The following is a 53,996-nucleotide window of genomic DNA, read 5'->3' as shown; positions in this document are numbered from 1 at the left end:
TTCCTGCGGCTCGACCGAAACGCAGTTGGATTTCACCGAGCAGTCGCCGCAGCCCTCGCAGACCGCCTCGTTGATGAAGATGCGGCGATCCGGATCGGGGAAGGTGCCGCGCTTGCGGCGGCGGCGCTTCTCGGCGGCGCAGGTCTGGTCATAGACCAGCACGGTGCAGCCTTCGATCTCGCGCAGTTCCTTCTGCACGGCGTCCAGTTCGTCGCGGTTGTGGATCGTGGTGCCCGGCGCCCATTCGGTGCCGACCGGATATTTGTCAGGCTCGTCGGTCACAACGGCGATGCGGCGGACGCCCTCGCCATAAACCTGCAGGGTGATCTGCGGCGGGGTCAGCTGGCCGTCATGGGGCTGGCCGCCGGTCATCGCCACCGCGTCGTTGAACAGGATCTTGTAGGTGATATTCACCTTGGCGGCGACCGAGGCGCGCAGCGCCAGCAGGCCGGAATGGAAATAGGTGCCATCGCCCAGATTGGCGAAGATATGGTTTTCCTCGGTGAACGGCGCCTGGCCGATCCACGGCGTGCCTTCGCCGCCCATCTGCGTAAACGTGGCGGTTGAACGGTCCATCCACAGCGACATGAAATGGCAGCCGATGCCGGCTACCGCGCGGCTGCCTTCCGGCACGCGGGTCGAGGTATTGTGCGGGCAGCCCGAGCAGAAATACGGCGTGCGCTGGGTCTTGCCGATGCTGCTGGCGGCCGACTCGCGCTCCTTCTGCTCGATGAAGGCGATGCGCTCCTCGATGCGGGCATTGGTACCATAGCGCTTGAGCCAGGTGTACAGCGCTTTGGCGACAATCGCCGGTGAGATTTCGCCCGCCGATGGCAGCAGCCATTTGCCCTCGGCATCGAACTTGCCGATCACGCGCGGGCGCACATCCTCGCGCCAGTTATACAGCTGCTCTTTCAGCTGGTTCTCGATGATCGCGCGCTTTTCCTCGACGACGATCACTTCCTCCAGGCCTTCGGCGAAATGCCGTGCGCCCTCGCGCTCCAGCGGCCACACCATGCCCACCTTGTACAGGCGGATGCCCATATCGGCGGCCATCTCTTCGCTGATGCCGAGGTCGTCCATCGCCTGGCGCACATCGAGATACGACTTGCCGGTGGTGATGATGCCCAGGCGCGGACGCGGGCTGTCGATCACCACGCGGTCGATCTTGTTGGCGCGGGCAAAGGCGAGAGCTGCATAGGCCTTGTGCCGCTGCAGGCGGTCCTCCTGTTCCAGGATGGCATCGGGCCAGCGGATATTGAGGCCGCCCGCCGGCATCTGGAAATCGGTCGGATAGGCGATCTGCAGGCGGTCGGGGTCGATCGACACGCTGGCCGAGCTTTCCACCGTCTCGGTCTGGCATTTGAAACCGACCCATACGCCGGCATAGCGCGACATCGCCCAGCCCAGCAGGCCGTAATCGATGAATTCCTGCACATTGGCCGGATGCAGCATCGGCATCATCGCGGCCATCATCATATGTTCGGACTGATGCGCCACGGTGGAGGAGGCGGCGCCATGATCGTCGCCACACAATGCCAGCACGCCGCCATGCGGCGAGGTGCCGGCGGCATTGGCATGCTTGAACACGTCCATCGAGCGGTCGACGCCGGGGCCCTTGCCATACCAGATCGAAAACACGCCGTCGTATTTCGCCTTGGGGAACAGGTTGAGCTGCTGGCTGCCCCACACGGCGGTGGCGGCCAGATCCTCGTTCACGCCGGGCTGGAACTCGATGTGATTCGCTTTAAGGAACTTGCGGGCTTTCCAGAGCTGCTGGTCGAACAGGCCGAGCGGCGAGCCGCGATAGCCGGAGATGAAGGAGGCGGTGTTGAGGCCGGCGGCCAGATCGCGCTTTCGCTGCAGCATCGGCAGGCGCACCAGCGCCTGCGTGCCGGTCAGGAAAACCCGGCCGCGCTCGAGGGTGTACTTGTCGTCCAGCGTTACATTCGCCAGCATCCGGTGCTCCTCCCGCTACCGTAGTCGCCGATCCGGTTCGGCCGCCGCCAATTAGGTCAGCATTACTTACCTAATTATAGGGCGGTCCACCCGCTGGGTCGAGGGAAAACCGCTGGTCCTGCGCCGCGCCCGGGGCCGGTTGCTCTTTCAAGTGATTCTGGTAGATAGCCCGAGGTAGTCAATCACACCGCAGCCCGTATCGGACGTTTTATGGCCATTCTGCTCACCGGCGCCGCTGGTTTTATCGGCTTTCATGTCGCGCAGGTTTTGCTGCAGCGCGGCGAAGAGGTGATCGGTCTCGATAATCTGAACGATTATTACGATCCGCGCCTCAAGCACGCACGACTCGAGCAGTTGCAGGGCAAAAAAGGCTTCAAATTTTTCCAGGTCGATATCGCCGAGCCTGATGCGGTGCGGGATGCGGCCAAAGGTGTCGATATCACGAAAGTGATCCATCTCGCCGCCCAGGCCGGTGTGCGTTATTCGCTGGTCAATCCATACGCGTATATCCGCGCCAATGTGCTCGGCCATACCGTGATGCTGGAATTCTGCCGCAGCCTGAAAAACTGCGAGCATATGGTCTACGCCTCGTCCTCGTCGGTTTATGGCGGCAACACCAAGCTGCCCTTCGCCGTGGAAGACCGGGTTGATTCGCCGATCTCGCTCTATGCCGCCACCAAGAAGGCCGACGAGCTGATCAGCCATGCCTATGCGCATCTGTTCGGCTTCCCGCAGACCGGGCTGCGTTTCTTCACCGTCTACGGTCCCTGGGGCCGGCCCGACATGGCGATGTTCATCTTCACCAAGGCGATCTTCGAGGGTCGCCCGATCCAGGTGTTCAATCACGGCAACATGCAGCGTGATTTCACCTATATCGACGATATCGTCAGCGGCATCATCAAGACGCTGGATCATCCGCCGCCGCCCAACGAGCAGGGCCGGCCTTATCGCGTCTACAATATCGGCAACAGCAAGTCCGAACCGCTGCTGCGCATGATCGAGCTGATCGAGCAGGCCACCGGCCGCAAGGCCGAGAAGCAGCTGCTGCCCATGCAGGAAGGCGACGTGCCGGCCACCTATGCCGATATTTCGGCCATTCAGCGCGACACCGGCTTTGCGCCCACCACGCCGATCGATGTCGGCATCCCGCGCTTCGTCGAGTGGTATCGTCGTTACCACAACATGATCTGATGAGCGAAATCCCCCAGCTGAGCGCCGATGGCATCGACCCCAAGATGGTCGAGGCCATGATCCGTCAGGGGATTCCCTATTGCGCCGCGCTCGGTGTCGAGGTGATCGAGGTCAAGCGCAGCCATGTCACGCTGTCGCTGCCCTACAATCCCGATCTGGTCGGCGATCCGGCCAACGGCATCCTGCATGGCGGCGCCATCACCTCGCTGGTCGACAGCGTCGCCGGCATGGCGGTGTTCGCGGCGATGCAGAAGCTGCAGGCGGTCGCCACGCTCGATCTGCGCATCGACTATCTGAAGCCGGCGCTGGCGCACAAGGCCGTCTATGCCACGGCGGAATGCTACAAGCTGACCCGCTCGATCGCCTTCGTGCGCGCCCGTGCCTATCACCCGGATACGCCGGATGATCTGGTCGCCAATTGCGTCGCCACCTTCATGATCGGTTCGTCCGACAAGCCGCCGCTGCCCAAAGGCACCAAAATCCCCGGGGTGCAGGCATGAGCGATTTCGCCACCCTGATCGCCGAGGCTCGCGCCAGGCGCGACTTCACGCCTTTCCTGGCGGCGGTGCCGTATTTCCGCTTTCTCGGTCTCACCGTGAAGGCGGGTGAAAACGAGGGTGAACTGATCTGCGTGCTGCCGGCCGATCCCAAGCTGATCGGCAATGCGCGCCTGCCGGCCCTGCATGGCGGCGTGGTCGGCGCTTTGCTGGAATCGGTTGCCATCGTGCAGTTGATCTGGTCGGCCGAGACCGACCGCATACCGAAAATCATCGACCTGCAGGTGGATTACCTGCGCTCGGCGCGGCCGGTGGAAACCTTTGCCCGCGCCATCATCACCAAGCATGGCCGCCGCGTTGCCAATGTGCGCGCCGAGGCCTGGCAGGACGACGCGGCCCGCCCGGTCGCCGCCGCCCACGCGCATTTCCTGCTGGCCTGATCACGGCTTTGGTATGACGGGCGGGCTGGTCAAACCGGCTGCCAATGCCCATATACTGGAGCGATTATAAAACAAAGGGTCTTCCCATGGCTTCCCCCGCCGCCGTTTCTCCCGTTCCCCCCGTCGCCAACGATCTCGGTGCCCTGCCGGTATGGGATCTGAACGATCTCTATCCGGGGCTCGAATCCGCCGAGCTGAAGCGCGATCTGGCTGCCGTGGCGGCGCGCTGCGCCAAGCTGGAGCAGGACTGGAAGGGCAGGATCGCCACGGCTTCGGGCGACCAGCTGGCCGGCGTGATCGCCGAATACGAATCGCTGCAGGATCTGATCGGCCGCATGTATTCCTACGCCTCGCTGGCCTATGCCGGCGACATGGCCGACCCCAAGGTCGCCGGCTTCTACCAGGACATGCAGGAGAAGCTGAACGACATCACCACCAAGCTGCTGTTCCTGACGCTGGAGCTGAACCGCATCGAGGAAGCGGCGCTGGAGAAGAAGTATCTGGAATCGCCGAAGCTGGCGCATTACGGCCCCTGGCTGCGCGATCTGCGGCTGTTCCGCGAGCATCAGCTGGATGATGAACTCGAACGGCTGCTGCATGAAAAAGCCGTCGCCGGCCGCGCCGCCTGGAACCGCCTGTTCGACGAAACCATGGCGGGGCTGCGTTTCCCCTATGGCAAGGAGCAACTGACCGCCGAGCAGGTGCTGCACAAGCTCTCTGACAAGGATGCCAAGACGCGCAAGCAGGCCGGCAAGACGCTGGCGAAGGTCTTCAAGCAGAATGTGCGGCTGTTCGCCCTGATCACCAATACGCTGATCAAGGACAAGGAAGTCGAGGACCGCTGGCGCAAGTATCCGACGCCGGAGGCCTATCGCCATCTGTCTAACTGCGTCGAGCCCGAGGTGGTCGATGCGCTGACCGATGCGGTAACGGCGGCCTACCCGAAACTGTCGCACCGCTATTACAAGCTGAAAGCGAAGTGGATGGGCGCCAGCAAGCTCAACTGGTGGGATCGCAACGCGCCGCTGCCCGAAGACAATGATCGCGTGATCGCCTGGGACGAGGCGCGCGACATCGTGCTCAAGGCCTATGGCCGCTTCTCGCCGGAACTGGCCACGCTGGGCAAGAAATTCTTCGACAATGCCTGGATCGATGCCCCCGCGCGGCCGGGCAAGGCGTCCGGTGCCTTCGCGCATCCCACGGTGCCGAGCGCGCATCCCTATCTGCTGCTGAACTACCAGGGCCGCACGCGCGACGTGATGACGCTGGCGCATGAACTGGGTCATGGCGTGCATCAGCTGCTGGCGGCCGAGCAGGGTCCGCTCATGTCGGATACGCCGCTGACGCTCGCGGAAACCGCCTCCGTGTTCGGCGAACAGCTCACCTTCCGCGCGCTGCTGGATGCCGCCGGACCCGAGCGCCGCAAGATCATGCTGGCCTCCAAGGTCGAGGACATGATCAACACGGTGGTGCGCCAGACCGCCTTCTTCAAATTCGAGCGCAATCTTCACGCGGCGCGGCGCGAGGGCGAGCTGACCCCGGACCGCATCGGCGAGATCTGGATGGGCGTGCAGAAGGAAAGCCTCGGCCCGGCGCTGAAGCTGGACCAGGATTACAGCACCTTCTGGTGCTACATCCCGCATTTCGTGCATTCGCCGTTTTACGTCTACGCCTATGCCTTCGGCGATTGCCTGGTGAATGCGCTCTATGCGCGCTACCAGGATGCCGAGGCCGGCTTCCAGGACAAGTATTTCGCCATGCTCAAGGCCGGCGGCACCCTGCGGCACCAGGAGTTGCTCAAGCCCTTCGGCCTCGATGCCTCCGACCCTGCCTTCTGGTCGAAGGGGCTCGGCGTGATCTCCGGCTTCATCGACGAGCTTGAGCAGCTCTCGTAATGACAGAGCGCGACAGCACGCTGGGCCGCGTCCGCCGCTACGCCAGGGTTGGCGCGTCGGTCGGCGGCCTGGCAGCACGGCTGGGCGCCGAACGCGTGCTCGGCGTCAAGATGGACCGCGCCCAGCATGCGGTCGATCTGCGCAATGCGCTCGGTGGCCTGAAAGGCCCGCTGATGAAGGTGGCGCAGATCATGTCCACCATCCCCGATGCGCTGCCGAAAGAATATGTGCAGGAGCTGGCGCAATTGCAGGCCAATGCGCCGGCCATGGGCCAGGCCTTCGTCAAGCGCCGCATGCAGGCCGAGCTTGGGCCGCAATGGCAGGCGCGCTTCAAGGCCTTCGATCTCACTGCTGCGGCGGCCGCCAGCCTCGGCCAGGTGCATCGGGCCACCGCTTTGGATGGCCGCGACCTTGCGGTGAAGCTGCAATATCCCGACATGGCCTCGGCGGTGGAAGCCGATCTGCGCCAGCTCAGCCTGATCTTCGGCATCTATCGCCGCTACGATGCGGCCATCGACACCACGCATATCCATGACGAGATCGCCGCGCGCTTACGCGAGGAACTGGATTACGAACTGGAAAGCCGCCATATGCGGCTCTACAGCGCCATGCTGGCCGACGAGCCCGGCGTGCATGTGCCGGCCGTGGTGCCCGAGCTGACCACCAAGCGCCTGCTGGCGATGGGCTGGCTCGACGGCAAACGCCTGATGGATTTCAAGGATGCACCGCAGGAGACGCGCAACAGCATCGCCTTTAATCTGTTCCGCGCCTGGTATGTGCCGTTTTATCGCTGCGGCGTGATCCATGGCGATCCGCATCTGGGCAATTACACGGTGCGCGACGATCTCGGTATCAACCTGCTCGATTTCGGCTGCGTGCGCATCTTCCCGCCCAAATTCGTTGGCGGTGTGATCGATCTCTATCGCGCCATTTCCACCAACGACCGCGCGCTCGCCGTGCATGCCTACGAAACCTGGGGCTTCACGGGCTTAAGCAACGAGGTGATCGACACGCTCAACCTCTGGGCCGAATTCGTCTATGCGCCACTGCTGGAAGATCGCCCGCGCCGCATCCAGGAGATGGAGGCCAGCGGCGTCTATGGCCGTGAAGTGGCGGAAAAGGTGCATCACCGGCTGAAAGAGCTGGGCGGTGTCACCCCGTCGCGCGAATTTGTCTTCATGGACCGTGCCGCGATTGGCCTGGGTGGTGTATTCTTGCACCTGAAGGCTGAGATCAACTGGCACCGCATGTTCCAGGACCTGATCGCGGACTTCGATGTGAAAGCCCTGGAAAAGCGGCAGAAAGCCGCGCTCAAGACGGCCGGGCTCGACGCCCCGGCCTGAGGCAGTCAGGCGTCACGCAGCCGCGGGGAAGCACAGCAAATCTGGAGATCCGCCATGCCACCGCAAAAGCCGATCCATCCTGCTGATCCATCCGCCGGCCATGAACCGCAGGCCTTTGAAACCGACCTTGAGCGCCATCGCGGCAGCGACGACGAGGTCTATGGCGCCCATGGCGTGCAGCCTGATACGGGCGACATGCCGGTCCCGCGCGGCAACGGCACCCGGCTGACCCGGGTGGGCCAGCGCCGCAGGCATTGACGGGCGGCGCAGGCGCTGATTCCGTGCGGATTTCCGGTTGCCGCGGCCCGGTTTTGCGCCGAAAATAAAACTCTGTAACAACATTTCACGGCAGCGGGCATGATCGGCAGCCTGTCGCTTTTCTCGCCGGGCACGATCCAGGGCTACGGCAGTTCGACGGCCACGCCGCAAAGCCTGGCCAATGACGGCAGTGCTGTCTGCGCGTCGCTGGATTGCGGTGAGCATGGTGCCCTCAATCGCGCCACCCTGCAGGCGCAGTTCCCCGGCCTGTCTCTGTCAGCCGCCAGCGCCGCCCAGCAGCAGCAGGCCCAGCAACAGCAGAGTCAGCAACCGCAGGGCCAGCAGCAGACTGGCTTCGCGCCGCGCCGCAATTCCGGCTCTGCATCCGCGTCCGGCGGTGCTGTCGCCACCGGCGGCGGACGGCTGGCCGGGGCCACCTTGCTGACGGCACAGGAGGCCGGTCAATCCGGCCGCAGCGATGCTGCCGCATCCGGCGAGCTGAGCGAAGAGGAACAGGCGCAGGTCGCCAAGCTCAAGCAGATCGATGCCAAGGTGCGGGCCCATGAGCGCGCCCATGCGGCGGCCGGTGGTGCCCATGCCGGCGCGCCCAGCTACAGTTACACCCGCGGACCGGACGGCCAGATGTATGCCACCTCGGGCGAGGTCGCCATCGATCTCAGCGCCGAGAATGATCCCGAGGCCACGTTGCAGAAGGCCACGCAGGTGGCCGCTGCCGCGCTGGCGCCGGCCGATCCCTCGGGGCAGGACCGTGCGGTGGCCGCTGCGGCCGCGCAGTTGCGGCTGCAGGCGCTGGCCCAGATCCGCGAGGAAAAGCGGGCCGAACGGGAACAGCAGGAGGCCGAAGCCGGTGAGGCTGACGCAGCCACAGCCCAAACCACCGGGCAGGCCGGCCCCGCGACCCCGGCTGATCCCGCCGGACAGGCGCGCATCACGGCGGCCAACCGCCGGATCGGCCAACTGGTTGGGCTTATTGCCTGAAATGACCGGTGAAACCGGCCAAGGATCGGCCCGCCCCCAAGTGGGTGAAGGGTTGTGCGGGCTTCTGCCGGCAGCGTAATATCCCGCCCGATTCAAGCGTCTAGCGACGTTAATCCCTAAACCGACCGATCAGAGGGTACTATGGCCGAAGAGCACAAGATGGGCACCATGGACATCAGCCAGCACAAGGCAGCCTGGGCTGGTTTCATGACAATGACCAAGTGGAGCAGCATCGCGATCATCATCCTGCTGATCCTGCTGGCGATCTTCGTGGTCTGATTGATCTGCCCGGCGGCGCCCGCGGGTGCCGCCGATTTCGCGTCCCGGGGGGAGTCCAATCATGAAAATCGGAATACCGAAGGAACGTCGCGCCGGTGAAAAGCGCGTCGCGGCCTCGCCGGAAACGGTGAAGAAATTCGTCGGCCTGGGCTGCACGGTTGTTGTCGAGACCGGCGCCGGCATGGCGGCCGATATCCCCGACGATCAATACACCGCCATGGGCGCGCAGATCGGCGCCGATGCAAAGGCCACGCTCGGCGATGCCGATCTGGTGCTGAAGGTGCAGCGCCCGATGACGGCGGCCGAGGGCAATGACGAACTGGCGCTGCTGAAAAAAGGCGCGGTTCTGGTTGCCGCCCTGCAGCCGCTGCAGCAGCGCGACCAGGTCAAGGCCTATGCCGCCGCCGGCATCTCGGCCTACGCCATGGAACTGATGCCGCGCATCACGCGCGCCCAGTCGATGGACATCCTGTCCTCGCAGTCTAATCTCGCCGGCTACAAGTCGGTGCTGGATGCGGCCCAGCATTTCGGCCGCGCCTTCCCGATGATGATGACTTCGGCCGGCACCATCGCGCCGGCCCGCGTTTTCATCATGGGTGTCGGCGTTGCCGGCCTGCAGGCGATTGCCACCGCCAAGCGTCTCGGCGCCGTGGTCTCGGCCACCGATGTTCGCCCGGCCACCAAGGAACAGGTTGAAAGCCTGGGCGGCAAGTTCGTTTGGGTCGATGACGAGGAAGCCCGCAGCTCGCAGACCGCTGGCGGCTACGCCAAGGAAATGTCGGCCGAGTACAAGGCCAAGCAGGCCGCCCTGATCGCCGAAACGGTGAAGAAGCAGGATATCATCATCACCACCGCGCTGATTCCCGGCCGGCCCGCGCCGGTGCTGGTCACCGAGGAAATGGTGCGCTCCATGCGTCCGGGTTCGGTCATCATCGATCTGGCAGTTGAGTCCGGCGGCAACTGCCCGCTGTCGAAGGTTGACCAGGTGGTGGATGTGAACGGCGTCAAGGTCGTCGGCTACAGCAACTACCCCAGCCGCGTGCCGGTCGATGCCTCCAACCTCTATGCCAAGAACCTGTGGAATTTCCTCAGCCCGCATTGGGACAAGGATGGCAAGGTTTTCAAGTTCAATCTCGAGGACGAGACGGTGACGGGCACCTGCGTGGTGCGCGACGGCCAGATTGTCCATCCGCAGCTGAAAGAGGGGAATTGATCATGGGTGAGGTATATTCCTTCTTCTCGCTGCTCACGGTCTTCGCGCTGGCCTGCTTCGTCGGCTATTACGTGGTCTGGAGCGTGACGCCGGCGCTGCACACGCCGCTGATGAGCGTCACCAACGCGATCTCCTCGGTCATCATCGTTGGCGCCCTGATCGCCGCCGGTGCCTCAGCCACCTTCGACGCGTCCAAGATTTTCGGCCTGCTCGCCATCGCGCTGGCCGCCGTGAATATCTTCGGCGGCTTCCTCGTCACGCAGCGCATGCTGGCGATGTACAAGAAAAAAGAAAAGAAGTGAGGGCCGCGCTATGTCGATCCAACTGACTGCGCTGCTGTATCTCGTCAGCTCCATCCTGTTCATCCTGGCGCTGCGCGGGCTGTCCTCGCCGGAAACCAGCCGCAAGGGCAACTTCTACGGCATGACCGGCATGGGCATTGCCGTGGTCACCACCATCGCCAATCTCGGCGACCTGTCGGGTTCGATTGTCTGGGTGCTGGTCGCCCTGGTGATCGGCGGCGGCGTCGGCACAGTGCTTGCGCGGCGCATCCAGATGACGGCGATGCCGCAGCTGGTGGCCGCCATGCACAGCCTGGTCGGTCTCGCCGCCGTGCTGGTGGCGGCGGCAGCCTTCTACAATCCGGCGCCCTACGGCATTCTCAATGCGGCCGGCCAGCTCACGGTGGCGGCGCGCATCGAAATGTCGCTCGGCGTGGTGATCGGCATCATCACCTTCTCCGGTTCGCTGGTGGCCTTTGCCAAGCTGCAGGGCCTGGTCTCGGGCAGCCCGGTGATCTTCAAGGGCCAGCATTACCTGAATGCCCTGATCGGCCTCGCCATCCTCGCCCTGGTCGTCGCCTTCTGCATGGCGCCCAGCCGCGAGCTGTTCTGGGCCGTCACCGTGCTGGCGCTGATCGTCGGCTTCACCATCATCATCCCGATTGGCGGCGCCGACATGCCCGTCGTCGTCTCGATGCTGAACAGCTATTCCGGCTGGGCCGCGGCCGGCATCGGCTTCACCCTGCAGAACCCGGCGCTGATCGTCACCGGCGCGCTGGTCGGTTCCTCGGGCGCGATCCTGTCCTACATCATGTGCAAGGGCATGAACCGCTCGCTGTTCAACGTCATCCTCGGCGGCTTCGGTGGCGACACCTCGGCGGCAGCCGGCGGCGAAAAGGTGGACCGTCCCTACAAGAAGGGTTCGGCCGATGACGCCGCCTTCATCATGAAGAATGCCGGCAAGGTCATCATCGTGCCGGGCTATGGCATGGCGGTGTCGCAGGCCCAGCATGCGCTGCGCGAAATGGGCGACAAGCTGAAGGAAGAGGGCGTGGAAGTGAAATACGCCATCCATCCGGTGGCGGGCCGCATGCCGGGCCATATGAACGTGCTGCTGGCCGAAGCCAATGTGTCCTATGACGAGGTGTTCGAGCTGGAGGAGATCAACTCCGAATTCCAGACCGCCGATGTTGCCTTCGTCATCGGCGCCAACGACGTCACCAACCCGGCGGCGCGCGACGACCCCAAGAGCCCGATCTTCGGCATGCCGATTCTCGATGTCGACAAGGCCAAGACCGTGCTGTTCGTGAAGCGCTCGATGGCGTCTGGTTACGCGGGTATCGACAACGGGCTGTTCTACAAGGACAACACGATGATGTTATTGGCCGACGCCAAGAAGATGGTCGAGGACATCGTGAAGGGGCTCTGACCCCAAAGGGCTGTAACGCCCTGAGAAAATTGTAGTCTGACAATTCCAGACGGCCCGGATCTCGCGATTCGGGCCGTTTCATTTTTGAACCGGTATAAAAGAGAGTCCTTTGTATACGAACGGGATGTGGTAAACAGGCGCCCGCAAAAATCGCAACGCCATGACCACTGCTACTCATAATCGCATCCCGCTCGCCTCCCATGACCCTCTGTCCTGGGATCCCGGCAGCCTTGCGGCCGACATCCTCGACCTGGCGCATCGGGATCTTGAGAACGCCAATTTCGAGGGCCGCGCCATGCAGCGCGCCCGGCTGGCCGGCAGCAACCTGCGTTCGGCCCGTCTGTCGCGCGCCGACCTGGCCGAGGCCGACCTGTTCGGCGCCGATCTGGCCCGGGCCGACCTGCAGAGTGCCAACCTGACGCGGGCGATCCTGCGCGGCACCACGCTGCGCGGCGCCAATCTCAACAACACCGTGCTGGTCGAGGCCGATTTCCGCGGCGGCGTGATGATGCGGCCCAGCCAGCATCGCGACGGCGCCGCCAGCCAGATCCGCGCCGGCATCGATGTCTCCGATCTCAGCAACTGCCTGCTGGAATATGCCACCGCCTCGCGGGCCCAGTTCTCCGGCGTCGATCTCAGCGGCGCCTCGCTGGTCGGCGCCGATCTGTCGGGCGCCAATTTCTTCGGCAGCAACCTGCGCGATGCCGATCTGTCCTATGCCAATCTGAGCGGCGCGAACCTGAGCGATTCCAAGCTGGTCGGCACGCGGCTGACCGGCGCGAAGCTGACCGGCGCGCAGATCGTCAATGCCACGGTGGAGAAGGTGAGTGCGGCCGGCGCCGATTTCACCGATGCGGTGATCCGCGGCACCGATGCGGCCGGCTTCGAGACCGCGCCGCGGCTGGTGACGGCGCTGGACTTCGCCCCCGATCTGGCGGCGGCGATTGCACAGCATCGCGCCTGGATGCAGTCCGATGGCGCGACAGGCAGCCAGCTCAGCCTGGCCGGCCAGGGCTTCCCCTATCACGACTTCTCCGGCCTGGAGCTGGATGGTGCCGATTTCAGCGACTGCGACCTGCGCGGCTGCCGCTTCGACCGTGCCAGCCTGCTGCTCGCCAGTTTCCTGCGCGCCAATCTCGCCGGCGCCAGCTTTGCCGAGGCCCGTATCGCCGGCCTGCGCTTCATCGAGGCCAATCTGCGCTGGGCCGATCTGCGCGGCGCCAATCCCGGGCGCCTGCCGATCTATCAGGGCGACGGCAACTTCAGCGGCCGGCATCTCGCCACCGATTTCACCGGCGCCCAGCTTGATGGCGCCCGGCTGGATGGCTTCGACCTCGCCGCCTGCCGGCGCTAGCGGGTTTCCAGATCCGTGTGCTGCAGCCCGCAGTAATAAGGCTCGCCCTGTTCGGCAAAGGCATTGAGCTTGGCGTTGTAGCAGCCATGCTCGAAGCCATGCTTGTCGGTGATGCGGATCAGCATCGGGGCATGACGGCCTTCCGCATCGCGCGGGCCGGTGAGGTAGAAGCTGATGCGGTCGATGCGATAGCCCAGCACGCGCAGCTCTTTCAGGCTCGCCAGCCGCTCGCTCACTGCACTTAAGAAGGTTTCGGTGTTGCAGCTCTTGTGGCCGAGGCCCAGCGGGCGCTCGAAATCGCCGACCAGCATCTGGTCCGGCGCCGCGGTGCCGATCAGGCGCGCCACCTTGATGGTGACATCGCCGACGATGAAGGCGCCGCCATCGCTGCCGTCCTTGCGCGGCTGGTGGTAGAGGAAATGGCTGCCAATGCTCAGGCACAGCCGCAGCACCGGCACGGCGGCGGCCGTGGTGGCGGTGCGGCGCAGCGCGGCGAACAGGATCTGGAAGATCGCCACCGCGCAGAAGAAGTCGATATCGGCACGCAGGCCGGAGCGCTCGTTCCACACATAGAAGCCGTCGCCGGTGGTGGTGCGGCCGAAGCTGACGCCCAGGCCATGGCCGCGCGCCATCTCTTCGGCCAGGTTGAGCGAGAATTCCAGCGTGGTGAGCTGGGCCGCCTGGTCCTCCGGGCTCGCCTTGGAGAAGCCGACGATATCGAGCAGCAGCACGGCGCGATGCTGCGTCTTGCTCACGGTGAACAGCCGGAACATGCGCTCGACCAGCGCCGGGGCGATCTCGCCGGGGCCGGGCCCGATCGGCGTCTCCAGCCGCAGCTCGACCGGCTGCACCTCCAGCAGGCGGGCGGCCTCGTCCAGCTTGCCGCCCTCCATCAGGCTGCCCTCGGCAAACACCGGCAGATGCCGGCCGTGGTCGGTGAACAGCCGCACCTTGGGCAGGGTGATGATCTCGATGCCCAGCCGCGACGGCCGCCAGCCGACCAGCGCATTGCTGCCAAAGCGCCAGAGATCGAACAGGATCGTATGCAGCTGCCGCAGGGCGGTGCTTTCGGCCAGGGGGTGATCGGCGGTCATTTTTGCTTGGTCTTCCGCTCCGGAGCCGCCTGATTACCCCCGGGTCCGGTGTGAATCAATCGCAAATCGGCCAGCAATTGCAGGTATTGGCGCCGCAGCCGGGGAACCGGCCGGGCAGTTTTGCGTTATACTTGGTCGACTTATGCCAGGGCGGCGGCGTCTTTCCGATCTGCCGGCCTTGCAGGAATGGCAAAACTCCCTATGTTAGGGGCGTCATTCTACTACGGACTGCCGGCCTGTTACCCCTTCGTCTTCGATGGGTGTCCAGACCACAAGCCCCTGGACATAGTCTGATGCGCCGCACATGAGTGCGTCGCTGCTACCATCTGAGACGAGGAATACACACATGGCCAACGGCACTGTGAAGTGGTTTAACGGCACCAAGGGTTACGGTTTCATCCAGCCGGAAGCTGGCGGCGCGGACGTTTTCGTCCACATCTCCGCTGTCGAGCGCGCTGGTCTGAGCACCCTGAATGAAGGCCAGAAGGTCTCCTTCGAGGAACAGCGCGACCCGAAGCGCGGCAAGACCTCGGCGGTGAACCTGAAGGCTCTCTGAGCCAACAGGCCGCAAGGTATCGGGGGGCGTCCGGCAACGGGCGCCCCTTCGCTTTTCAGGATGACAGGATTGCACGGGAGGGCGCGCGATGGCGTTCAAGCCGAATTACAACCAGCAGCGCGCCGAACGCACCCGCGCCAAGGAACAGAAGAAGCAGGAGAAGCTGCAGCGCCGGCAGGAGGAATCCGAACGCCGCAAGGCCGCCGGCCTGCCGCCGGAAGATGGCGACAGTCTTGACGAGCCGGGCACCGACGAGCCGGGCAGCGCTGAGCCGGGCCAAAACTGAGCTGCCTGCGTAAAAGCCCCCGGAGTACCCCCCATGGCCAAGAAAAAATTCAATCCGAATTCCGCCTTCGCGATGTTCAACGTCACCTACCAGGATGGCGCCCAGACCTCGAACCGCAAGGTGCCGGTCGACAAGTTCGGCCAGTTTGACGACGAGCAGGATGTCGCCCGCGCCTTCATCGAGGCGCAGGACCGCGACATTGCCGAGAAGTCGGGCCGCCCGCGCGGGCCGATCAAGTCGCTGGAGCGCGTCGGCTAAGCCCGTTTCAGCCTGAGCACGGCGTCATGCAGCGCCTGCAGGAAGGCCGAGCGGTCCTTCGGTGAAAACGGCTTCGGCCCGCCGCCGACGCGCCCGGTCGGGTTGGCATCGCGCAGCTCGGTCATCAGGTTGCGCGTCGCCAGGTCCATGCCGATCGAGGCGGCGGAAAACGCCCGGCCATTGGGCCCCAGCACCAGCGCGCCGGCCTTCACGCAGCGCGCCGCCAGCGGCACATCGGCGGTGACCACCACATCGGCCGGCGTGGCATGCTCGGCGATCCAGTCATCAGCCTTGTCCAGCCCCTCGGCCACCACCTCCAGCCGCACCAGGTCGCTGCGCGGGATGCGGATATAGCTGTTGGCCACCACCACCACGGCCACGCCATGGCGTTCGGCCACGCGATAGACCTCGTCCTTGACCGGACAGGCATCGGCATCCACGTAAACGCTCGTCATGGCCGCTTTATGCCATGCGTGCTAAAAGGACGCCATGAGCAAGGCCTTCACCAAAGAGTCGGATGCCCCCGAGGTCGAGGACGACCTGGAAGACGCCGCGCCGCCGATTCCGGCCGGCGCCAAGAACTACATCACGCCGGCCGGCCTGCGCCGCCTGCAGGACGAGCTGCGCCAGCTCAAAACCGTCGAGCGGCCCAAGGTGGTCGAGATCGTCTCCTGGGCGGCCGGCAACGGCGACCGTTCGGAGAATGGCGACTATCTCTATGGCAAGAAGCGCCTGCGCGAGATCGACCGCCGCATCCGCTTCCTGCTCAAACGCCTGGAGATCGCCGAGCCGGTCGATCCAAAATTGCAGAAAAACCGCGAACAGGTGTTTTTCGGCGCCACCGTCACCTATGAGCATAACGGCCAGGAGCGCACCGTGCGCATTGTCGGCATCGACGAGGCGCGGCTGGAGCAGGGCGAGGTGAGCTGGATCGCGCCCATCGCGCGCGCGCTGATGAAGGCGCGCGAAGGCGATATCGTCGAGCTGCGCACGCCGCACGGGCCGGAGCAGATCGAGGTTCTGGAGATCACCTACAGCGACGAGGATGCCACCGCATGACCATGATGAAGGCCATACCGGTGAAGCTGGCCGAGATCTATGTGCCGGCGAAATTCAAGGGCACGCTGGATGCCGCGAAGGTGGCGGCGCTGGCCGACGAGATCGTCGGCGATGGCGGGCTGAAAATGCCGATCCAGGTGCGCAAGGACGAGAAGGAAAAGCGCTATGTGCTGATCGCCGGCCTGCACCGGCTGGAGGCGATGCGCTCGCTCGGCGAGACCGAGATCAGCGTCTATATCGTGGCGGCGCGGAAGTTCTCGGGCGTGGCGCGCGCCACGCCGGAAACCGTCATCCTGACCGCCCCAAAAACCGTCACCCTCGGGCTTGTCCGTCTGATACCGTCATCCTCGGGCTTGCCCCGAGGATCTTTCTCCGACCTGCATGAGGTCCTCGGCCAGGGAAGCGCTTCTTGGGCCCGAGGACGACGCGAGTGCCCCCATGACCTCTCCCCCCTATGACGCGATTATCCTGGGCGCCGGCGGCGCCGGGCTGTTCTGCGCCGGCATAGCCGCACAGCGCGGCCGCCGCGTGCTGGTGCTCGACCACGCCGCCGCAGCCGGCGAGAAAATCCGCATCTCCGGCGGCGGGCGCTGCAACTTCACCAATCTCCACGCAACGGCTGCCGATTTCCTCTCGGCCAATCCGCATTTCGCCAAATCGGCGCTCAAGCGCTACACCCAGCATGACTTCATTGCGCTGGTGGAGAAGCATGGCATTGCCTGGCATGAGAAGACGCTGGGGCAGCTGTTCTGCGATGGCTCGTCGCGCCAGATCGTGCAGATGCTGCTGGATGAATGCACCAGAGGCGAAACGGCGGCCACCATCCAGCTCGACACCAAAATCACCGCGGTGGACAAAACCGACAGCGGCTTCCGCGTGACGACAGACAGGGGCGCGTATGACGCCGCCCGCCTGGTGCTCGCCACCGGCGGACCCAGCATCCCGAAAATGGGCGCCACCGGCTTTGCCTATGATCTGGCGAAACAGTTCGGCATCAGCGTGATCGCGCCGAAGCCGGCGCTGGTGCCGCTCACCTTCTCGGGCAGCGATGAGGCGCGCTATGCCGATCTCGCCGGCGTGGCGGTGCCCGATGCCATCGTGGCCTGTGGCAAACAGCGCTTCCGCGAGGCGGTGCTGTTCACCCATCGGGGCCTCAGCGGCCCGGCGATCCTGCAGATTTCCAGCTACTGGGAGCAGGACGCACGGGAAAAGCCGATCATGCTCAACCTCTGCCCGGGCAGCGATGACCTGTTTGCGGCGCTGAAGGCCGCAAAGGCGGCGCATCCGAAACAGGATATCGCCACGCAGCTTTCGCTGCATCTGCCGGCGCGGCTGGCGAAACGCTTGAGTGAAATCGGTTTTGCCGAGGGCCGGCTGGCCGACCTGCCCGATGCGCGGCTGCGCAATGTGGCCGACCTGGCGCAGCGCTGGGCGCTCACGCCGGCCGGCAGCGAAGGCTACGCCAAGGCGGAAGTCACGCTCGGCGGCATCGACACGGCGGGCCTGTCATCGCAGACCATGGAGGCCAAGGCCGTGCCCGGCCTGCATGTGATCGGCGAGGCGGTGGACGTCACCGGCCATCTCGGCGGCTTCAATTTCCAGTGGGCGTGGAGTTCAGGCTTCGCGGCGGGGCAGGCCATTTAGCTGCTCATAAACCGTCATCCTCGGGCTTGACCCGAGGATCTCCCGCCATCGGGCTGAGGTCCTCGGCGCAAGGCCGATGACGACGCGGGGAACCTTACGCCGTCGCCGCCTTCTGCTTCGCCAGCTCGGCATCCAGGCTGCCGGGCACCAGCTCGGGCACGATCTGCCGGCTCTCGAAAATCTCCACGCTGGCAAAGATCGCTTCGCGGAAATACGGATCGCGCGCCATATGCGCGTCCAGCGCGCCACGATCCGGCAGGTCCAGCACCATGATGCTGCCCACCACCGCACCACTCGCGTCGATCAGCGGCCCGCCGTATTTGAAAACCTCGCGGCAAGTGGTGACGAATTCCAGATGCGCCGCGCGCCATTTGGCGCGCAGGCCGCTGCCGGGTTTGTCCTTGGCGTAGACGATGAAGGGCATTATGGGTTCGCTGCACTCTAACAATGGTTTACGATAGAGCTTATCAAATATGCAGAGCGCGCAGCAATAGTAGTGCTTTGCTTAAAGATGGTTAGATTTATATGCCTAACTTGAGCATCAGTTACTTCAATTAGTACTTCTTCCCCTTTCCTGTAAGCAGGGGAAATTGCGACGTCCCTGGAAACAGGAAGCCATAGCTCAACGCCTGGATCGGAAAGGTGCATATTTCCTGAGTTTGAGAATCGAACAACAGGTTGGCTGCCAATAATGAATGACTTTGTTCCCTTTTTTATTAGGGCAATGACTATTCCCTTCCTTTCAAGAATACTCTCAATTTCCTCACTGGGCTTTGTGGCTGCCGCTATTGCTCTCGCGCTGTTTGCTAATTCCTTCAAATATTTTGGATCTTCAAAGCGCTTCTTTTTTTCATCAGATACATGAATATTTTTCTTCTCATATTCAGAAATTAAACCGGGGATATAGTTTTTTAGATCGGTTAATGCGGCGCTTGTTCGAAGTCTGTCTGGAACCCTTTTCCATTGATAATATAAAAACTCATTCCAGAGCTTTTTCTCATTTGGAGACAAAATAGGTCTTTTATTGACGCGCGCGGCGGTGACAATTTTTTCTACCAAGTCATTTGCTTTTCTATCTAACGGGGAAAATACATCCCGTTCCAATGAGGGGTCTTTCTCGCCATCTTTTGTAATGCTGTATAAGTGAGTTTCTGCAAAAATATTTTTTGAGGTTGTTTCCCAAATCCCCTTTTGAGGGAATCTCTTATCGTATGCAAAGAGGGCTCCGTCGCTATTCGCAAAGCGATCTTGCAAGCTCTGCGCAAAAAAATGATGAAGTTTTGGGTTGTTCATTGAAAACCCCTTAACTTAGTGTGGCTCCAATAACTGTAATAAATTCAGCAGAAGTCTGGGGAGTGCTTTTTAATGGCTCTGGTGGCCCAACAAAACCAAAAGTCCGCCGCATACAAATCAGGCGGCCAGTTCGACTACATCATTGTCGGCGGCGGCACGGCAGGGTCGCTGCTCGCCAACCGGCTCTCGGCCAACCCGGCCACCCGCGTCCTGCTGCTGGAAGCTGGCGGCAAGGATGACTGGATCTGGTTCCACATTCCCATCGGCTATCTGTTTGCCATCGGCAATCCGCGCGCCGACTGGTGCTACAAGACCGAGCCGGTGCCGGGGCTGAACAACCGCAGCATCGGCTATGCGCGCGGCAAGGTGATCGGCGGCTGCACCGCGATCAACGCCATGGTCTACATGCGCGGCCAGGTGCAGGATTACGACACCTGGCGCCAGATGGGGCTCACCGGCTGGGGCTGGGACGATGTGCTGCCCTATTTCCTCAAGCATGAAGACCATGAGCAGGGCAAATCCGCGCTGCACAATGCCGGCGGCGAATGGCGGGTGGAAAACGCCCGCGTGCGCTGGCCGCTGATCGAGTCCGTCGCTGCCGCCGGCGCCGAGATCGGCATTCCGCGCGTCGCCGATTTCAACCTCGGCAACAACGAAGGCTCCGGCTATTTCCAGGTCAACCAGCGCCGCGGCCGCCGCTGGTCGGCCGCCACCGGTTTCCTGAAACCTGTCCTGCATCGCCCGAACCTGGAGCTGCGCACGCAGGTTCATGTCGAGCGCGTGCAGCTGGAGGGCCGCAAGGCCACCGGCGTGGTCTATTCGAAAGACGGCGAAACATTCCTCGCCGAGGCGCGTGGCGAAGTGATCCTCGCCGCCGGCGCCATCGGCTCGCCGCAGCTGCTGCAGCTGAGCGGCATCGGCGCGGCGGCGCTGCTGCGCGAGCATGGCATCGATCTGGTGCATGACCTGCCCGGCGTGGGCGAGAACCTGCAGGACCATCTGCAGCTGCGCCTGATCTACAAGGTCAATGGCGTGAAGACGATCAACGATGCCGGCTGGTTCGGCCGCGCTCTGATGGGTGCCGATTACATGCTGCGCCGGCGCGGCGCGCTCACCATGGCGCCCAGCACCTTTGGCATGTTTACCCGATCCTCGGACGAGCATGCCACGCCGAATGTGGAATTCCATATCCAGCCGCTGTCGCTCGACAAGTTCGGCGATCCGCTGCATCCGTTCCCGGCGTTCACGGCCAGCATCTGCAACCTGCGGCCCACCTCACGCGGGCATGTGCGGATCAAATCGGCCAGCGCCAGGGATGCGCCGGCGATCCAGCCGAACTATCTCGCCACCGAGGCCGACATGCAGGTGGCGATTGACAGCTTGAAGCTCACCCGTCGCCTGGTGCAGGCGCCGTCGCTCGCGAAATACCGGCCGGAGGAATACCTGCCGGGTGCAGAGGTGCGCACCGAAGACGACATGCGCGTGGCCGCCGGCCAGATCGGCGCGACGATCTTCCATCCGGTCAGCACGGCGAAAATGGGCATCGACAGCGACCCGATGGCGGTGCTGGACGGCCGCCTGCGCGTGCGCGGGATTGAAGGTTTGCGCGTGATCGATGCCTCGGCGATGCCGCTCATCACCTCGGGCAATACCGCCTCGCCGACGCTGATGATCGCCGAAAAGGGCGCCGAGATGATCCTGCAGGATGCGCGCTGAGATCCTCGGGTCGAGCCCGAGGATGACGTATCATCAGAATCGTCGTCCTGGGGCTTGACCCCAGGACCTCTTGCAGGATGGAACGCGCTTCGTCATGCCCGGCGGCTGGGTCTACATCGTCACCAACAGACCGAACGGCACGCTCTATATCGGCGTGACGGCTGACCTGCCGCGGCGCATCTGGGAGCATCGCGAAGGTGTCGTCGCCGGCTTCACCAAGCGTTACAACCTGAAGCGCCTGGTTCACGTCGAACGCTTCGATTCAATCGAAGAGGCCATTGGCCGCGAAAAGACGCTGAAGACATGGCTGCGGGCCTGGAAGCTGGATCTGATCGCGGCCGGAAATCCGGACTGGCGCGATCTGTACGACGATCTTGCTGGCGGTATGTAAAGCCCCACGGTTCCACGCAGGACGGCGCAAGATCCTCGGGTCGCGCCCGAGGATGACGTCTTAGTACAACCGTCGTCCTCGGCCTTGCGCCGAGGACCTCCTGCAAGATGGGGAAAGATCCTCGGGTCGAGCCCGAGGATGACGCATGAAAACAGCCGCTCACGCGCCGATGAAGCTCACCACGTTGAACAGCATGGCCACGCGCGCGGGGTCGGCCAGCAGCGGGTCGTCGCTGCGCTCCGCCGCCGCGCGATGGGTAAACGGCAGCATCAGGCGGCGGAATTTGTAATAGGGCTTGTCGACCCAGCGCATGCTGCGCTCGAACAGCAGCGGCTGCGCCAGCTGCACCACCGCCTCATGGTCGGCCTGGGCCTCGGGCAGCGTTTCGGCGGTGAAGCGTTCATGCAGCCACTGGCCGCGCGGCGGCCGGCCGCGCATCTCGTCCAGCATGGTACCGGCCAGGCGGCAGCGGAAGCGATGGCTGTCGTCGGGCTGGGGCACCACATCCCACAGGATGGCATAGGGCAGCAGGTCGCGGATCGTCGCCGGCTCCAGCTGGCTGCGGTCGGGCAGCGCCGTGCCGGCCTCGTCCGCCAGACCCTGCCACCAGGTAAGCGCGCGCAACAGCCGCGCATCGCGCAGCTGCGACAGGTCCAGGCCGGGCCGGGCAGCCGTCAATGCCGGTGCGCCGGGCAGGAGTCTGCGCTGGGGTTCGTCACCTGCCGCGGTCATGTACCGATGAAGCTCACCAGGTTGCACAGCAGGGCCACGCGCTGCGGGTCGTCGCCGGGCAGATGGCGGGCATGGTGGGTGAACGGCAGCATCAGGCGGCAATAGCGGTAATAGGGTTTGCCGGCCCAGCTCATCTGGTGCACCGAATAATACGGCCGCCGCATGCGCACCACGGCGCCCAGCTCGCGATGCATGCAGGCGGTCTCCTCGCCGAACAGCTCATGCAGCCAGCGCCCGGTCACCTCCTGGCCCAGCATCTCCACCAGCAATGTGCCGGCCAGCCGGCAGCGGAACTGCAGCCCGCCATGGCGGTCCTCGCTCACATCCCACAGAATGGTGTTGGGCAGCAGGGTCTTGATCGCCGGGGCCTCGATACGGCTGCGGTCGGGCAGGCTGTGGTGGCCGTCGGCGTCGGCCGGCCCGCTCAGCGCACGCCACCACTCCAGGCCCTCGCAGAGCAGCGGATCGTTCAGGCTGTCCACCTCGGGCTTCAGCGCCGTGGGCACGCCGTCGGCATCGGTGGGGGCGAAGGGATCGGCGCAGAGGCCGATGGGGGCAAGGCGCAGAAGCTGGTCCATGGAAATCTCCCGAAGAGGGAAGGCCGGACGCTAATGAGGTCGGATATTTGGCTGGCGTATTCTGCGCTGAGTTGCGGGCCGGGGAGAGTCTTATTTGCGTGAGCGCGACATTAAAGGTTGGTTATGTCCGGCGCTTGAATGCGGCGGGCGCGGCCCTACATCCGGTGAGGTTGCAGCGGCGGTGGCGGGCGCAACGTCCGGGTGGCGGCGAACTCTGGCGAACTCTGGCGAACTCTGGCGAACCCTGGCGAAGCGCCACGAAGCCCAGCGAAGCGCCACGAACCCCAGCGAACCCCAGCGAAGCGCCACGAACCCCAGCGAACCGCAACGAACCCAAACGAAAACGGCGACCGTCTGACCGGTCGCCGCTCCGATAACGGATCAATTTTTCAGGCGGGTTACTTGATGCCGGCAGCCCGCACGATGCCTTCGGTGATCATCTTGGCCGCCTCGTCGGGGCCGACCCAGCCGGCCGATTTGACGAACTTGCCCTTTTCCAGGTCCTTGTAGTGGACGAAGAAATGCTCGATCTGCTCGATCAGGCTGGCGGGCAGGTCGGAATAGGTCTGCACGTTGGTGTAGAAGGGGTGCAGCTTGTCGACCGGCACGGCGATGATCTTCTCGTCGCCGCCGGCCTCGTCTTCCATCTTCAGCGCGCCGATCGGGCGCGAGCGGATCACCGCCCCGGCCACCACCGGCACATGGCTCACCACCAGGATGTCGCAGGGATCGCCGTCGCCGCCCAGGGTATGCGGGATGAAGCCATAGTTGGCCGGGTAGAACATCGCGGTGTGCAGGAAGCGGTCGACAAACAGCGCGCCGGAATCCTTGTCCAGCTCGTATTTCACCGGCACGCCGCCGGCCGGGATCTCGATCACGGCGTTGATGTCATAGGGCGGGCTTTTACCCACCCCGATACGGGCGATATCCATGCTGCGGTCCTTTGGACTCGTAAAATTGCAATAGGCGGCGCCTTTTTCGCAAATGCAGCAAAAAACGCAACCGCTTGATCCCTAATATTTTCGTCGCAGTCGGCCCCCCGCGGTGACTAAGATGGGACCAGTCACCCGGGGGGAGTATGCATAGGGAACGCAACGTCAAGATCGTCGCCACACTGGGGCCGGCGTCCAGCGGGCCGGACCGGATCCGGGCCCTGTTCGAGGCCGGCGCCGATGTCTTCCGCCTCAATTTCAGCCATGGCAGCCATGACGACCATCTCGAGCGCATCCGCACGGTACGCGCGCTGGAGCAGCAGCTCAACCACCCGATCGGCCTGCTGGCCGACCTGCAGGGCCCCAAGCTGCGCATCGGCAGCTTCCGGGACGGCGCCGTCGACCTGATCCCCGGCAACCGGTTCCGCCTCGACCTCAATGCCACCGCCGGCGATACGTCGGGCGTGCAGCTGCCGCATCCCGAGGTGCTCGGCAGCCTGACACCGGGCACCGAACTGCTGCTGGACGACGGCAAGATCCGCCTGCGCGTCACCGAGGTGCATGCGGCCTGGGCGATGACCGAAGTGCTGGTCGGCGGGCGGCTGTCGGACCGCAAGGGCGTCAACCTGCCCGATACGGTGGTGCCGCTGTCGGCGCTGACGCCGAAAGACCGCGCCGACCTGTCCTTTGCACTCGCCCATGGCGTCGACTGGGTCGCGCTGAGTTTCGTGCAGCGCCCGGACGACCTGCGCGAAGCGCGCGCGCTGATCAACGGGCGTGCGGCGCTGCTGGCCAAGATCGAAAAGCCCTCCGCCGTGGATACGCTGGATGAGATTGTGGCGCTCAGCGACGCCATCATGGTTGCGCGCGGCGATCTGGGCGTCGAAATGCCGCTGCAGGCGGTGCCGGGATTGCAGAAAAAGATCGTGCGCGCCGCGCGCCGCGCCGGCAAGCCGGTCGTGGTCGCCACCCAGATGCTGGAAAGCATGATCAAGGCGCCGGTACCGACGCGGGCGGAAGTCTCCGATGTCGCCACCGCGGTCTATGACGGTGCCGACGCCATCATGCTGTCGGCGGAATCGGCCTCGGGCGATTATCCCATCGAGGCGGTGCGCACCATGAACAGCATCGCCGAACAGGTGGAGCGCGACCCGCTCTATCGCGGCATCATGGATGCCGAACACAACAACCCGGAGAACACGCCGTCCGATGCGATCACCGCGGCGGCTCGCCAGGTGGCGGAAACCATCAATGCGGCGGCCATCGTTACCTATACGATGTCGGGCTCGACCGCCCTGCGCGCCGCCCGCGAACGGCCGCGCTCGCCGATCCTGTGCCTGACCCCGCTGATCGAGACGGCGCGACGGCTCAGCATCGCCTGGGGCGTCAATGCCGTGGTGGCGCCAGACGCGATCAATTTCTCAGACATGATCGCCAAGGCGGCGGCGATTGCCCGCACCATCGAACTGGCCAGGCCGGGCGACAGCCTGGTGGTTACTGCCGGCGTGCCGTTTGGTACACCGGGCAACACCAATGTGTTGCGCATCGCACGGGTCGAGGCGATATAGGGGGCAGCTTCCCTCTATTCCCCCGACCGAGGCCCCATGACCACGATCCTGATGCTGATCGGCTCCAACGTGCTGATGACCTTTGCCTGGTACTGGCACCTGAAATACCCGGAGCAGATACTGTGGAAGGTGGTGCTGATCTCCTGGGGTATCGCCTTCTTTGAATACTGTCTTGCCGTGCCAGCGAACCGCATCGGCTATGCCAGCGGCATGTTCACGGCGGCGCAGCTGAAGGTGGTGCAGGAGGTGATCACGCTGGGCGTCTTTGCGCTCTTTGCGGTGTTCTATCTGGGTGAGGGGCTGCGCTGGAATTACTTCGCCGCCTTCGCCTGCCTGATCGGCGCGGTCTTTTTCATCTTCCAGAAGTAAGGCTCAGAGTTCCTTGGCGTCGATGCGGCGCCGCAACTCTTTCAACTTGTCGGGCGCGTCGGCCAGATGCGGATTGGCGGCCAGCGCGCGGCGATAGGCCTTGAGGGCCTCGGGCAGGTTGTCGAGCCGCTCCATGATCAGGCCAAGACCCGACAGCGCGCCGAAATGGCGTGGTTCCAGTTTCAACGTGCGCTCGATATCGGCCACCGAGCCGGGATAGTCGCCGGCCATGAAGCGCACGGTGGCGCGCTTGTTATAGGCCTCGGCGAAATCGGGCTTCAGTTCGATCATGCTGGTGAAAATCTGTGCGGCGCGCGGATAGTCGCCTTTTTCCATCACGGCAATCCCGCCCTGCATCAGCGCGTCCAGCGTATCGGATTCGGACTTGCCCCAGGCTTCCCAGATCTTGCGTTCGAGCTGCTTGGCCTCAATGGGATTCTGGGTTTCCTGCAGTTTTTCAAACAGGCTGTCGACCACCGTCTGCGCCTGGGCCGGGAGGGCCAGGAGCAGGGGTAACAGCGCAAGAGTCGCCAGAAGCCGCATGGGTTAAATGGTAGGTCCGGCCGGCAGTCCCGGCAAGGACGGATTTCTTGTTCACGATTTCCTGAACGGGGGAATAAAACCGCTGGCCACTGGTCTCACTATCAGGTGCGGCCGGGGGCCGCCCGCAGACCGGAAAGGGAATTCCATGATGATGCGCAACCTGTTTCTTGCAGGCGTTCTGACGCTGGGCCTCGCTGCCTGCGCCACCCAGACCACCGCACCGGCCGTGCCCGGCGATACTGCCCTGGGGCCCGTGCTGGTCGATGCCAAGCGTATGACCCTCTATACCTTTGACCGCGATACGATGCCGGGCAAATCAGTCTGCAACGGTCCCTGCGCCACCAACTGGCCGCCGCTGGTGGCGAATGCGGGCGACATGGCAAAGGGCGACTGGACCGTGATCACCCGCGACGATGGCTCGAAGCAGTGGGCCTACAAGGGCAAGCCGCTCTATGGCTGGGCCAAGGACACCAAGCCGGGCGATACCACCGGTGACGGCTTCCTGAACGGCGCCTGGCACGTCGCCAAGCCGTAATGGGGCGGGTATGGTCGGGCGGCGGCTCTTGCTGCCGCCTGCCAGCCCTGTATTGCCGCCATGCTGTTCCGCCGCCAACCGCACCCGATCGAAGCCGAGATTCCGCGGCTGCGGCGCTTTGCCCTGGCGCTGGCTCGCGAGCGCGATGCGGCCGATGACCTGGTGCAGGACTGCATCGCGCGTGCGCTTGGTGCCTGGGCAACACGGCGCGGGGATGCCGATGCCCTGCGGCCCTGGCTGTTTGCCATCCTGCATAATTGCTGGCGCAGCCGGCAGCAGCGCGACGGGGCGCGGCCGGATAACCGCCCGCTGGACGATGCGGGCGAGGGACCGTCTGAAAGCGGCGGACAGTGGGAAAAACTGGAACTGCGCGACCTCGATGCGGCCCTAGCCCTGCTGCCCGACGAGCAGCGCGCCCTGCTGCTGCTGGTCGCGGTCGAGGGGCTGAGTTACGAAGAGGCGGCGCGCGTGCAGGCCATTCCGCTGGGCACCGTGATGTCGCGGCTGGCACGGGCACGCGAGCGCCTGCGGCAGTTGACCGATGGCGGACCGCCGTCCGTGAGCGAAGGCGCGCGGTCACATTTGAGGAGGGTAAAATGAGCGGCAGTCCGGCGACCATGGTCACCGAGGCCGAGCTTCTGGCTTATGTCGATGATCGGCTGCCGCCCGAACGGCGCGCCGATATCGAGGCGCATCTGGCCCTGCATCCCGAGGATGCGGCCAAGGTGACGGCCTGGCAGGCTCAGACGGAGGCGTTGCGCAGCCATTTCGCACCAGGCCTGGATGAACCGGTGCCGGCGGCGATGATGGCGCTGTTTGCCGCACAGCGCCCATCAATCTGGATGCCGGCCTTGCGTATCGCCGCCGTCCTGGCGATTGTCGTGGCGAGTGCCGGGGTTGGCTGGTTTGGCCGCGGCGCGATGATGCCGGCGACCGTGGTAGCGGCGCTGCCGCAGGAAGCTACGCGGGCGCATCTGGTTTACAGCAAGGAAGTGCTGCATCCCGTCGAGGTGACCGCCAAGGAAGAGCAGCATCTGGTCGCTTGGCTGTCCAAGCGCGTCGGCACCGCGCTGAAGGTGCCGAGCCTGACAACACAGGGCTATGGCCTGGTTGGCGGTCGCCTGCTGCCTGCATCCAGCGGCAATCACGCTGCCGCGCAATTCATGTACGAAAATCGCCAGGGCCAGCGGTTGACCCTGTATGTACGCTCGGGTGAGGGCGGCAGCGACACGTCATTCCGCTTTGCCGGCGAGGGCCATGCGGCAGCCTTCTACTGGGTCGATGGCGGTTTCGGTTACGCGCTCACCGGAGAAAGCGGCCGCGAGGCGCTGTTACCGATCGCGCGCGTGGTCTATGAGCAGCTGACGCGCTGAGCGCTCAGCGCAGACCGCATTGCCGCAACAGGGCACCGCCCAGCGGGTGGGTCGGGTCGGCCGCGGCGAATTTGATGGTGAAATGGTTGCCGCCGGCCATGCGGATGAAGTCGGTATGCGTGCCGGCGTTGCGGCAGGCCTGATGGAATTCCACGCTCTGTGCCTGCCAGGCATCCGGTTCGGCATCGCCGCAGGACACCAGCACCGGGCCTTTCATCCTGGGCGGAAAGTTCGTGACGCTGTTGCGTGCCGCCATCGCGCCATCGAGCCGGATGCTCTCGTTCACGCTGATATGCAGCACCGGCTCCAGGGAATACACACCGCTGATCAGGCCCAATGATGCGACCATCGGCTGTGGCCCCAGATCGGCCGGCCAGGGCGCGGCCACCATCATGGCGGCCAGATGCGCGCCGGCCGAATGGCCGATCACATGAATCCTGGCCGGATCGGCGCCCCAGGCGGCGGCCTTGCCGGCGACATGCACCAGCGCTTCCTGCATCTCGCGCACAATGGCATCCAGGGACACCTGCGGGCAGAGATCGTAATTCAGGTTGACCACCACCGCGCCGCGCTCGGTATAGGGCGGGATCGCAAAGGTCATGGTGTTCTTGTCGAGTCCGCGCCAGTAGCCGCCATGGATCAGTACTACCAGCGGCGCACCTGGCTGCGGCGTCTTCGGCTTGTGCAGGTCATAGGTCTGCAGCGGGCCGGCGCCATAGCGCAGGTCGTAGTCTCCGCCGATGGCAGCGCGGGCCGCTGCCGATCGCTCGACATAGGCGTCGAAGTGCTGCTGGAAATCCGGCACCGCCATGCGCGGATTGAACTGGGCTTCAAGATCTTGGGGTGAAAGGCTGCGCCAGTCGAAGCTCATGGATGGGTCAGTCCTTGTAAGTGCCGGCCACGCGGGCGCGGGTTTTCAGCAGCGCCAGCACGGTATCGATGGTTGGCGTCGGGATGTCCAGCTTGCGGGCCAGCTCGGCGATCACGCCGATCAGACCGCCGATTTCCATCGGCCGGCCGCCTTCGAGATCCTGCAGCATCGACGACTTATGCGGCCCGACCTTTTCGGCCATGGCCATGCGCTGTTCCGATGTGACCGGGAAATCGATGCCCAGTCTTTCGCCAACCAGCTTTGACTCTTCCATCATGGCAGCCAGCACGCGGCGGGCATCGGGGTCGCGCGACAGGCCTTCCAGGGTGCCATGGGTCAGCACGCTGACCGGGTTGTAGGAGAGATTGCCCCACAGCTTGGTCCAGATTTCCTGGCGGATATTGTCATGCACAGGCGCATCGATGCCGGCCGCGGTCAGCGCGGCGCTGAAGTGCTGCACACGCTCCGAGCGGCTGCCATCAGGCTCGCCCAGCGGCAGGCGATTGCCAGCGCCATGGTGGATCACGCCGGGTGCGGCGATCGCGCCAGCGACCCAGACCACGCTGCCGATGGCGCGCTGCGGGCCGATCAGATTCCACTGCCTGTCGCCGGGATCGACCGAGGTGATGCGATAGCCATCCAGTGGACCGCCATGCTTGTAGAAATACCAGTAGGGTATGCCGTTCATGGCGGTGATCATGGCCGTGTCGGGCCCGAAGAGCGGCAGCATTTTCTCCGTCATGTCGGGCACGGCCGGTGCCTTCAGGCTGAGGATGACCAGATCCTGTGCGCCGGCCTCGGCGGGATTCTCCGTGCAGGCCGGATGCGTGGTGAAGCGCTCGTCCTTGCTTTCCACCGTCAGGCCGTTGGCGCGGATGGCATCACGATGGGCGCCGCGGGCGATCAGGGTGACGTCATGGCCGCCGCGCGCCAGCAGGCCGCCGAAATACCCGCCGATGGCACCGGCGCCGACAATGGCAATCTTCATGCGGCATCCATGTTGGGGCGATGCTGCGCCATCCAGTTGGCGAGCTTCTCGCGGTCGGTCGCGCTCACCCACAGGCCGCATTTGGTGCGGCGCCACAGGACGTCATCAGCCTCACGCGCCCATTCGCGGCGCATCAGGTAATCCACTTCGCGCGCGTAAAGCCCACCGCCGAAGCTTTCGCCCAGATCGGTGGCCCATTGCGCATCGCCCAGAATCTCATGCACCGCGCTGCCATGGCGGCGGGCCAGGCGCGTCAGCCAGGCCGGGTCGAGGCCAGGATATTTATGCTTCAGTTCGGCCAGGAAGGTCTCGAAGCTGGGTGCGCCCAGATCGCCGCCCGGCAGCGGCTTGCTGCCCGACCAGGGCTTGCCCATCTGCGGATAGAAGGGCGCCAGCTTTTCCAGCACCTGCTCGGCCAGGCGGCGCGAGGTGGTCAGCTTGCCGCCATAGACCGACAGCAGAGGCGGTTCACCGGCCTTGCCCTCCAGGTCGAGCACATAATCGCGCGTGATCGCAGACGGATCGCTGTCACCATCGTCATACAGCGGCCGCACGCCAGCGAAGGACCAAACGATCTGATCGCGCGTCACCGGCTGTTTGAAATACTCGCTCGCGGCTTCCAGCAGATAGGTGGTTTCTTCATCGCTGATGCGCGGCGGGCCATCCAGCTTATCCAGCTGTATGTCTGTTGTGCCGACAAGCGTGAAGTCGCGTTCATAAGGGATCGCGAAGATGATGCGGTTGTCGGCATTCTGGAAGATGTAGCAGTGATCGCCGTCGAACAGCTTTTTGGTAACGATGTGGCTGCCCTTGATCAGGCGCACACTGTTTTTCGGGTTCTGGCCGAAGGCACCGGTCAGCGTGTTGCGCACCCAGGGACCGCCGGCATTGATGATGCCGCGCGCGGTGACCTCGCGGCTGGTGCCGTCGCTCTGGTCGGTGAGCGTGGCATGCCACAGGTTGCCCTCGCGGCGGGCGGCAGTGAGGGCAGTGCGGGTGTAGATCCGGCTGCCCATGCGGCGGGCATCCATGGCGTTCAGCACCACAAAGCGCGAGTCATCCACCCAGCAATCGGAATATTCAAAGCCGCGCTTGAATTCGGCCTTCAGCGGACGCCCGCGCGGGTCACCCTGCGAGAAATCCACGCCGATCGAGCCGGGCAGAGTCTGGCGGCCGGCCAGATGATCGTAGAGGAACAGGCCAATGCGGATCATCCAGGCCGGGCGCAGGCCCGGATGGTGCGGCAGCACGAAGCGCAGCGGCCAGATGATATGCGGGGCCATCTTCATCAGCACTTCGCGCTCGCCGAGCGCTTCGCGCACCAGGCGGAATTCATAATGCTCGAGATAGCGCAGGCCGCCATGGATCAGTTTGGTGGCGGCAGACGAGGTGGCGCCGGCAAGGTCGCCACGTTCGGCCAGAATGATGCTGAGGCCACGGCCGGCGGCATCGCGGGCGATGCCGGTCCCGTTTACGCCGCCGCCGATGATCAACAGATCGGCAGGTTCAGAAGACATATGAAAAACCCGGCAGAAAACCGCAGGAAGGCAGGAAAGCGGCCTTTATACGGTCACGCTGACTTGCTGCGCAAGGTCGAGGTCGACGCGACCGCGCCGGCCGCCGCTGCGATAGGCCTGGATGGCGCCTGCCCGGGCTTCGTCGCTCAGGGGAACTTCGTCGGTCTGGGCGATCTGCTGGGTATGCCAGGTGTTAAGGCCGAAAGCCTCGCGCCAGGCGCGGCGGCGTTCCAGATGGGGGGGAATCTCGATGTCGGCTTCGGCGGGCTCGCCGCGGTCGGTCCGGCGGCGCACCAACTCGCTGATTGCCGCACCGGCAGCCTGGCCGGCCTGCCGGGTTTTTTGCAGCAAGCCGCCCTTTGCGGGGGCCTGGTCGGCGCCCTCGTCGGTGCGGAATCGGTCGGTGGAGGTGGCCTGGCGCTTGCGCTGGGCGGTTTCGGAGACGGAATCGGACTGGCCGCCCACAGGCGCTGTTGCCGTGCCGATGCCCAGAATATTGACCATATCGCCCCGTCTGACCGGAGCGGACTCAAGCAGGGATTCGGTAAACGCCGGGTTAACCCGGCAACAAAGTAACGGACTTTTGCGGCCGGTCGAGGCGATAGATCTCCACCGTCCCAGCCCGGCCCTTCACGGGAATATCGCCGATCCGCGGCGGTTTCGGGTCGAGGCCGGCTGCGGCCACGGTTTCGGCGCTGACGAGCGCGATAAACTGCTCGCCGGCCAGTTGATGGTCGTGGCCAAGTTGTTCCAGACGCTGGGCGGTATTCACGGTATCACCCACCACGGTGTAGTTGATGCGTCCGGGCGCCCCGATATTGCCGACCACCACCGGGCCTGAATGCAGGCCGAGCCGCATGCGCAAGATGGCCTTGCCCAGCATGGCGCGACGGGCATTGTCGGCGGCCAGGGCCCGGCAGATATCCTCCACGGCGCGGCAGGCATTGGCGGCATGATTCTCGTCACGCTTGATCGCCCCCCACACTGCCATCACCGCATCGCCGATAAATTTGTCGACGATGCCGCCATGGGCCTCGATGCAGGCGGTCACCAGGGCGAAATGCTCGTTCAGGATATCGGCGGTTTCCTGCGCGCTCAGCTGCTCCGACATTGCGGTGAAGCCGACCAGGTCGGTGAACAATACGGTCACGTCGCGCTGCTTGCTGGTGTTGACGGCGTCCTCACCTTCGCGCACCAGACGATTGACCAGCTTGCGCGGCACATAGTTGCCGAACCAGCGCAATGCCGCATTGGCGGCATTGATCGCCTGCGCGGCATCGTCGAGTTCGCGCAAGCGGGTACGTTCCAGCGGCGGTGTGTCAAAATCCAGGTTGCGCAGCCGGTTGGCGGCATCGCCAATAGCCAGCAGTGGCCGGCGGATCAGATAACCGAGCCGCCAGGCGACCAGCAATGACAGGATCAGGCTGATAGCACCGACGACGGCGGAAACCTGCAGACGATTGATTTCGGTTTCGATCTGGTCGAAGGCGAAATAACGGCCGATCAGCCAGGGACGGTCGCCATAGGTGTTGAGGCGACGATAGACGAAGATCCACTGCCGGCCGTCGGCTTCCACGATATGGGCGCCTTCGCTGCCCAGCATGGCGCGGGCCAGCTTGACGTCGATCCGCCCGCTCCAGATCTGTCGCAGCACCGGATCGTGGATATCCTTCAGCAATGGCACCGGCTTTGCCATCGACAGGGCATAGTCGTGATTCAGCAAGGTGGGATGCGCCAGCACCGCGTCATCGCCATGCAGGATGAAGTTGACCGCCTCGCCATCGACGCTGTCGGTTTCCAGCAGCCGTGACAGGGTGCCGAGCGACACCACGGCGAGCGTTTCGCCGACGAAGACATTGTCGATCACCACCGGGGCATGGGCATTGATCAGCGCCTGGCCGATGTCGGGATTCCAGATCAGGTCGCCCCAGCTGACCGGCTTGGCGTGCTCATCCTTGCGGTTGGCGATGCCATAGAGCCGGCGCACCGCTTCATCGCGGGCCGCTGTGTCGTGATAGGTGAGGATCGAGCCATGCATGGCGTCGTAGCGTCCGCCCGGTTCGCGCTGTACCCGCGTTGCCACCAGGTCGTTGCGCAGCAGGCCGATGGCATCGACCTGCGGCAGGGCATCCAGCGTGGCGATCATGTAGTCGGTCAGGCGGCCGACATCGTTCACGCCGATATGCTTGGTCTGCAGTTGCTGGCGCAGGGCCTCCACCTGGCGGGCGGCAGGATCAAGCTGCAGCTGGGTACGCTCGATCAGCCGGCTCAGGATGCGGTCATTACGGTCGCGCAGCAGTTCGACGGTGTTGAGGCGACCGCTGACCAGGGCGATGCCGTAGGCGATGCCGGCAAGCAGCATCAGCATGCCGACACCAAGCGTCAGCACGCGCGAAATCGACAGCCGCACGCGGCGGCGGCCCGCATCGGGCGGCGGCGATACGGCTGGCAGAGAGTCGGTCAGTGGCAGTCCGGCAGCGGCAGGCTGCTCACCCCTTGGTGCGGGCAAGGGCTTCGACCTGCTTGCGCAGTTCTTCCATCTGCTTTTTCAGCGTGTCGACCTCGACGGGATTCTCGCCTGCAGCTGCCTTTTCGCCGGCTGCCGCGACCGAGGATTTGTCGGCGTCGTTCATACCGGCGACGAAGGGGTTGAACAGCGTCATCGCGCGCTGGAACATCGCCATGTTCTGGCGGCCCATTTCTTCAATGCTGCGGAACGGAAACATCTCGCCGAAGGATTCCGCCATATACTGCCGCATCTGGTCCTGGTTGCGCTGGAACGATGTCATCGAGATTTCCAGATAGCTCGGCACCAGGGTCTGCAGGCTGTCGCCATAGAAGGTGATCAGTCGGCGGAGGAAGCCGATCGGCAGCAACTGCTGCCCGCCCTTGGATTCCTCTTCGAAAATGATTTGGGTCAGCACGCCGCGCGTGATGTCTTCGCCGGTTTTTGCATCTTCGACGAGGAAATCCTGGCCGTCCTTCACCATCTGGCACAGGTTTTCGAGAGTCACATAGGAAGACGTTGCCGTATTATACAGCCGCCGGTTTGCGTATTTTTTGATCTTAATTGCTGGCGCTGCTGTCGTCTGGTCGGTCTCGGCCACGGTCCTGCGCTCCCTAGAATTGTTGCAGAGCATTTCACTCGTTATCGTTTGTGTACGCAAGTCTCTTGTGCGCTGCGAAAGGGTGGTTCCAAATCGCCACTTCGGTGTACGCTGCCAGCATGGACGATCCGAAGGCAAAAGCAGGCGGGGGCGATGCGCAGGCATTGGCGCAGCGCTTTCTCGACCTCTGGCAGGAGCAGGCCGGCCTGCTGGCCACCGACCCGAAACTGGCGGAACTGTCGGCGAACTGGCTGACCCTGTGGCAGCAGGGGACCCAGAAGGCCCAGCAGGCCGCCCAGACGGCAGCCACTCAAGCGGGAGGCGGACATGGCGCAACACCCGGAACCGCCAATGCGGCCCGAAGCCCGACTGGGGCCGCGCCCGCTGCCGCTGCATCTGGCCACGGCCAACCTGATGCTGCTGAGCTCGCTCGCCGTCTGGCCGATTGCGAAAGACGGCTTGCCGCACTGGAATCCGCACTTGCAGGCGCGCTTGGTCAGCCTGCTGCCAAGCCTCGCCAGCGTAGACCCAAATGAATTCAACGCCGCCCTGATCCGCGCCGGATTGGCACGGATCGGTGCGATGACCGGCGGCATGCAGCGCTATCGCCGGCATGGGAGCCGGCGAGACCTGCCCGATCCGCCCGTCTTCTGGCGCGAAGGCAGCAGCCGTGTGCTCGCCTATGGCGAGGCTGGCAGGCCTGTGCTGCTGGTGCCGTCACTGGTCAACCGCGCCTATGTGCTGGACCTGGCCGAGGGGCAGAGCCTGGCGCGCTGGCTGCCTGGACAGGGGATGCGGCCCTTCCTGCTGGATTGGGGCGATCCCGGCGATGCCGAGCAGCGCTTCGATCTCGCCGCCTATATCGCCCGCATCCGGCGGGCACTTCAGCATGTCAAACGCGAAACCGGGCAGGTGCCGATCCTGCTGGGCTACTGCATGGGCGGCAATCTGGCACTGGCGGCAGCCCTGACGGCGCCAGACGATGTGGCGGCGCTGGCCCTGCTGGCGACGCCGTGGGATTTCCATGCTGGTGGCACGCATCAGGCAGCGCTGGTGCAGGCCCTGGCACCGGCCCTGGTGCCGGCCGCGGCGGAAGACGGGCAGGTGCCGCCGATGCTGGAGGTCGACACGCTGCAGGGTTTCTTCTGGGCGCTCGATCCCTTCACGGCCCTGAAGAAGTTCACTCAATTCGCCGCAATGCCCGAAGGCAGCGAGGCCGAGCGCCGCTTTGTCGCCATGGAAGACTGGCTGAATGACGGTGTGCCGCTGGCCGGGCCGGTGGCCCGCGAATGCCTGCTCGGCTGGTATGGCGAAAACAAACCCGTGGCTGGGCGCTGGGTGATTGATGGGCAGCCGATGTTGCCGCAGGATTGGCGCAAGCCCACGCTGGTGGTGTTACCCGAGCGCGACAAGCTGGTGCCCAAAGAAGGGGCTGCCGCTTTACTGGCACAAATCCCCCAGGCCAGCCGGCTGGATGCCCCCAGTGGCCATATTGGCATGGTGGTGGGGCCGCGTGCCGAAAGTGGCCTGTGGCAGCCGCTGGCGGCATGGCTGAATGCAGCCGTACCACAGGCGGAAAAACATCTGCCTGCGAACAAGAAACGTGCAGTCCGGGTCCGTGCGACCAAAGTGCAGGCCTGAAGCGCGTTTTTGGACGCGGCAGGGCCTTGCCGCATTTGCGAAAAGGCCGGTATCGTTTACGCGATAACGCCTCGCCAAACATAAAGTCCGATCTATGGAGGACCCCATGACCGATATCGTCATCGCCAGCGCCGCGCGCACGCCGGTCGGCTCGTTCAACGGCGCGCTCAGCGGCGTGCCAGCCCATTATCTCGGCCAGGTCGCCATCGATGGCGCGCTGAAGCGCGCTGGCGTGCAGCCGAATGAGGTCAGCGAAGTGATCATGGGCCAGATCCTGACCGCCGCGCAGGGACAGAACCCGGCCCGCCAAGCCTCGATCAATGCCGGCCTGCCGGTGGAAGTGCCGGCCTGGGGCGTCAACATGCTGTGCGGCTCTGGCCTGCGCGCGGTGGCACTCGGCTTCCAGGCGGTGCGGAATGGCGACAGCACCATCGTGGTGGCTGGCGGCCAGGAGAGCATGAGCCAGGCGCCGCATGCTGCCTACCTGCGTGCCGGCCACAAGATGGGGGATCTCGGTTTCATCGACACCATGATCCGTGACGGCCTGTGGGATGCCTTCAATGGCTACCACATGGGCAACACGGCGGAGAACGTGGCCAAGCAGTTCCAGATCACCCGCGACCAGCAGGATGAATTCGCCGCCAAGAGCCAGAACAAGGCCGAAGCCGCGCAGAAGGCCGGCAAGTTCAAGGACGAGATCGTTCCCGTCACCATCAAGGGCCGCAAGGGCGATGTGGTGGTGGAGAATGACGAATACATCCGCCATGGCGCCACCGTGGACGCCATGAAAGCGCTGCGTCCGGCCTTTGCCAAGGATGGCTCGGTCACCGCCGGCAATGCCTCGGGTATCAATGACGGCGCCGCCGCCGTGGTGCTGATGAGTGCCGAGGAAGCCAAGAAGCGCGGCGTGAAGCCGCTGGCCCGTATCGTCAGCTGGGCGCAGTCCGGCGTCGATCCCTCGATCATGGGCACCGGTCCGATCCCGGCTTCGCGCGAAGCACTGAAGAAGGCCGGATGGAAAGCCAGCGATCTCGACCTGATCGAGGCCAACGAAGCCTTTGCCGCCCAGGCCTGCGCCGTGAACAAGGATATGGGCTGGGATACCGACAAGGTGAACGTCAATGGCGGCGCGATCGCCATCGGCCATCCGATCGGCGCCTCGGGCGCCCGCGTGCTGGTGACGCTGCTGTATGAAATGCAGCGTCGCGATGCCAAGAAGGGCCTTGCCACGCTGTGCATCGGCGGCGGCATGGGCATCGCCATGTGCGTCGCCCGCGACTAGCAATCAGGCAAAGGCCGGGAGGGGGTATCCCGGCCTTTGTTTTGTATCAATGCCGTGCGGCGCACATCTGACATCATAAACGCCAGCCGCAATGGCAGTTCAGAAAAGTCAAACAGGAGGAATATCCATGTCCCGCGTTGCGATTGTTACTGGCGGAACCCGAGGAATCGGTGCCGCGATTTCCAAACTGCTGCACCAGAGCGGCTACAAGGTTGCGGCGAATTACGCCGGCAATACCGAGCGGGCCAAGGCCTTTGAGGCCGAGACTGGGATCAGGGCCTACAAGTGGGATGTCGCCAATTACGAGGAATGCGTCGAGGGCGTGAAGAAGGTCGAGCAGGAACTCGGCCCGGTCGATGTGATCGTCAACAATGCGGGTATCACTCGTGATGGTACGATGCACAAGATGAGCCACGATCAGTGGCAGGCCGTTCTGGATACCAATCTCGGCGGCTGCTTCAACATGTGCCGCGCCACCATCGACGGCATGCGCGAGCGCGGGTTCGGCCGCATTGTCAATATCGGCTCCATCAATGGCCAGGCCGGCCAGTATGGCCAGGTCAATTATGCCGCGGCGAAGTCAGGCATCCATGGCTTCACCAAGGCGCTGGCGCAGGAAGGTGCGGCGCGCGGGATCACCGTGAACGCCATTGCACCGGGCTACATCGACACCGACATGGTGTCGGCCGTGCCGGCCAATGTGCTGGAAAAGATCGTGGCTAAGATTCCGGTCGGCCGTCTGGGGCGTGCCGAGGAAATTGCCCGTGGCGTACTGTTCCTGGTGGCCGATGAAGGCGGCTTCATCACCGGTTCAACACTGAGCATCAATGGCGGTCAGCATATGTATTGATCCGCCCCGCAGGGCGCAACGCGATGGCCCGTGGCGCAAGCCGCGGGCCATTTCGTTTCACGATGCCGGATTGATTGGCGACAGTGCGGTAAGCAGGAAGCCGACCGAGCCATCCTGGCGCAGGAAGGGCAGAGTCAGCCGCTCGACCTGCATGAACTCGCGGTTCGGAATCATGAAGGAAGACCGGCTGATGTGGGGTTGCCGGGTTTTGATGGCTTCGTTGAGGCGTTCGATGTTGAGGCGGATTTCCGGCGTATTGCCGATTTCATCAAGGTAGCGACCGGTCGGATCGAAGCCGAACATCTCCACGATGGCGGTGCCGGCTAGACGATAATAGAAGCGGAATGGATCCCCGCCCGGCAGGCCGGGATGCAATTCCATCAGGATCAGGCGGGGCAATACCGACGGCGGCAAGGCCAATGGGTCGAGGGCAGAGCGCAGGGGCGGGCTGCCGTCGGGACCGCGATTCGCAGTCCAGAATTCGAGCAGTCGAACCAGATGGGCGCTGATCAACTCGATCTGCAGCATGTTTCCAGCTTCCCCACGCCCTGCGGTATAGGATCAGCGTCGCATTGCGCCGTAGCCAAGTAAAGGAAATCTGCCATTTCCGGCAGTCGTCGCCAGTCGGGCTCACCGAGATTTGTCACAGCAACCCCAACATAAATTCGCCATGATCAATGCGCAGTCTGGTTTCATAGCAGCCAAGGAGGCTGTGCCATGAAAGCGCCGTTTGCCGTTGCCGTCGTATTCGCCGTCGCTGCCGGAATTGCTCTGGCGCAGCCTGCCAGAGCCGATGGTTATTCCTTCAGTTATTCCAGTGGCGGTTGGCATTCGCGCCCATGGTATGGCCCGGGACGACACCATCACGGACCGCCGCGGCATTATCAGTCCTATCACTACTCCTACTGGGACCGTCCATATTATGGCCCCCCGGCTTATCGGCCGCGTGTCGTTGTCGTGCAGCCGCCGCCGGTCACCTATTACAGTGCGCCGCCGCCAGTGGTTTATGCGCCGTCACCCTATGGTGGTCAGCTTTCAGCCGTGCCGGCCTCGCCAGTGTTCCAGACCACCAATGGTCAGTACTGCCGCGAATACCAGGCTGGCGTTACGGTGAATGGCAGGGTGCAGCCTAGTTACGGCACTGCCTGCCTGATGCCGGATGGCGCCTGGCGGGTAGTGAACTGAGGCACCAGGCGGCACTGCCGGCAGGGTAGCGACAGCCGCGCGTATGGACTCAATAGCATCCCAACAAGCTGCGACAAATCGCGCCGGGCTTGCGTGACCGGCGGCGTGTGATTGCGATGCGCGCTATGGCAAAATGGCCAGCGTATTCTGTGGAGAATGCCCCATGCCCGCATCTGCTGGCGCTCCCCCCGTGACCGATGGCAAACCCGATACTCTCACGCTGGTCCAACGCCGGCGCAAACAGTTTGTCTTCGGCAGTGGCCTGCTGTTGCTGCTTGTCTTGCTGTTCACGGAATCGATATGGCCGTCCGCCGGCTGGCAGCATGAAACCTGCGAGATGTTCGGCTACGGCCTGATTCTCGCCTGCATCGCGGGCCGCACCTGGTGCTCGCTGTATATTGGCGGCCGCAAGAAGAAACTGCTGGTCGATGAGGGCCCCTATTCAATCAGCCGCAACCCGCTCTACCTGTTTTCCATGCTGGGTGGCGCAGGCGTTGGCCTGCAGGCCGGTAATGTGACGACGGGCCTGATCTTCGGCTTGTTCGTGTTTGCCGTCTTCAGCGTGGTGATCGTGCAGGAAGAGGCTTTCCTGAAATCACGATTCCCAGCTGAATTTGCCGCCTATGCCGGGAAGGTGCCACGCTGGGGGCCGCGCCTGTCGGGCTGGCATTCCGCCGCCGAAATCCTGGTGCAGCCCCGCTTCGTGATCACAACCTTCCGCGATGCGTTGTGGTTCGTCGCGGCCATCCCGTTGATGGAGGGTATCGAACTGGCGCAGGAGGCCGGTTGGCTGCCTGTACTGCTGCAGATTCCCTGAGTCTTGCAGGGTGTGCATCGCAATATTCGCAGCTGGCGGCGAAATAGCGATTGACGATCGTTGGTAAGGCAAACAATACTTCCATATAACAAAATATGGAGGAAGCCCACCATGCGCATTGTCACCTGTGCCGCCCTGCTTGCTTTTGCCGGCAGTGCCGTTTTGAATCCCGCTCTGGCCGCCGATCCGAAACCGGTCAAGGTCGCTGTGCTCAACGACATGTCCAGCGTCTACGCCGATTTCCAGGGGCCGGGTTCGGTGCTGGCCGCCCAGATGGCGGCTGAAGACTTCATGAAAACCAGCAAGCGCAAGGTCGAGGTGGTTTTCGCCGATCACCAGAACAAGCCTGATGTCGGCGCCAATATTGCGCGCCAGTGGTATGACATCGACAAGGTTGACGTGATCGTGGATATCCCGCATTCCGCGGTGGCGCTGGCCGTCAACGAGATCGCACGCGACAAGAACAAGGCCGTGATCGGCTCGGGCGCCGGCAGTGGCGTGCTGACCGGTGAGCGCTGCTCGCCCAACTTCGTCCACTGGACCTACGACACATGGTCCTATGGTCACTCGGCGGCCCGCGCGGCCTTTGCCCAGGGCGGCAAGAAGTGGTTCTTCCTCACGGCGGACTATGCCTTCGGCCATGACCTGGAAAAGCAGGCTTCCGACGAGATCAAGGCACTGGGCGGCACTATCCTTGGTGCGGTGCGCCATCCGGTGGGGGCGAGTGATTTCAGTTCCTTCCTGCTGCAGGCGCAGTCCTCGGGTGCCGATGTGGTGGCCTTTGCCAATGCCGGCGGCGACCTGACCAATGCCCTGAAGCAGGCGTCCGAATTCGGCATGGCGGAGAAACAGCGCATCGTTGGCCTGATCTTCGGCGTCACCAATGTGCCGGCGCTCGGCCTGAAGGCGGTGCAGGGGCTGCAGTCGGTGGCGCCCTTCTACTGGGATCTGAACGACGGCACCCGGGAGTGGTCGAAGCGCTTCCAGGCCCGGCATGCCAAGAAGATGATGCCGAACGACATGCATGCCGGCGTTTATGCCGGTGTCATGCATTACCTGAAAGCGGTCGACAAGGTGGGCGAGGCGACCGATGGCCGTGCGGTGGTGGCGGCGATGAAGGCGATGCCGACCGATGACCCGCTGTTTGGCAAGGGCAGCATCCGCATTGATGGCCGCAAGTTGCATCCGATGTATGTGCTGGAAGCCAAGAAGCCAGCCGAATCGAAAGGCGACTGGGACTTCCTCAAGGTGGCGGCGACGGTGCCCGCAGACAAGGCCTTCCGTCCGTTGGCGGAAGGTAATTGCCCGCTCGCCAAGTAAGGACGGTTCAGTACGTTACGCCGGCGCCGGATCGCATCCGGCGCCGGTTGCGTTTTGGCCCGGCAGTTTGCCGATTGCAATTGCAGGTTTTTAATGCTGCTGTTAGATGCTTGAACAATCGGGCGTCAACGGAACGATTTTGTCATTACAGCAACCGAGTCCGGTCACCGACATTACGGCCTTCAGCCACGTGAAGGATCCGTTGCTGTTGCAGTTCCTGACCTACTACCTGAATCTACGGCAGGGCGATCGTGTCCCCCGGCGCGGGCAGGTTTCGCCGATGGATTTTCCTCGGCTGCTCAGCAATGTCTTTCTCTATGAATGCGACACCACGGCTCAGGATTTCCATCTGCGCCTCGCCGGCAGCCAGGTTGCCGAGCTGCTGCAGACGGTGAAGGCCGGCACGAAGATGTCGGATGTTTTTCCGCCCGATGTTTTCCCCATTGTCCTGCAGCGCTATCGCCGCATTTGCACCGAGCTTGTGGTCATGCACAATATCGGCAAGGTCTTTCATCTGATGGGCGGCACTGGCATGGGCGAACGCATTGCCATGCCGTTGCTCGACAATGCAGGCGTGCCGAGTTTCATCATCGGGGCCACGGTCTATACGTTGCCCAAGCACGAAATTCATGTGCCGCCGGGTCGCGAACCGCAGATCGTGACCTACACACCGCTATAAGACCGGCCGCCGGTGGATGTGTATGAACGGTCACAGATCAGCCTCTGTAGCCTTTATTGCTTCGGCGGCTGCGTATATGCTTCGCGGAAATCTGCCAAGATGGCCCCATGACCGAGCAAGATTCAGGAATCCGCCGCAAGTTGATCACGATCTTCTGCGCCGATGTGCAGGGCTACAGCGCGCTGGTCGAGCGCGATGAGGTTGGCACCGTCACGCGGCTGAAGCAGTATCGCGAGGTCATGATCGATCTGATCGGTCGTCACCATGGCCGCCTGATCAACACCTGGGGCGACGGATTGGTGGCCGAATTCGGCTCGCCGGTTGAGGCTGTCTTTTGCGCCGTGGAAACCCAGCGCCGTCTGGCCACGCGCAATGCCGAGGAACCGACCCTGCCGCCAATGTGGTTCCGCATCGGCATCAATCTCGGCGATGTCATGCTCGATGGCGATGACATCTACGGTGAAGGCGTGAATGTTGCGGCACGACTGGAATCACTCGCCGAGCCGGGCGGTATCTGCATCTCGGGCACGGTTTTCGAGCAGGTGCGCAAGAAGCTGGATATCGGGTTCGATTTTCTTGGCGACCGCGAGATCAAGAATATCGCCGAGCCGGTTGCGGCCTATCGTGTGCTGCTTGGCCCGGACAGTCCGGGCATTGCGGTGGCCCGCACCACCCTGCACGCGCCAGCAGCCGATACGGAGGTCGCGCTGGCGAAATGGCGACGCCACGCCTGGCGCCTTGGCGTGCTCACGGTTTTCCTGATGATCATCAATCTGGCGACCAGCCCCAGCCGGCTGTGGTTCTTCTGGCCGATGCTGGGTTTCGCGATGTTTCTGCTGCTGCGACTGCCGGCCGGCGTCGACTGGCGGAAACTGTGGCCGTCCCGCCGGCAGTGAGTGGCGCGCGGCGCTTTTGAAGAAATGGCTGGGGCGGGAGGGATCGAACCTCCGAATGGCGGTACCAAAAACCGCTGCCTTACCGCTTGGCTACGCCCCAGCAGGCACCCTTTGAAACGCAGGGCGCGGCGCGGGCGGACAATAGGCGGCGTGGCCGGAAATTTCCAGCCTTTACGCCGGATCGGCCGGGGCGGATTTCAGGGCTTCTGGCTGACGATTTTCCAGCTGCCATCGGGCTGCTGGCAGGCGGTGCCGTAGCTGGGCTGCACCTGGCCGGCGACCACGGTCTGGGTCTGGAATTCGCGGCAATAGGGCTGGGCCGCGGCTGCTGGCGCCGGGGTGACGACAACCGGCGCCGGTTGCACCACGACCACCGGCGGCGGTGCCGGTTCCACCACCACGACCGGCGGTGGCGGCGGCCGATGGCGGGGGCCGAAATGCGGGCCATGGGGCCCATAGGGCGGACCGTAGGACGGGCCGTTGACGATCACCACACCATCGGCCCGCGCGGGGATGACGGGCAGGGCAAAGGCCAGTAGGACGAGAAGGGATAAGCGCAGGGAGCGAATCTGGGTCATGCCACATCTTACGGGCGGCACGGCCAAGGCCTGCGGCCGGATTTGTAACGTTTGATGTCAGCCGCCGCCGATCGGCCGGCCCCGATCAGCCAGCCGCCGTGGCGGCCACCCACCATTTCGGATAGGCGCGCCCCAGGTTACGGGCGGCGAAGTCGGCCTCGCGTTTGTCTGCGAACAGGCCAAAGCAGGTTGCCCCCGAGCCGGACAGGCGCGCTAGCAGGCAGCCGGCCTGGGCCTTCAGGGCCGCCAGCACCGGATCGATTTCCGGCGCCAGGAAGCGGGCCGGTGCTTCCAGATCGTTGCGGCGCGCCCGCAGCAGGATGGCGAGATCGGCAGCACTGTCAGGCCGGCGCTCGAAGGGCTCTGCCGGTCCGAACTGGCCGGCCAGTGCCGAGAACACATCCTGGGTGGCCAGGCTGACACCGGGATTGACCAGCACCAGCCAGAAGGGCGGCAGCGGCGGCACGGCCGCGAGCTGTTCGCCGATCCCGCGCATCATGGCGGCGCGGCCGAGCAGGCAGACCGGCACATCGGCACCGAGCTGCACAGCGGCCTGCGCCAGGGCGGTGTCATCGATTTCGATCTGCCACAGCGCGCGGAGCGCATGCAGTGTGGCGGCGGCATCGGCCGAACCACCGCCGATGCCGGAGGCCACCGGCAGGGTCTTGCTCAGCGTGATCGCAGCGCCCTTCGCTGTCTGATTCATCGCCTGCAGCAGGCGGGCGGCACGCAGCACCAGATTCTCGCCGCTCAGCGCAGCAACCTGCGGCCCTTCAACCAAGAGGTCCAGGCGATCCGCCGGCGCCACGGCAATGCGGTCGCAGGCCGCCGGATCCTGGGCGAAGACGACCAGGCTTTCCAGTTCATGATAGCCGGCCTGCGCCGCATGGGGCGCCCGCCTGCCGGTGACATGCAGGAACAGATTGATCTTGGCCGGTGCGAGCCGGCTCAGGCCCGGCATCGTCATGCGTTACTTGGCGGCGACCGGATCGAGGCCCTGGTCGAGCTTGCGCTGCACCTGCAGGGCAAGGTCCTGTTCGGGCTTCAGGCCGAGCGCGCGGCGCCACTGGAACTTGGCCTCTTCCTGGCGACCGACGCGCCAGTAGGCATCGCCCAGGTGATCGGTGATCACCGGATCGCCGCCCTTCAGTTCGACGGCGCGCTCCAGCTGCACCACCGCTTCGGCATAGCGGCCGAGGCGGTAGAGCGCCCAGCCCAGGCTGTCGACGATGGCGCCATCATTGGGGCGCAACTGCACGGCCCGTTCGATCATGCGGGTGGCACGCTCGATATTGCGATGCATGTCGACCCAGGAATAGCCCAGATAGTTCAGCACCAGCGGCTGATCGGGCTGCAGCTCCAGCGCCTTCAGCATGTCGGCTTCGCCCTTGTCAAACTGCCTGGAGCGTTCATAGGCCACGCCGCGACCGAACAGGATGGTCCAGTGGCGCGCTTCCAGGCGCGGAATTCGTTCCAGCGCCGCGGTGTATTCGCGCGTCGCCTCCGGCCATTTTTCCATCTGCCGATACATGTCGGCGAGAGTCAGCAGGGCGCGCGGGCTGCTGGTGTTGGCGCTGGCCATCCGGCGCAGCACGCGCACCGCTTCATCGGTGCGGCCCAGTTCGTTGATGCTCCAGGCCTGGCGCAGCTGCGCGCTTTCGCCATAGGCGGAGTTTGGCGAGACCTTGGCATACATCGCCAGCGCCTGGTCGAAGCGGTTGCGGCTTTCGTAGATATCGCCCAGCAGCATGCGGGCATCGTCCAGATCGGGACGCAGGAACAGTGCCAGCTGCAGGTGCAGTTCGGCCAGATCGCCGCCATCGCTGCGGCCGAGCGCCGAGGCGGAGGCGAACATCGCTTCCGCCAGACCTTCGACCGCATTGCCAACCAGCGGTTCGGTGGGCTGGCTGCGCTTGGTGTCGAGCCGGCGCAGGGCGTGCAGCAGCACCGGATTATCCGGATTGAACACCATCTGCTCTTCCAGCAGGCGGCGTGCTTCAGCCGAACGGTTCTGGCGCTCCAGGAAACGGGCCATGCCATCGATCTGGCGGGTGCCAGCACGTTCGCGGCCCTCGATCGCCTCGCGATAGGCGGCCTCGGTCGGCTCCGGCTGGTTCAGGACATCGAGCAGGATCGGCTTGAGATGGGCATAGACGCCGCTGAGCAGCGGGTGGCGCTCCAGCCGCTGCAGATTGGCCATCGCCTGATCCGCATTGCCGTTGCCGGCATGGGCAAAGGCGGCGAGTAGCGGGTTGAAGGCGGCGTGAATCCCGCCGGTCGGCCCCTCGGCCACCAGGCGCAGCACGGCATCGTAATCGCGTGCCAGCATCAGGGCCGAGGCCTGCGTCATGCGCGGCAGGTATTCCGACGGATTGACCTGACGCAGGGCGGGAGTCAGCGTCACGGCTTCGCCCACGCGGCCGTCGGCGATCAGGGCGATGAAGGCGCCCTGGGCCAGCAACGCGCTGTTCGGGTCTTCCCGCAGAGCGCGCAGGTAGTAGTTTGCCGCGTTGGTGTTGTCATTCATCTCGCGCGCATGGCGCGCGGCGAGGAAGTTGCCGTATGGGCTGTCGAGGCGATAGGCGCCCCGCGACGACGAGGCCCCGGACATCATGCTGTTCTGGCCGCCGCAGGCCGCCAGCGGCAACAGCGCGGCGGCAGCAAGCAGCAGGGTACGGAAGGGCCGGGAGATGGAACGATCGCGGGAGGCTTTATCTGTCATCTGGCTCACATGTTGGGATAATTCGGACCGCCGCCCCCCTCAGGGACGGTCCAGTTGATATTCTGCGCCGGATCCTTGATGTCGCAGGTTTTGCAATGGACGCAATTCTGGGCATTGATCTGGAAGCGCGGGTTGTTGCCCGCATCATCGCGCAGCACTTCGTAAACACCGGCCGGGCAGTAGCGCTGCGCCGGTTCGTCATAGAGCGGCAGGTTTCTGGCAATGGGGATCGAGGGATCCTTCAGCTGCAGATGAATCGGCTGATCCTCTTCATGATTGGTGTTCGACAGGAACACCGAGGACAGCTTGTCGAAGCTGATCTTGCCATCGGGCTTGGGGTATGCAATCGGCTGGCAGTCCTTGGCCGGCTTCAAACTCTCGTGATCGGCCTTGGTATGGCGTGTTGTCCACGGCACCAGGAAGCCCAGATGCAGGTCGTTCAGCCACATATGGATGCCGCCCAGCAGGGTGCCGATCCACATGCCGTATTTCATCGCCGGCTTGACGTTGCGCACCTTCCACAGGTCGGTGAACGACCAGGACGCCTTGAAGGCTTCGGGATAGGCAGCCAGCTCGTCGCCGCCGGCGGCGCCATTCTTCAGCGCCTCGAAGGCGGCCTCGGCGGCCAGCATGCCGGACTTCATGGCATTGTGGCTGCCCTTGATGCGCGGCAGGTTGACGAAGCCAGCCGAGCAGCCGATCAGCGCGCCGCCCGGGAATGTGAGCTTCGGGATCGACTGCAGGCCGCCCTCGTTGATGGCACGGGCGCCGTAGGAGATGCGCTTGCCGCCTTCGAAGAACTCGCGGATGTCGGGGTGAGTCTTGAAACGCTGGAATTCATCGAAGGGCGAGAGATAGGGATTTTCGTAGCTCAGGTGGATGACGAAGCCCACCGCCACCTGGTTGTCTTCCAGATGGTACATGAAGCTGCCGCCGCCGGTGCTGTTGTCCAGCGGCCAGCCCTGGGTATGCATCACCAGGCCCGGCTTATGCTTGGCCGGATCAATCTGCCACAGCTCCTTGATGCCGATGCCGAACTTCTGCGGGTCGACGCCGTCGCGCAGGTTGAACTTCTGCATCAGGCTCTTGGCCAGCGAACCACGCACGCCTTCGCCGATCAGGGTGTATTTGCCGCGCAGCTCCACGCCCGGCGTATAGCTCGACTTCTTCTCGCCATCGCGGCCGATGCCCATGTCGCCGGTGGCGACGCCGACTACTTCGCCCTTGTCGCCATAAAGCACTTCCGCCGCGGCAAAGCCGGGGAAGATCTCGACACCCATCTCTTCCGCCTGGCTGGCAAGCCAGCGGCAGACATTGCCCAGCGAAACGATGTAGTTGCCGTGATTGTTCATCAGCGGCGGCATGGCGATATTGGGGACCGGGATGTGATTCGCCTCGGTCAGGATCCAGAATCGGTCATCGGTGACCGGGGTGTTCAGCGGCGCGCCCTTGGCCTTCCAGTCCGGAATCAGCTCGTTCAGCGCGATCGGGTCGATCACGGCGCCAGACAGGATATGGGCGCCGACTTCGGAGCCTTTTTCAATCACGCACACTGAAATCTCGTGGTTTTGCGCCGCAGCCAGCTGCTTCAGGCGGATCGCGGCCGACAGGCCGGACGGGCCTGCGCCGACGATCACCACGTCGTATTCCATTGCTTCGCGTTCCGACACGGGGCACCTCGGATATTGCTAACGTTTTTTTATTTGGGAACGTCAGGGCCGGTCAGCTTGACGCTCCATACCTGCTTACCAGACTATGGGGGGCAAGCCAACGGCGCCACCCCTTACAGCATCGATGAACGCCACGGAAACCCCTGATTTTCCTCCTTCTCTGCTTGAGGTCGTGCTGTTTTACGCAGAGGCCGGGGTGGACGAGGCTATTGGCGACCAGCCGGTCGATCGCACCGTCGCGCCCAAGGCAACTCCCTTGGCAAAAGCGCAGCCGGCACAGGCAGCGGCCCCTGCCGCAACGGCACCCGCCGCGTTGGCCTCCCGCCAGGCCCAGCCGGTCGGCCCGGCCATCCTGTCGGCACAGGCGGCGGAAACCGCTGCGACCACGGCAGCGCGGGCCTGCAACACGATTGCCGAACTGGAAGCTGCCATCAAAGCCTTCGACGGCTGCGCGCTGAAGGCCACCGCCACCAATACGGTGATCGCGCGCGGCACCCCGAACGCGCCGCTGATGATCGTCGGCGAGGCGCCGGGGCGCGACGAGGATGCGCAAGGGCTGCCGTTTGTCGGCGAGAGCGGCCAGTTGCTCGACAAGATGCTCAAGGCGATCGGGCGCGACGAGAGCAACACCTATATTTCCAACCTGCTATTCTGGCGTCCGCCGGGCAATCGCGATCCGTCGTCCGAAGAGATCGTGGCCTGTCGCCCATTCATCGAACGGCTGATCGAACTGGTGCAGCCCAAGGTGATCGTCTGCACCGGAAAATTCTCCACTGGCACATTGCTAGGAACGACGCAGGGCATTACGCGGGTGCGCGGTCGCTGGCATGAGTACAAGCGCGGCGACATTGCAGTACCCGCCATGCCGATGCTGCATCCGGCCTATCTGCTGCGTCAGCCGGGCGTAAAGCGCGAGGCCTGGCGCGACATGCTGGAGCTTGCCGCCAAGCTGGGCGAACTGGGCATCTGATGCCGGGTGGCGTTTCTGGTATCTTCTATGGCTGGGTGGTGGTCGCCGCCGCTTTCCTGGTCATGTTCACCGGCTTCGGTGCGGCCTACAGCTTTCCAGCCTTCTTCGAACCTTTAAGCCGCGAGTTTGGGGCTTCCCGCGCCACGGTGTCGCTGGTGTTTTCCGCCGCCGGCTTTCTTTACTTCGCCCTCGGCGCCGTCAGCGGCCGGCTGGCCGACCGCATCGGGCCGCGCCCGGTGGTCGGCTTCGGCCTCGCCTGTGTCGGTTTCGGCATGATCGCAGCGAGCTTTGCCGAAAGCCTTACGGCCATCGTGATCTTCTACGGCATTGGCATCGGCATCGGCGTCGGGTTTTCTTATGTGCCGGCGATTGGCACGGTGCAGCGCTGGTTCATGGCCAAGCGCGGGCAGGCGTCAGGCTGGGCCGTGGCCGGCATCGGCATCGGCACCATGGCAGCGCCGCCCGCCGCTGCCTTCGCCATCGAGCAGCTGGGCTGGCGCGGCGCCTATGTCGCCTTTGGCATCGCCGCGCTGGTGCTGGGCGCGCTGGCCACCATGATGCTGCGGGCCTCGCCGGCCAGCATGGGGCTGCAGCCCGATGGCGCGGCTGCCCCGGCGATCGCTCAATCCGCACCACCGGCCGGCCTCGAACTTGGTGCCGTGCTGCGGCATCCGGTCTTCTGGCTGCTGTATGCCGCCTGCGCACTCAATTGCATCGGTACCTTTGTGCCTTTCGTGCATCTGGCGCCCTATGCCGGAGATATGGGCCTCAGTCGTAGCGAAGGCGTCTGGCTGGTCGGCCTGATTGGCGTCGGCAGCACGCTGGGTCGTTTCGTGCTTGGTGGCATTGCTGATCGCATCGGTCGTGGCCGCGGTCTCGGCCTGATGATGCTGCTGAGCGGTGTGGTGCTGGCGTATTGGAGCGTGGCGCAAGGCTTTGCCGCGCTGGCGATTTTCGCACTGGCCTTCGGTCTATTCTATGGCGGCTTCGTTGCGCTGGTGCCGGCCTTCACCGCCGATCTGTTCGGCCTGCGCGCAATGTCGGCCGTGCTCGGCGTGCTCTATACCTCGGTGGCTTTCGGTACCCTGCTGGGACCAACGCTGGCCGGCTGGGTATTCGACACCACAGGCAGCTACGTGTGGCCGATCCTGATCTGCGCCCTGGGCTGTGTTGCAGCCGGGTTGTTGATTTTCCGCCTGCCGCACCGTTTAAGTCTCTGAAAACACACACCGCCACCTTTGGTTGCGGCGACTTTACTTGTCCGTTAACCGCAACTGCGCTATCCCGGGCGACCAAAGAAGCGGGCTTAAGAGGCGGGGAAGCATGCGTCTGGTGGGGGGCGTCGTTCTGGTTTGCGGCCTGATGCTGGCTGGCATCATGTCTGCCAGCGCGCCGGTGCATGCGCAGCAGGCCGCAACGGATCTCCCGCTTGTGCTCGATACGGCCGAGGTCGAACGCTATCAGCGCATCTTCGATTTCCAGGCCGATGCCGACTGGGCCAAGGCTGATCGTGAAATCACCCGCCTGAAAGACCGCCTGCTGATCGGCCATGTGCTGCAGCAGCGCTATACCCATCCCAGTTACAACGCGGCGTATCACGATCTGGCCGAGTGGATGGCGAAGTACCGCGACCATGCCGGCGCCGACGAAATCTACCGCATGGCGATGAAGAAGAAGGCGCGCAAGGACAAGGCGCCGGCCGCACCGCTGGGCACCGATCTCGGCGATTATGCCGGCGAACAGCCGGGTCAGGTTGCCACCACGCGCCGCATTCCGCAGCCCAAGGATCGCGATCCAGCCCATCGCGCGGCCATCGTGCAGGCCGAGGCGCAGTTCAACGCGCTGCTCAAGCGCGAAAAGCTGGGTGAGGCCGAGGCCTTCATCAACAAGCCTGACCTGCGCAGCAAGCTGAGCGCCACCGAATACGACGACTGGCGCCGCCGGCTCGCCTGGATCTCGCTGCTCGAGGGCCAGGACGAGCGCGCGCTGGCGCTTGCGGCGCCGGCGGCACAGCGTTCACGGGCGCGGCTGTCGGAGCCCGACTGGGTTGCCGGCCTCGCTGCCTGGCGTCTGGGCCGGTATGACAATGCCGCTCATCATTTCGAGAACCTGGCTTTCTCGAAAACCGCGACCAGCTGGGAGAAATCCGCCGGTGCCTGGTGGGGCGCGCGCGTGATGCTGCGTCTGCGCCAGCCCTCGGAAGCGATCCGCCTGCTGGAAATCGGCGCCAACCAGGAACGCACCTTCTATGGCCAGCTGGCGCTGGCTCAGCTTGGCGCCGATCAGCCGCTGCGCTGGGCGCCGCCGCCGCTCGATCCGGCCGATGCGCGCAAACTGGCCGAGATTCCGGCGATCCGCCGCGCGCTGGCCTTAAGCGAAGTGGGCGAGGCAGTGCGTGCCGACCGCGAAATCCTGCGGCTGTTCTCGCAGTCGTCAGACCAGTTGGCTGGTGCGCTGCTCGCGCTGGTCAGCCGCATGCAGGCCGCGCCAGCCTCGTCGATGAAAATCTCGATCGCCTGGTTCACGGTGAAGGGCGAAGGGTATGACTCCGCGCTTTATCCCCTGCCGCCCTGGGAACCCGAAGGTGGCTTCAGTGTCGACCGGGCGCTGGTCTTTGCCTTCATGCGCCAGGAAAGCGCCTTCAATGCCCGCGCCATGAGCACGGCAGGGGCCACCGGGCTGATGCAGCTGATGCCACGCACCGCTGGCGCTGTTGCCAATGACAAGAGCCTGCATCACAAGACCGGCCGCCATAAGCTGTTCGCGCCGGAATATAATATCGAGCTGGGCCAGCGCTATCTGCAGCATCTGCTCGACATGCCGATGATCCGGGGCAACCTGCTGTATCTGGCTGCGGCCTATAATGCCGGGCCGGGCAACCTGCAGAAATGGCTGCGGGCTTCGCCCGACCAGAACGATCCGTATCTGTTCATCGAGACCATTCCGCTGGGCGAGACGCGCAATTTCGTGCAACGCGTGCTGACCAATTACTGGATCTACCGCACCCGCATCGGCCAGCCCGATACCTCGCTCAGCGCCACCATGACCGGCAGCTGGCCGGTCTATCGCGGTTTCGACCGCGGCGACCAGCGCGCGGAAAAAAAGAACTGACGCCTAGCCGTGGCGTGTCACAGATCATAGGTTAAGGCCGTCTCTGTTTTCAGGAGCCGCGCCATGACCGAACTCTCGCCCCAGTCTTCCATCAATACGGCGTCCTATGTCGATGCCGAGGGCAAGCGCCTGTTCGTGCCGGTGCGCATCGCCGTACTCACCGTGTCGGATACCCGCAGCTTTGAGGATGACAAATCCGGCAACACGCTGGCGGAGCGGCTGACCGAGGCCGGCCATAGGCTGGCGTCGCGCGCCATCGTGAAGGACGAGATCGGCGAGATTCAGGGCCAGCTGAACGACTGGATCGATGACGATACCGTCGATGTCATCCTCGCCACCGGGGGCACCGGCGTCACCGGCCGCGATGTGACGCCGGAAGCCTTCGAGGGCATCTATGAGAAGAGCATCCCGGGCTTCGGCGAGCTGTTCCGCATGCTCAGCTACCAGAAGATCGGCACCTCCACGATCCAGTCGCGTGCCACGGCCGGCGTCTGTCGCGGCACATACCTGTTTGCGCTGCCCGGTTCGCCCGGCGCCTGTCGCGACGCCTGGGACATGATCCTGAAAGACCAGCTCGACTACCGCCACAAGCCGTGCAATTTCGTCGAGCTGTTTCCGCGCCTGCGCGAGCATGAGCGGCGCGGCGGCGGCAAGTAGCCTCACGGCGGGGAACTGGCTCCACGATATTTGCAGGAACTGGCGCTTATCCTGGAACCGCTTTCGGGGTAATCGGGTCAGGTAAAACCTGCAGAAAGTATCGCCATGTCCGATATCGTCATCCGTCCCGTCGCCGCCGCCGAGCGCGCACAGTGGGAGCCGCTCTGGCTGGGCTATCTTGCCTTCTATGAAAAGAGCGTGCCGGCAGCGGTCACCGATTTCACCTGGCAGCGCCTGATCGATCCGAAAGATGCCATCGAAGGACTGATGGCCTGGGAGGGCGATGTGGCGCTCGGGCTGGTGCAGTATCTGCTGCATCCCTCCACCTGGAACATGGGCGGCAATGTCTATCTGCAGGATCTGTTCGTGGTGCCGGCAGCGCGCGGCAAACGCATCGGCCGCCGGCTGATCGCGGCCGTCACCGAGATCAGCAAGGCCAAAGGGGCCGCCGTGCTCTACTGGCAGACCGAGGAATTCAACGGCACGGCGCGCCGGCTGTATGAGCGCGTGGCCAAGCGGGCGCCCTTCGTGCGCTACAATATCGAGCTGTAAATCCGCGGTTATCCAGGTTTCGTTAGTTCTTGAAATGTTCTCATTGGCGCGGCATACTCGGCGCCATGAAGAAATTCGTCGAGCGTGCGGTATCCACGGCGGCCGACCAGGCGCATCCTGATGCGCGGCGCGGGCGGGGTGCGGTCTCGGCGGTGCGCAGCCGCTATGACAGCGAGACGCGCCAGCGCGAGGATGACGGCTGGGACAACCTGGAAGAGGCGGAACCGCTGAAGACCGTGCTGCATGAAGACAGCGCGCGCAGCATTATCGCCTGGAACAAGTCGCCCGACATTCCCTTCGACCGGTCGATCAATCCCTATCGCGGCTGCGAGCATGGCTGCATCTACTGCTTCGCGCGGCCGAGCCATGCCTATCTCGGCTTTTCGCCCGGGCTGGATTTCGAAACGCAGATCGTCATCAAGCCCAATGCCGCCACCCTTCTGCGCAAGGAACTGGCCAGCCGCAATTACCAGGTCGGAACCTTGTCGATGGGCACCAACACCGATCCCTACCAGCCG

58 protein-coding genes, 1 tRNA gene and 1 pseudogene (2 of these 60 only partly in view) are annotated in these 53,996 nt (G+C 64.1%); 39 read left to right on the top strand and 21 right to left on the bottom strand.

All coding sequences use genetic code 11. The annotated features are described in order from the left end of the window. Window positions 1-1,959: the 5' portion of an indolepyruvate ferredoxin oxidoreductase family protein gene (locus AAG821_RS05380; RefSeq protein ID WP_341911502.1), read on the bottom strand. 1,536 nt of this gene lie to the left of the window's left edge; the window shows 1,959 of its 3,495 coding nt (coding positions 1-1,959); it begins with the start codon at window positions 1,957-1,959; its stop codon lies off the left edge, out of view. 210 nt (window positions 1,960-2,169) lie between these two features. Here AAG821_RS05380 and AAG821_RS05375 point away from each other — a divergent pair, with 210 nt between their 5' ends. The 12 genes and pseudogenes from AAG821_RS05375 (at window position 2,170) to AAG821_RS05320 (ending at window position 13,138) form a co-directional block, all read left to right on the top strand. Beyond that, a complete protein-coding gene (locus AAG821_RS05375) occupies window positions 2,170-3,150 on the top strand; it encodes an NAD-dependent epimerase (protein WP_341911499.1) in 981 nt (326 codons plus the stop codon). Next, on the top strand, window positions 3,150-3,650 hold the full coding sequence (locus AAG821_RS05370; RefSeq protein WP_341911497.1) for a PaaI family thioesterase: 501 nt from the start codon (window positions 3,150-3,152) through the stop codon (window positions 3,648-3,650). The genes AAG821_RS05375 and AAG821_RS05370 overlap by 1 nt, the downstream gene beginning before the upstream one ends. Continuing rightward, complete coding sequence (locus tag AAG821_RS05365) at window positions 3,647-4,087, top strand: PaaI family thioesterase (protein ID WP_341911495.1); 441 nt, start codon at window positions 3,647-3,649, stop codon at window positions 4,085-4,087. The genes AAG821_RS05370 and AAG821_RS05365 overlap by 4 nt, the downstream gene beginning before the upstream one ends. 86 nt (window positions 4,088-4,173) lie before the next feature. After that, a complete protein-coding gene (locus AAG821_RS05360) occupies window positions 4,174-5,982 on the top strand; it encodes a M3 family oligoendopeptidase (RefSeq protein ID WP_341911494.1) in 1,809 nt (602 codons plus the stop codon). Continuing rightward, window positions 5,982-7,325 carry an AarF/ABC1/UbiB kinase family protein gene (locus AAG821_RS05355; RefSeq protein ID WP_341911492.1) on the top strand — a complete coding sequence of 448 codons (1,344 nt, stop codon included), beginning with the start codon at window positions 5,982-5,984 and terminating at the stop codon, window positions 7,323-7,325. Before AAG821_RS05360 ends, AAG821_RS05355 begins: the two co-directional genes overlap by 1 nt. A gap of 54 nt (window positions 7,326-7,379) precedes the next feature. Further along, window positions 7,380-7,583 (top strand): hypothetical protein, encoded by a 204-nt coding sequence (locus AAG821_RS05350; protein WP_341911490.1) that lies wholly within the window; start codon window positions 7,380-7,382, stop codon window positions 7,581-7,583. A gap of 99 nt (window positions 7,584-7,682) precedes the next feature. Next, a complete protein-coding gene (locus tag AAG821_RS05345; protein ID WP_341911488.1) occupies window positions 7,683-8,582 on the top strand; it encodes a putative metalloprotease CJM1_0395 family protein in 900 nt (299 codons plus the stop codon). 141 nt (window positions 8,583-8,723) lie between these two features. Beyond that, window positions 8,724-8,861, top strand: coding sequence for an aa3-type cytochrome c oxidase subunit IV (locus tag AAG821_RS05340; RefSeq protein WP_341911486.1), 138 nt, complete (start codon window positions 8,724-8,726; stop codon window positions 8,859-8,861). A gap of 61 nt (window positions 8,862-8,922) precedes the next feature. Next, entirely contained in the window at window positions 8,923-10,074 is a 1,152-nt protein-coding gene (locus AAG821_RS05335) for a Re/Si-specific NAD(P)(+) transhydrogenase subunit alpha (protein WP_341911484.1), read from the top strand. A 20-nt stretch (window positions 10,075-10,094) separates the two neighbouring features. After that, window positions 10,095-10,376, top strand: a pseudogene (locus AAG821_RS05330) (proton-translocating transhydrogenase family protein); the annotation flags it as partial. A gap of 10 nt (window positions 10,377-10,386) precedes the next feature. Continuing rightward, a complete protein-coding gene (locus AAG821_RS05325) occupies window positions 10,387-11,784 on the top strand; it encodes an NAD(P)(+) transhydrogenase (Re/Si-specific) subunit beta (RefSeq protein WP_341911482.1) in 1,398 nt (465 codons plus the stop codon). A gap of 160 nt (window positions 11,785-11,944) precedes the next feature. Beyond that, window positions 11,945-13,138 (top strand): pentapeptide repeat-containing protein, encoded by a 1,194-nt coding sequence (locus AAG821_RS05320; RefSeq protein ID WP_341911480.1) that lies wholly within the window; start codon window positions 11,945-11,947, stop codon window positions 13,136-13,138. Here the strand turns inward: AAG821_RS05320 and AAG821_RS05315 are convergent. Further along, window positions 13,135-14,232, bottom strand: coding sequence for a hypothetical protein (locus AAG821_RS05315; RefSeq protein ID WP_341911478.1), 1,098 nt, complete (start codon window positions 14,230-14,232; stop codon window positions 13,135-13,137). The genes AAG821_RS05320 and AAG821_RS05315 overlap by 4 nt on opposite strands. A 346-nt stretch (window positions 14,233-14,578) precedes the next feature. Between AAG821_RS05315 and AAG821_RS05310 the strand changes: the two genes are divergently transcribed. From AAG821_RS05310 to AAG821_RS05300, 3 genes are all read left to right on the top strand, one after another. Further along, on the top strand, window positions 14,579-14,788 hold the full coding sequence (locus tag AAG821_RS05310; RefSeq protein WP_341893942.1) for a cold-shock protein: 210 nt from the start codon (window positions 14,579-14,581) through the stop codon (window positions 14,786-14,788). An 88-nt stretch (window positions 14,789-14,876) separates the two neighbouring features. Beyond that, window positions 14,877-15,074: a hypothetical protein gene (locus tag AAG821_RS05305; protein ID WP_341911476.1), complete on the top strand. Its 198-nt coding sequence runs from the start codon at window positions 14,877-14,879 to the stop codon at window positions 15,072-15,074. Window positions 15,075-15,107: 33 nt separating this feature from the next. Further along, complete coding sequence (locus AAG821_RS05300) at window positions 15,108-15,332, top strand: hypothetical protein (protein WP_341893944.1); 225 nt, start codon at window positions 15,108-15,110, stop codon at window positions 15,330-15,332. On the opposite strand, the gene AAG821_RS05295 is transcribed toward AAG821_RS05300, so the two are convergent. Beyond that, the gene (locus AAG821_RS05295) at window positions 15,329-15,787 is read right to left on the bottom strand and encodes a YaiI/YqxD family protein (RefSeq protein ID WP_341893945.1); all 459 of its coding nucleotides are present in this window, start codon (window positions 15,785-15,787) and stop codon (window positions 15,329-15,331) included. The genes AAG821_RS05300 and AAG821_RS05295 overlap by 4 nt on opposite strands. 34 nt (window positions 15,788-15,821) lie before the next feature. Between AAG821_RS05295 and greB the strand changes: the two genes are divergently transcribed. The 3 genes from greB to AAG821_RS05280 are packed head-to-tail and all read left to right on the top strand — an operon-like array spanning window position 15,822 to window position 18,035. Continuing rightward, on the top strand, window positions 15,822-16,391 hold the full coding sequence (gene greB, locus AAG821_RS05290; RefSeq protein ID WP_341911473.1) for a transcription elongation factor GreB: 570 nt from the start codon (window positions 15,822-15,824) through the stop codon (window positions 16,389-16,391). Continuing rightward, entirely contained in the window at window positions 16,388-16,849 is a 462-nt protein-coding gene (locus AAG821_RS05285; RefSeq protein ID WP_341916227.1) for a ParB N-terminal domain-containing protein, read from the top strand. The genes greB and AAG821_RS05285 overlap by 4 nt, the downstream gene beginning before the upstream one ends. Beyond that, window positions 16,830-18,035 carry an NAD(P)/FAD-dependent oxidoreductase gene (locus tag AAG821_RS05280; protein WP_341911470.1) on the top strand — a complete coding sequence of 402 codons (1,206 nt, stop codon included), beginning with the start codon at window positions 16,830-16,832 and terminating at the stop codon, window positions 18,033-18,035. The genes AAG821_RS05285 and AAG821_RS05280 overlap by 20 nt, the downstream gene beginning before the upstream one ends. A gap of 94 nt (window positions 18,036-18,129) precedes the next feature. On the opposite strand, the gene AAG821_RS05275 is transcribed toward AAG821_RS05280, so the two are convergent. Both AAG821_RS05275 and AAG821_RS05270 read right to left on the bottom strand, forming a co-directional pair. Next, the gene (locus AAG821_RS05275; protein ID WP_341911468.1) at window positions 18,130-18,459 is read right to left on the bottom strand and encodes a YciI family protein; all 330 of its coding nucleotides are present in this window, start codon (window positions 18,457-18,459) and stop codon (window positions 18,130-18,132) included. Between the two features lie 17 nt (window positions 18,460-18,476). Then, complete coding sequence (locus AAG821_RS05270; protein WP_341911466.1) at window positions 18,477-19,328, bottom strand: DUF4238 domain-containing protein; 852 nt, start codon at window positions 19,326-19,328, stop codon at window positions 18,477-18,479. 72 nt (window positions 19,329-19,400) lie between these two features. On the opposite strand from AAG821_RS05270, the gene AAG821_RS05265 reads away from it, so the two are divergent. Further along, entirely contained in the window at window positions 19,401-21,044 is a 1,644-nt protein-coding gene (locus AAG821_RS05265; RefSeq protein ID WP_341911464.1) for a GMC family oxidoreductase N-terminal domain-containing protein, read from the top strand. A gap of 94 nt (window positions 21,045-21,138) precedes the next feature. Then, window positions 21,139-21,435: a GIY-YIG nuclease family protein gene (locus tag AAG821_RS05260; RefSeq protein ID WP_341911462.1), complete on the top strand. Its 297-nt coding sequence runs from the start codon at window positions 21,139-21,141 to the stop codon at window positions 21,433-21,435. Between the two features lie 159 nt (window positions 21,436-21,594). Here the strand turns inward: AAG821_RS05260 and AAG821_RS05255 are convergent, their stop codons facing one another. The 3 genes from AAG821_RS05255 to ppa all read right to left on the bottom strand — a co-directional run bounded on the left by AAG821_RS05255 (window position 21,595) and on the right by ppa (window position 23,677). After that, window positions 21,595-22,167 (bottom strand): PAS domain-containing protein, encoded by a 573-nt coding sequence (locus tag AAG821_RS05255; RefSeq protein WP_341911461.1) that lies wholly within the window; start codon window positions 22,165-22,167, stop codon window positions 21,595-21,597. Then, complete coding sequence (locus AAG821_RS05250) at window positions 22,164-22,745, bottom strand: PAS domain-containing protein (protein ID WP_341911459.1); 582 nt, start codon at window positions 22,743-22,745, stop codon at window positions 22,164-22,166. The genes AAG821_RS05255 and AAG821_RS05250 overlap by 4 nt, the downstream gene beginning before the upstream one ends. A gap of 398 nt (window positions 22,746-23,143) precedes the next feature. Further along, window positions 23,144-23,677 carry an inorganic diphosphatase gene (gene ppa / locus AAG821_RS05245; RefSeq protein WP_341911457.1) on the bottom strand — a complete coding sequence of 178 codons (534 nt, stop codon included), beginning with the start codon at window positions 23,675-23,677 and terminating at the stop codon, window positions 23,144-23,146. A gap of 146 nt (window positions 23,678-23,823) precedes the next feature. On the opposite strand from ppa, the gene pyk reads away from it, so the two are divergent. Further along, the gene (pyk, locus tag AAG821_RS05240) at window positions 23,824-25,245 is read left to right on the top strand and encodes a pyruvate kinase (protein ID WP_341911455.1); all 1,422 of its coding nucleotides are present in this window, start codon (window positions 23,824-23,826) and stop codon (window positions 25,243-25,245) included. A gap of 36 nt (window positions 25,246-25,281) precedes the next feature. Then, on the top strand, window positions 25,282-25,614 hold the full coding sequence (locus AAG821_RS05235; RefSeq protein ID WP_341911453.1) for a DMT family protein: 333 nt from the start codon (window positions 25,282-25,284) through the stop codon (window positions 25,612-25,614). Between the two features lie 3 nt (window positions 25,615-25,617). On the opposite strand, the gene AAG821_RS05230 is transcribed toward AAG821_RS05235, so the two are convergent. After that, window positions 25,618-26,157 carry a tetratricopeptide repeat protein gene (locus tag AAG821_RS05230; protein ID WP_341911451.1) on the bottom strand — a complete coding sequence of 180 codons (540 nt, stop codon included), beginning with the start codon at window positions 26,155-26,157 and terminating at the stop codon, window positions 25,618-25,620. 145 nt (window positions 26,158-26,302) lie between these two features. Between AAG821_RS05230 and AAG821_RS05225 the strand changes: the two genes are divergently transcribed. From AAG821_RS05225 to AAG821_RS05215, 3 genes are read left to right on the top strand one after another with little or no spacing between them, the layout of a single operon-like run. Further along, window positions 26,303-26,692 carry a hypothetical protein gene (locus AAG821_RS05225; RefSeq protein WP_341911449.1) on the top strand — a complete coding sequence of 130 codons (390 nt, stop codon included), beginning with the start codon at window positions 26,303-26,305 and terminating at the stop codon, window positions 26,690-26,692. Window positions 26,693-26,752: 60 nt separating this feature from the next. Next, a complete protein-coding gene (locus AAG821_RS05220) occupies window positions 26,753-27,292 on the top strand; it encodes a sigma-70 family RNA polymerase sigma factor (protein ID WP_341911447.1) in 540 nt (179 codons plus the stop codon). After that, on the top strand, window positions 27,289-28,065 hold the full coding sequence (locus AAG821_RS05215) for an anti-sigma factor (RefSeq protein WP_341911445.1): 777 nt from the start codon (window positions 27,289-27,291) through the stop codon (window positions 28,063-28,065). Before AAG821_RS05220 ends, AAG821_RS05215 begins: the two co-directional genes overlap by 4 nt. A gap of 4 nt (window positions 28,066-28,069) precedes the next feature. On the opposite strand, the gene AAG821_RS05210 is transcribed toward AAG821_RS05215, so the two are convergent. From AAG821_RS05210 to phaR, 6 genes are read right to left on the bottom strand one after another with little or no spacing between them, the layout of a single operon-like run. Beyond that, window positions 28,070-28,936 carry an alpha/beta hydrolase gene (locus tag AAG821_RS05210; RefSeq protein WP_341911443.1) on the bottom strand — a complete coding sequence of 289 codons (867 nt, stop codon included), beginning with the start codon at window positions 28,934-28,936 and terminating at the stop codon, window positions 28,070-28,072. Between the two features lie 7 nt (window positions 28,937-28,943). Next, a complete protein-coding gene (locus AAG821_RS05205) occupies window positions 28,944-29,924 on the bottom strand; it encodes a 2-dehydropantoate 2-reductase (RefSeq protein ID WP_341911441.1) in 981 nt (326 codons plus the stop codon). Continuing rightward, window positions 29,921-31,441, bottom strand: a complete 1,521-nt coding sequence (gene glpD / locus AAG821_RS05200) for a glycerol-3-phosphate dehydrogenase (RefSeq protein ID WP_341911439.1) — start codon at window positions 31,439-31,441, stop codon at window positions 29,921-29,923. The genes AAG821_RS05205 and glpD overlap by 4 nt, the downstream gene beginning before the upstream one ends. A gap of 45 nt (window positions 31,442-31,486) precedes the next feature. Further along, window positions 31,487-31,945, bottom strand: a complete 459-nt coding sequence (locus AAG821_RS05195) for a hypothetical protein (RefSeq protein WP_341911437.1) — start codon at window positions 31,943-31,945, stop codon at window positions 31,487-31,489. A 52-nt stretch (window positions 31,946-31,997) separates the two neighbouring features. After that, window positions 31,998-33,950: an adenylate/guanylate cyclase domain-containing protein gene (locus AAG821_RS05190; protein WP_341911435.1), complete on the bottom strand. Its 1,953-nt coding sequence runs from the start codon at window positions 33,948-33,950 to the stop codon at window positions 31,998-32,000. Beyond that, window positions 33,931-34,548, bottom strand: a complete 618-nt coding sequence (gene phaR / locus AAG821_RS05185) for a polyhydroxyalkanoate synthesis repressor PhaR (protein WP_341911434.1) — start codon at window positions 34,546-34,548, stop codon at window positions 33,931-33,933. The genes AAG821_RS05190 and phaR overlap by 20 nt, the downstream gene beginning before the upstream one ends. A 327-nt stretch (window positions 34,549-34,875) precedes the next feature. On the opposite strand from phaR, the gene AAG821_RS05180 reads away from it, so the two are divergent. The 3 genes from AAG821_RS05180 (at window position 34,876) to phbB (ending at window position 38,321) form a co-directional block, all read left to right on the top strand. Beyond that, window positions 34,876-36,189 (top strand): alpha/beta fold hydrolase, encoded by a 1,314-nt coding sequence (locus AAG821_RS05180; protein WP_341911432.1) that lies wholly within the window; start codon window positions 34,876-34,878, stop codon window positions 36,187-36,189. 106 nt (window positions 36,190-36,295) lie between these two features. Then, window positions 36,296-37,471 carry an acetyl-CoA C-acetyltransferase gene (locus AAG821_RS05175; RefSeq protein ID WP_341911430.1) on the top strand — a complete coding sequence of 392 codons (1,176 nt, stop codon included), beginning with the start codon at window positions 36,296-36,298 and terminating at the stop codon, window positions 37,469-37,471. Between the two features lie 127 nt (window positions 37,472-37,598). Further along, window positions 37,599-38,321 carry an acetoacetyl-CoA reductase gene (gene phbB, locus AAG821_RS05170; RefSeq protein WP_341911428.1) on the top strand — a complete coding sequence of 241 codons (723 nt, stop codon included), beginning with the start codon at window positions 37,599-37,601 and terminating at the stop codon, window positions 38,319-38,321. Between the two features lie 57 nt (window positions 38,322-38,378). Here the strand turns inward: phbB and AAG821_RS05165 are convergent, their stop codons facing one another. Then, window positions 38,379-38,849, bottom strand: coding sequence for a PAS domain-containing protein (locus tag AAG821_RS05165; RefSeq protein ID WP_341911426.1), 471 nt, complete (start codon window positions 38,847-38,849; stop codon window positions 38,379-38,381). 189 nt (window positions 38,850-39,038) lie between these two features. Between AAG821_RS05165 and AAG821_RS05160 the strand changes: the two genes are divergently transcribed. From AAG821_RS05160 to AAG821_RS05140, 5 genes are all read left to right on the top strand, one after another. Continuing rightward, a complete protein-coding gene (locus AAG821_RS05160) occupies window positions 39,039-39,506 on the top strand; it encodes a hypothetical protein (RefSeq protein WP_341911424.1) in 468 nt (155 codons plus the stop codon). Window positions 39,507-39,669: 163 nt separating this feature from the next. After that, a complete protein-coding gene (locus tag AAG821_RS05155; protein WP_341911422.1) occupies window positions 39,670-40,323 on the top strand; it encodes an isoprenylcysteine carboxylmethyltransferase family protein in 654 nt (217 codons plus the stop codon). Between the two features lie 111 nt (window positions 40,324-40,434). Continuing rightward, the gene (locus AAG821_RS05150) at window positions 40,435-41,643 is read left to right on the top strand and encodes an ABC transporter substrate-binding protein (RefSeq protein ID WP_341911420.1); all 1,209 of its coding nucleotides are present in this window, start codon (window positions 40,435-40,437) and stop codon (window positions 41,641-41,643) included. A 106-nt stretch (window positions 41,644-41,749) separates the two neighbouring features. Beyond that, window positions 41,750-42,322 carry a PAS domain-containing protein gene (locus AAG821_RS05145; protein ID WP_341911418.1) on the top strand — a complete coding sequence of 191 codons (573 nt, stop codon included), beginning with the start codon at window positions 41,750-41,752 and terminating at the stop codon, window positions 42,320-42,322. 107 nt (window positions 42,323-42,429) lie between these two features. Continuing rightward, window positions 42,430-43,218 (top strand): adenylate/guanylate cyclase domain-containing protein, encoded by a 789-nt coding sequence (locus tag AAG821_RS05140; protein WP_341911416.1) that lies wholly within the window; start codon window positions 42,430-42,432, stop codon window positions 43,216-43,218. Between the two features lie 25 nt (window positions 43,219-43,243). On the opposite strand, the gene AAG821_RS05135 is transcribed toward AAG821_RS05140, so the two are convergent. From AAG821_RS05135 to AAG821_RS05115, 5 genes are all read right to left on the bottom strand, one after another. Then, window positions 43,244-43,318: transfer RNA gene (locus tag AAG821_RS05135), tRNA-Gln, on the bottom strand. A gap of 97 nt (window positions 43,319-43,415) precedes the next feature. Next, on the bottom strand, window positions 43,416-43,796 hold the full coding sequence (locus AAG821_RS05130) for a hypothetical protein (RefSeq protein WP_341911414.1): 381 nt from the start codon (window positions 43,794-43,796) through the stop codon (window positions 43,416-43,418). Window positions 43,797-43,881: 85 nt separating this feature from the next. After that, window positions 43,882-44,763 (bottom strand): 4-(cytidine 5'-diphospho)-2-C-methyl-D-erythritol kinase, encoded by an 882-nt coding sequence (locus tag AAG821_RS05125; protein ID WP_341911412.1) that lies wholly within the window; start codon window positions 44,761-44,763, stop codon window positions 43,882-43,884. Window positions 44,764-44,766: 3 nt separating this feature from the next. After that, the gene (locus AAG821_RS05120; protein ID WP_341911410.1) at window positions 44,767-46,518 is read right to left on the bottom strand and encodes a tetratricopeptide repeat protein; all 1,752 of its coding nucleotides are present in this window, start codon (window positions 46,516-46,518) and stop codon (window positions 44,767-44,769) included. Window positions 46,519-46,523: 5 nt separating this feature from the next. Next, window positions 46,524-48,170, bottom strand: a complete 1,647-nt coding sequence (locus tag AAG821_RS05115; protein WP_341911631.1) for an electron transfer flavoprotein-ubiquinone oxidoreductase — start codon at window positions 48,168-48,170, stop codon at window positions 46,524-46,526. A 190-nt stretch (window positions 48,171-48,360) separates the two neighbouring features. Between AAG821_RS05115 and AAG821_RS05110 the strand changes: the two genes are divergently transcribed. The 6 genes from AAG821_RS05110 to AAG821_RS05085 all read left to right on the top strand — a co-directional run. After that, window positions 48,361-49,158: a uracil-DNA glycosylase gene (locus AAG821_RS05110; RefSeq protein ID WP_341911408.1), complete on the top strand. Its 798-nt coding sequence runs from the start codon at window positions 48,361-48,363 to the stop codon at window positions 49,156-49,158. Then, window positions 49,158-50,378, top strand: a complete 1,221-nt coding sequence (locus AAG821_RS05105; RefSeq protein WP_341911406.1) for an MFS transporter — start codon at window positions 49,158-49,160, stop codon at window positions 50,376-50,378. The genes AAG821_RS05110 and AAG821_RS05105 overlap by 1 nt, the downstream gene beginning before the upstream one ends. A 103-nt stretch (window positions 50,379-50,481) precedes the next feature. After that, complete coding sequence (locus tag AAG821_RS05100; RefSeq protein ID WP_341911404.1) at window positions 50,482-52,269, top strand: lytic transglycosylase domain-containing protein; 1,788 nt, start codon at window positions 50,482-50,484, stop codon at window positions 52,267-52,269. 63 nt (window positions 52,270-52,332) lie between these two features. Further along, window positions 52,333-52,926 carry a molybdenum cofactor biosynthesis protein B gene (moaB, locus tag AAG821_RS05095; RefSeq protein WP_341911402.1) on the top strand — a complete coding sequence of 198 codons (594 nt, stop codon included), beginning with the start codon at window positions 52,333-52,335 and terminating at the stop codon, window positions 52,924-52,926. A 105-nt stretch (window positions 52,927-53,031) separates the two neighbouring features. Then, window positions 53,032-53,478, top strand: a complete 447-nt coding sequence (locus AAG821_RS05090) for a GNAT family N-acetyltransferase (protein ID WP_341911400.1) — start codon at window positions 53,032-53,034, stop codon at window positions 53,476-53,478. A 29-nt stretch (window positions 53,479-53,507) separates the two neighbouring features. After that, window positions 53,508-53,996 carry the 5' portion of a PA0069 family radical SAM protein gene (locus AAG821_RS05085; protein ID WP_341911398.1) on the top strand. The gene runs 657 nt beyond the window's last position, so only the first 489 of its 1,146 coding nucleotides appear in the window; the start codon lies at window positions 53,508-53,510; the stop codon falls past the right edge of the window.

Origin of the sequence: Ferrovibrio terrae, from assembly GCF_943372915.1 — a bacterium.
GTDB classification, from domain to species: Bacteria; Pseudomonadota; Alphaproteobacteria; order Ferrovibrionales; family Ferrovibrionaceae; genus Ferrovibrio; species Ferrovibrio terrae_A.
The sequence above is the reverse complement of the archived record's forward strand: the minus strand, read 5'-3'. Positions and strand labels throughout refer to the sequence as shown.

What these genes read in the sequence shown, in the direction of transcription:
- AAG821_RS05375 (WP_341911499.1), top strand. Translation starts at nt 2,170, where the DNA reads ATGGCCATTCTGCTCACCGGCGCCGCTGGTTTTATCGGCTTTCATGTC.
- AAG821_RS05370 (WP_341911497.1), top strand. Translation starts at nt 3,150, where the DNA reads ATGAGCGAAATCCCCCAGCTGAGCGCCGATGGCATCGACCCCAAGATG.
- AAG821_RS05365 (WP_341911495.1), top strand. Translation starts at nt 3,647, where the DNA reads ATGAGCGATTTCGCCACCCTGATCGCCGAGGCTCGCGCCAGGCGCGAC.
- AAG821_RS05360 (WP_341911494.1), top strand. Translation starts at nt 4,174, where the DNA reads ATGGCTTCCCCCGCCGCCGTTTCTCCCGTTCCCCCCGTCGCCAACGAT.
- AAG821_RS05355 (WP_341911492.1), top strand. Translation starts at nt 5,982, where the DNA reads ATGACAGAGCGCGACAGCACGCTGGGCCGCGTCCGCCGCTACGCCAGG.
- AAG821_RS05350 (WP_341911490.1), top strand. Translation starts at nt 7,380, where the DNA reads ATGCCACCGCAAAAGCCGATCCATCCTGCTGATCCATCCGCCGGCCAT.
- AAG821_RS05345 (WP_341911488.1), top strand. Translation starts at nt 7,683, where the DNA reads ATGATCGGCAGCCTGTCGCTTTTCTCGCCGGGCACGATCCAGGGCTAC.
- AAG821_RS05340 (WP_341911486.1), top strand. Translation starts at nt 8,724, where the DNA reads ATGGCCGAAGAGCACAAGATGGGCACCATGGACATCAGCCAGCACAAG.
- AAG821_RS05335 (WP_341911484.1), top strand. Translation starts at nt 8,923, where the DNA reads ATGAAAATCGGAATACCGAAGGAACGTCGCGCCGGTGAAAAGCGCGTC.
- AAG821_RS05325 (WP_341911482.1), top strand. Translation starts at nt 10,387, where the DNA reads ATGTCGATCCAACTGACTGCGCTGCTGTATCTCGTCAGCTCCATCCTG.
- AAG821_RS05320 (WP_341911480.1), top strand. Translation starts at nt 11,945, where the DNA reads ATGACCACTGCTACTCATAATCGCATCCCGCTCGCCTCCCATGACCCT.
- AAG821_RS05315 (WP_341911478.1), bottom strand. Translation starts at nt 14,232, where the DNA reads ATGACCGCCGATCACCCCCTGGCCGAAAGCACCGCCCTGCGGCAGCTG.
- AAG821_RS05310 (WP_341893942.1), top strand. Translation starts at nt 14,579, where the DNA reads ATGGCCAACGGCACTGTGAAGTGGTTTAACGGCACCAAGGGTTACGGT.
- AAG821_RS05305 (WP_341911476.1), top strand. Translation starts at nt 14,877, where the DNA reads ATGGCGTTCAAGCCGAATTACAACCAGCAGCGCGCCGAACGCACCCGC.
- AAG821_RS05300 (WP_341893944.1), top strand. Translation starts at nt 15,108, where the DNA reads ATGGCCAAGAAAAAATTCAATCCGAATTCCGCCTTCGCGATGTTCAAC.
- AAG821_RS05295 (WP_341893945.1), bottom strand. Translation starts at nt 15,787, where the DNA reads ATGACGAGCGTTTACGTGGATGCCGATGCCTGTCCGGTCAAGGACGAG.
- greB (WP_341911473.1), top strand. Translation starts at nt 15,822, where the DNA reads ATGAGCAAGGCCTTCACCAAAGAGTCGGATGCCCCCGAGGTCGAGGAC.
- AAG821_RS05285 (WP_341916227.1), top strand. Translation starts at nt 16,388, where the DNA reads ATGACCATGATGAAGGCCATACCGGTGAAGCTGGCCGAGATCTATGTG.
- AAG821_RS05280 (WP_341911470.1), top strand. Translation starts at nt 16,830, where the DNA reads ATGACCTCTCCCCCCTATGACGCGATTATCCTGGGCGCCGGCGGCGCC.
- AAG821_RS05275 (WP_341911468.1), bottom strand. Translation starts at nt 18,459, where the DNA reads ATGCCCTTCATCGTCTACGCCAAGGACAAACCCGGCAGCGGCCTGCGC.
- AAG821_RS05270 (WP_341911466.1), bottom strand. Translation starts at nt 19,328, where the DNA reads ATGAACAACCCAAAACTTCATCATTTTTTTGCGCAGAGCTTGCAAGAT.
- AAG821_RS05265 (WP_341911464.1), top strand. Translation starts at nt 19,401, where the DNA reads ATGGCTCTGGTGGCCCAACAAAACCAAAAGTCCGCCGCATACAAATCA.
- AAG821_RS05260 (WP_341911462.1), top strand. Translation starts at nt 21,139, where the DNA reads ATGCCCGGCGGCTGGGTCTACATCGTCACCAACAGACCGAACGGCACG.
- AAG821_RS05255 (WP_341911461.1), bottom strand. Translation starts at nt 22,167, where the DNA reads ATGACCGCGGCAGGTGACGAACCCCAGCGCAGACTCCTGCCCGGCGCA.
- AAG821_RS05250 (WP_341911459.1), bottom strand. Translation starts at nt 22,745, where the DNA reads ATGGACCAGCTTCTGCGCCTTGCCCCCATCGGCCTCTGCGCCGATCCC.
- ppa (WP_341911457.1), bottom strand. Translation starts at nt 23,677, where the DNA reads ATGGATATCGCCCGTATCGGGGTGGGTAAAAGCCCGCCCTATGACATC.
- pyk (WP_341911455.1), top strand. Translation starts at nt 23,824, where the DNA reads ATGCATAGGGAACGCAACGTCAAGATCGTCGCCACACTGGGGCCGGCG.
- AAG821_RS05235 (WP_341911453.1), top strand. Translation starts at nt 25,282, where the DNA reads ATGACCACGATCCTGATGCTGATCGGCTCCAACGTGCTGATGACCTTT.
- AAG821_RS05230 (WP_341911451.1), bottom strand. Translation starts at nt 26,157, where the DNA reads ATGCGGCTTCTGGCGACTCTTGCGCTGTTACCCCTGCTCCTGGCCCTC.
- AAG821_RS05225 (WP_341911449.1), top strand. Translation starts at nt 26,303, where the DNA reads ATGATGATGCGCAACCTGTTTCTTGCAGGCGTTCTGACGCTGGGCCTC.
- AAG821_RS05220 (WP_341911447.1), top strand. Translation starts at nt 26,753, where the DNA reads ATGCTGTTCCGCCGCCAACCGCACCCGATCGAAGCCGAGATTCCGCGG.
- AAG821_RS05215 (WP_341911445.1), top strand. Translation starts at nt 27,289, where the DNA reads ATGAGCGGCAGTCCGGCGACCATGGTCACCGAGGCCGAGCTTCTGGCT.
- AAG821_RS05210 (WP_341911443.1), bottom strand. Translation starts at nt 28,936, where the DNA reads ATGAGCTTCGACTGGCGCAGCCTTTCACCCCAAGATCTTGAAGCCCAG.
- AAG821_RS05205 (WP_341911441.1), bottom strand. Translation starts at nt 29,924, where the DNA reads ATGAAGATTGCCATTGTCGGCGCCGGTGCCATCGGCGGGTATTTCGGC.
- glpD (WP_341911439.1), bottom strand. Translation starts at nt 31,441, where the DNA reads ATGTCTTCTGAACCTGCCGATCTGTTGATCATCGGCGGCGGCGTAAAC.
- AAG821_RS05195 (WP_341911437.1), bottom strand. Translation starts at nt 31,945, where the DNA reads ATGGTCAATATTCTGGGCATCGGCACGGCAACAGCGCCTGTGGGCGGC.
- AAG821_RS05180 (WP_341911432.1), top strand. Translation starts at nt 34,876, where the DNA reads ATGGCGCAACACCCGGAACCGCCAATGCGGCCCGAAGCCCGACTGGGG.
- AAG821_RS05175 (WP_341911430.1), top strand. Translation starts at nt 36,296, where the DNA reads ATGACCGATATCGTCATCGCCAGCGCCGCGCGCACGCCGGTCGGCTCG.
- phbB (WP_341911428.1), top strand. Translation starts at nt 37,599, where the DNA reads ATGTCCCGCGTTGCGATTGTTACTGGCGGAACCCGAGGAATCGGTGCC.
- AAG821_RS05165 (WP_341911426.1), bottom strand. Translation starts at nt 38,849, where the DNA reads ATGCTGCAGATCGAGTTGATCAGCGCCCATCTGGTTCGACTGCTCGAA.
- AAG821_RS05160 (WP_341911424.1), top strand. Translation starts at nt 39,039, where the DNA reads ATGAAAGCGCCGTTTGCCGTTGCCGTCGTATTCGCCGTCGCTGCCGGA.
- AAG821_RS05155 (WP_341911422.1), top strand. Translation starts at nt 39,670, where the DNA reads ATGCCCGCATCTGCTGGCGCTCCCCCCGTGACCGATGGCAAACCCGAT.
- AAG821_RS05150 (WP_341911420.1), top strand. Translation starts at nt 40,435, where the DNA reads ATGCGCATTGTCACCTGTGCCGCCCTGCTTGCTTTTGCCGGCAGTGCC.
- AAG821_RS05145 (WP_341911418.1), top strand. Translation starts at nt 41,750, where the DNA reads ATGCTTGAACAATCGGGCGTCAACGGAACGATTTTGTCATTACAGCAA.
- AAG821_RS05140 (WP_341911416.1), top strand. Translation starts at nt 42,430, where the DNA reads ATGACCGAGCAAGATTCAGGAATCCGCCGCAAGTTGATCACGATCTTC.
- AAG821_RS05130 (WP_341911414.1), bottom strand. Translation starts at nt 43,796, where the DNA reads ATGACCCAGATTCGCTCCCTGCGCTTATCCCTTCTCGTCCTACTGGCC.
- AAG821_RS05125 (WP_341911412.1), bottom strand. Translation starts at nt 44,763, where the DNA reads ATGACGATGCCGGGCCTGAGCCGGCTCGCACCGGCCAAGATCAATCTG.
- AAG821_RS05120 (WP_341911410.1), bottom strand. Translation starts at nt 46,518, where the DNA reads ATGACAGATAAAGCCTCCCGCGATCGTTCCATCTCCCGGCCCTTCCGT.
- AAG821_RS05115 (WP_341911631.1), bottom strand. Translation starts at nt 48,170, where the DNA reads ATGGAATACGACGTGGTGATCGTCGGCGCAGGCCCGTCCGGCCTGTCG.
- AAG821_RS05105 (WP_341911406.1), top strand. Translation starts at nt 49,158, where the DNA reads ATGCCGGGTGGCGTTTCTGGTATCTTCTATGGCTGGGTGGTGGTCGCC.
- AAG821_RS05100 (WP_341911404.1), top strand. Translation starts at nt 50,482, where the DNA reads ATGCGTCTGGTGGGGGGCGTCGTTCTGGTTTGCGGCCTGATGCTGGCT.
- moaB (WP_341911402.1), top strand. Translation starts at nt 52,333, where the DNA reads ATGACCGAACTCTCGCCCCAGTCTTCCATCAATACGGCGTCCTATGTC.
- AAG821_RS05090 (WP_341911400.1), top strand. Translation starts at nt 53,032, where the DNA reads ATGTCCGATATCGTCATCCGTCCCGTCGCCGCCGCCGAGCGCGCACAG.